Source organism: Sphingomonas pituitosa NBRC 102491 (assembly GCF_001598435.1).
Taxonomy (GTDB): Bacteria; Pseudomonadota; Alphaproteobacteria; order Sphingomonadales; family Sphingomonadaceae; genus Sphingomonas; species Sphingomonas pituitosa.
Window position 1 is genome coordinate 1 of the sequence record NZ_BCYY01000028.1, and the last position, 57671, is coordinate 57671.

53 protein-coding genes are annotated in these 57671 nt (G+C 62.0%); 29 read left to right on the forward strand and 24 right to left on the reverse strand.

Annotation, left to right across the window (positions count from 1 at the left end; all coding sequences use genetic code 11):
• Positions 1 to 918 (reverse strand): HAMP domain-containing protein (locus SPI01S_RS18660; protein ID WP_169804548.1); only part of this gene is annotated, 918 nt, incomplete at its 3' end.
• Positions 919 to 1113: 195 nt separating this feature from the next.
• On the opposite strand from SPI01S_RS18660, the gene SPI01S_RS18665 reads away from it, so the two are divergent.
• Genes SPI01S_RS18665 through SPI01S_RS18675 form a run of 3 tightly spaced genes read left to right on the forward strand, consistent with a single transcriptional unit; the run spans position 1114 to position 2023 of the window.
• Entirely contained in the window at positions 1114 to 1485 is a 372-nt protein-coding gene (locus SPI01S_RS18665; RefSeq protein WP_066726291.1) for a hypothetical protein, read from the forward strand.
• Between the two features lie 2 nt (positions 1486 to 1487).
• Positions 1488 to 1766, forward strand: coding sequence for a DUF5985 family protein (locus SPI01S_RS23140; protein WP_066726294.1), 279 nt, complete (start codon positions 1488 to 1490; stop codon positions 1764 to 1766).
• Between the two features lie 2 nt (positions 1767 to 1768).
• Positions 1769 to 2023: a DUF5985 family protein gene (locus SPI01S_RS18675; RefSeq protein WP_084253607.1), complete on the forward strand. Its 255-nt coding sequence runs from the start codon at positions 1769 to 1771 to the stop codon at positions 2021 to 2023.
• A 388-nt stretch (positions 2024 to 2411) separates the two neighbouring features.
• On the opposite strand, the gene SPI01S_RS18680 is transcribed toward SPI01S_RS18675, so the two are convergent.
• Positions 2412 to 3854 (reverse strand): pyridoxal phosphate-dependent decarboxylase family protein, encoded by a 1443-nt coding sequence (locus tag SPI01S_RS18680; RefSeq protein ID WP_066726299.1) that lies wholly within the window; start codon positions 3852 to 3854, stop codon positions 2412 to 2414.
• 77 nt (positions 3855 to 3931) lie between these two features.
• Here SPI01S_RS18680 and SPI01S_RS21985 point away from each other — a divergent pair, with 77 nt between their 5' ends.
• A complete protein-coding gene (locus tag SPI01S_RS21985) occupies positions 3932 to 4624 on the forward strand; it encodes an ArsR/SmtB family transcription factor (RefSeq protein WP_084253592.1) in 693 nt (230 codons plus the stop codon).
• A gap of 5 nt (positions 4625 to 4629) precedes the next feature.
• Here SPI01S_RS21985 and SPI01S_RS18685 read toward each other — a convergent pair whose 3' ends face one another.
• Entirely contained in the window at positions 4630 to 5178 is a 549-nt protein-coding gene (locus tag SPI01S_RS18685) for a PEPxxWA-CTERM sorting domain-containing protein (RefSeq protein ID WP_066726302.1), read from the reverse strand.
• 382 nt (positions 5179 to 5560) lie between these two features.
• Here SPI01S_RS18685 and SPI01S_RS18690 point away from each other — a divergent pair, with 382 nt between their 5' ends.
• Both SPI01S_RS18690 and cueR read left to right on the forward strand, forming a co-directional pair.
• Entirely contained in the window at positions 5561 to 8032 is a 2472-nt protein-coding gene (locus tag SPI01S_RS18690) for a heavy metal translocating P-type ATPase (RefSeq protein ID WP_066726305.1), read from the forward strand.
• Positions 8033 to 8051: 19 nt separating this feature from the next.
• Positions 8052 to 8501, forward strand: coding sequence for a Cu(I)-responsive transcriptional regulator (gene cueR, locus SPI01S_RS18695; protein WP_066726308.1), 450 nt, complete (start codon positions 8052 to 8054; stop codon positions 8499 to 8501).
• Positions 8502 to 9135: 634 nt separating this feature from the next.
• Here cueR and SPI01S_RS18700 read toward each other — a convergent pair.
• Complete coding sequence (locus SPI01S_RS18700) at positions 9136 to 9441, reverse strand: hypothetical protein (protein ID WP_157084780.1); 306 nt, start codon at positions 9439 to 9441, stop codon at positions 9136 to 9138.
• A gap of 56 nt (positions 9442 to 9497) precedes the next feature.
• Between SPI01S_RS18700 and SPI01S_RS22450 the strand changes: the two genes are divergently transcribed.
• The 8 genes from SPI01S_RS22450 (at position 9498) to SPI01S_RS18735 (ending at position 17240) form a co-directional block, all read left to right on the forward strand.
• A complete protein-coding gene (locus tag SPI01S_RS22450) occupies positions 9498 to 9662 on the forward strand; it encodes a hypothetical protein (protein ID WP_157084781.1) in 165 nt (54 codons plus the stop codon).
• Between the two features lie 430 nt (positions 9663 to 10092).
• On the forward strand, positions 10093 to 10353 hold the full coding sequence (locus tag SPI01S_RS18705; protein WP_245653677.1) for a hypothetical protein: 261 nt from the start codon (positions 10093 to 10095) through the stop codon (positions 10351 to 10353).
• Positions 10354 to 10467: 114 nt separating this feature from the next.
• On the forward strand, positions 10468 to 10878 hold the full coding sequence (locus SPI01S_RS18710) for an SAM-dependent methyltransferase (RefSeq protein ID WP_157084782.1): 411 nt from the start codon (positions 10468 to 10470) through the stop codon (positions 10876 to 10878).
• The gene (locus tag SPI01S_RS18715; RefSeq protein ID WP_066726321.1) at positions 10875 to 11138 is read left to right on the forward strand and encodes a hypothetical protein; all 264 of its coding nucleotides are present in this window, start codon (positions 10875 to 10877) and stop codon (positions 11136 to 11138) included. The genes SPI01S_RS18710 and SPI01S_RS18715 overlap by 4 nt, the downstream gene beginning before the upstream one ends.
• A 29-nt stretch (positions 11139 to 11167) precedes the next feature.
• Positions 11168 to 12433 carry a diaminopimelate decarboxylase gene (lysA, locus tag SPI01S_RS18720; RefSeq protein WP_066726324.1) on the forward strand — a complete coding sequence of 422 codons (1266 nt, stop codon included), beginning with the start codon at positions 11168 to 11170 and terminating at the stop codon, positions 12431 to 12433.
• 598 nt (positions 12434 to 13031) lie between these two features.
• Positions 13032 to 14684 (forward strand): patatin-like phospholipase family protein, encoded by a 1653-nt coding sequence (locus SPI01S_RS18725; protein ID WP_169804549.1) that lies wholly within the window; start codon positions 13032 to 13034, stop codon positions 14682 to 14684.
• Positions 14685 to 15084: 400 nt separating this feature from the next.
• Positions 15085 to 16533, forward strand: coding sequence for a glycoside hydrolase 5 family protein (locus SPI01S_RS18730; protein WP_157084783.1), 1449 nt, complete (start codon positions 15085 to 15087; stop codon positions 16531 to 16533).
• Positions 16534 to 16613: 80 nt separating this feature from the next.
• A complete protein-coding gene (locus tag SPI01S_RS18735) occupies positions 16614 to 17240 on the forward strand; it encodes a DUF2161 family putative PD-(D/E)XK-type phosphodiesterase (RefSeq protein ID WP_218017632.1) in 627 nt (208 codons plus the stop codon).
• Between the two features lie 59 nt (positions 17241 to 17299).
• Here SPI01S_RS18735 and SPI01S_RS18740 read toward each other — a convergent pair whose 3' ends face one another.
• On the reverse strand, positions 17300 to 18061 hold the full coding sequence (locus SPI01S_RS18740) for a ZIP family metal transporter (protein ID WP_066726333.1): 762 nt from the start codon (positions 18059 to 18061) through the stop codon (positions 17300 to 17302).
• A 433-nt stretch (positions 18062 to 18494) separates the two neighbouring features.
• Between SPI01S_RS18740 and SPI01S_RS18745 the strand changes: the two genes are divergently transcribed.
• Positions 18495 to 18848 carry a hypothetical protein gene (locus tag SPI01S_RS18745; protein WP_066726336.1) on the forward strand — a complete coding sequence of 118 codons (354 nt, stop codon included), beginning with the start codon at positions 18495 to 18497 and terminating at the stop codon, positions 18846 to 18848.
• Between the two features lie 283 nt (positions 18849 to 19131).
• Positions 19132 to 19431: a hypothetical protein gene (locus tag SPI01S_RS18750; protein WP_066726339.1), complete on the forward strand. Its 300-nt coding sequence runs from the start codon at positions 19132 to 19134 to the stop codon at positions 19429 to 19431.
• 162 nt (positions 19432 to 19593) lie between these two features.
• Here SPI01S_RS18750 and SPI01S_RS18755 read toward each other — a convergent pair whose 3' ends face one another.
• Positions 19594 to 20328, reverse strand: a complete 735-nt coding sequence (locus SPI01S_RS18755) for a PEP-CTERM sorting domain-containing protein (protein ID WP_066726342.1) — start codon at positions 20326 to 20328, stop codon at positions 19594 to 19596.
• 398 nt (positions 20329 to 20726) lie between these two features.
• Between SPI01S_RS18755 and SPI01S_RS18760 the strand changes: the two genes are divergently transcribed.
• From SPI01S_RS18760 to SPI01S_RS18770, 3 genes are all read left to right on the forward strand, one after another.
• The gene (locus SPI01S_RS18760; RefSeq protein WP_084253596.1) at positions 20727 to 21584 is read left to right on the forward strand and encodes a hypothetical protein; all 858 of its coding nucleotides are present in this window, start codon (positions 20727 to 20729) and stop codon (positions 21582 to 21584) included.
• 307 nt (positions 21585 to 21891) lie between these two features.
• The gene (locus tag SPI01S_RS18765) at positions 21892 to 23022 is read left to right on the forward strand and encodes a DJ-1/PfpI family protein (protein WP_169804550.1); all 1131 of its coding nucleotides are present in this window, start codon (positions 21892 to 21894) and stop codon (positions 23020 to 23022) included.
• Positions 23019 to 24050, forward strand: coding sequence for a GlxA family transcriptional regulator (locus SPI01S_RS18770; protein WP_066726356.1), 1032 nt, complete (start codon positions 23019 to 23021; stop codon positions 24048 to 24050). The genes SPI01S_RS18765 and SPI01S_RS18770 overlap by 4 nt, the downstream gene beginning before the upstream one ends.
• Positions 24051 to 24203: 153 nt before the next feature.
• On the opposite strand, the gene SPI01S_RS23300 is transcribed toward SPI01S_RS18770, so the two are convergent.
• Positions 24204 to 24644 carry a MarR family winged helix-turn-helix transcriptional regulator gene (locus SPI01S_RS23300; protein ID WP_066726359.1) on the reverse strand — a complete coding sequence of 147 codons (441 nt, stop codon included), beginning with the start codon at positions 24642 to 24644 and terminating at the stop codon, positions 24204 to 24206.
• A gap of 45 nt (positions 24645 to 24689) precedes the next feature.
• Here SPI01S_RS23300 and SPI01S_RS18780 point away from each other — a divergent pair, with 45 nt between their 5' ends.
• Together SPI01S_RS18780 and SPI01S_RS18785 are read left to right on the forward strand one after the other, a co-directional pair.
• Entirely contained in the window at positions 24690 to 25346 is a 657-nt protein-coding gene (locus tag SPI01S_RS18780; protein WP_066726362.1) for a glutathione S-transferase family protein, read from the forward strand.
• A complete protein-coding gene (locus SPI01S_RS18785) occupies positions 25343 to 26158 on the forward strand; it encodes an APH(3')-I family aminoglycoside O-phosphotransferase (protein WP_066726365.1) in 816 nt (271 codons plus the stop codon). Before SPI01S_RS18780 ends, SPI01S_RS18785 begins: the two co-directional genes overlap by 4 nt.
• Positions 26159 to 26340: 182 nt before the next feature.
• On the opposite strand, the gene SPI01S_RS18790 is transcribed toward SPI01S_RS18785, so the two are convergent.
• From SPI01S_RS18790 to SPI01S_RS18820, 8 genes are all read right to left on the reverse strand, one after another.
• Positions 26341 to 27903 (reverse strand): methyl-accepting chemotaxis protein, encoded by a 1563-nt coding sequence (locus SPI01S_RS18790; RefSeq protein WP_066726368.1) that lies wholly within the window; start codon positions 27901 to 27903, stop codon positions 26341 to 26343.
• A 43-nt stretch (positions 27904 to 27946) separates the two neighbouring features.
• Positions 27947 to 28225: a hypothetical protein gene (locus SPI01S_RS22455; RefSeq protein WP_157084785.1), complete on the reverse strand. Its 279-nt coding sequence runs from the start codon at positions 28223 to 28225 to the stop codon at positions 27947 to 27949.
• 145 nt (positions 28226 to 28370) lie between these two features.
• On the reverse strand, positions 28371 to 28763 hold the full coding sequence (locus SPI01S_RS18795) for a response regulator (RefSeq protein ID WP_066726370.1): 393 nt from the start codon (positions 28761 to 28763) through the stop codon (positions 28371 to 28373).
• Between the two features lie 31 nt (positions 28764 to 28794).
• A complete protein-coding gene (locus SPI01S_RS18800; protein WP_169804551.1) occupies positions 28795 to 31056 on the reverse strand; it encodes an ATP-binding protein in 2262 nt (753 codons plus the stop codon).
• A 333-nt stretch (positions 31057 to 31389) separates the two neighbouring features.
• The gene (locus SPI01S_RS18805; protein WP_066726373.1) at positions 31390 to 34158 is read right to left on the reverse strand and encodes a S8 family peptidase; all 2769 of its coding nucleotides are present in this window, start codon (positions 34156 to 34158) and stop codon (positions 31390 to 31392) included.
• A gap of 316 nt (positions 34159 to 34474) precedes the next feature.
• Positions 34475 to 35905, reverse strand: a complete 1431-nt coding sequence (locus SPI01S_RS18810; RefSeq protein ID WP_169804552.1) for a GGDEF domain-containing phosphodiesterase — start codon at positions 35903 to 35905, stop codon at positions 34475 to 34477.
• A 630-nt stretch (positions 35906 to 36535) separates the two neighbouring features.
• The gene (locus SPI01S_RS18815) at positions 36536 to 36742 is read right to left on the reverse strand and encodes a hypothetical protein (protein WP_066726377.1); all 207 of its coding nucleotides are present in this window, start codon (positions 36740 to 36742) and stop codon (positions 36536 to 36538) included.
• A gap of 664 nt (positions 36743 to 37406) precedes the next feature.
• Positions 37407 to 37697 (reverse strand): helix-turn-helix domain-containing protein, encoded by a 291-nt coding sequence (locus SPI01S_RS18820; RefSeq protein ID WP_066726380.1) that lies wholly within the window; start codon positions 37695 to 37697, stop codon positions 37407 to 37409.
• 298 nt (positions 37698 to 37995) lie between these two features.
• Here SPI01S_RS18820 and SPI01S_RS22460 point away from each other — a divergent pair, with 298 nt between their 5' ends.
• Entirely contained in the window at positions 37996 to 38958 is a 963-nt protein-coding gene (locus SPI01S_RS22460; RefSeq protein ID WP_157084786.1) for a hypothetical protein, read from the forward strand.
• A 537-nt stretch (positions 38959 to 39495) separates the two neighbouring features.
• Here SPI01S_RS22460 and SPI01S_RS18835 read toward each other — a convergent pair.
• The 9 genes from SPI01S_RS18835 to SPI01S_RS18870 all read right to left on the reverse strand — a co-directional run bounded on the left by SPI01S_RS18835 (position 39496) and on the right by SPI01S_RS18870 (position 49659).
• Positions 39496 to 40662, reverse strand: coding sequence for a ThiF family adenylyltransferase (locus tag SPI01S_RS18835; RefSeq protein ID WP_066726389.1), 1167 nt, complete (start codon positions 40660 to 40662; stop codon positions 39496 to 39498).
• On the reverse strand, positions 40637 to 40942 hold the full coding sequence (locus SPI01S_RS22750) for a hypothetical protein (protein WP_066726392.1): 306 nt from the start codon (positions 40940 to 40942) through the stop codon (positions 40637 to 40639). Before SPI01S_RS22750 ends, SPI01S_RS18835 begins: the two co-directional genes overlap by 26 nt.
• A gap of 47 nt (positions 40943 to 40989) precedes the next feature.
• On the reverse strand, positions 40990 to 41898 hold the full coding sequence (locus SPI01S_RS18845) for a hypothetical protein (RefSeq protein WP_066726395.1): 909 nt from the start codon (positions 41896 to 41898) through the stop codon (positions 40990 to 40992).
• Positions 41895 to 42581 carry a hypothetical protein gene (locus SPI01S_RS18850; RefSeq protein ID WP_066726397.1) on the reverse strand — a complete coding sequence of 229 codons (687 nt, stop codon included), beginning with the start codon at positions 42579 to 42581 and terminating at the stop codon, positions 41895 to 41897. Before SPI01S_RS18850 ends, SPI01S_RS18845 begins: the two co-directional genes overlap by 4 nt.
• 624 nt (positions 42582 to 43205) lie before the next feature.
• Entirely contained in the window at positions 43206 to 43895 is a 690-nt protein-coding gene (locus SPI01S_RS22470) for a hypothetical protein (RefSeq protein WP_157084788.1), read from the reverse strand.
• Between the two features lie 326 nt (positions 43896 to 44221).
• Entirely contained in the window at positions 44222 to 44908 is a 687-nt protein-coding gene (locus tag SPI01S_RS18855) for a hypothetical protein (RefSeq protein ID WP_157084789.1), read from the reverse strand.
• Positions 44909 to 45728: 820 nt separating this feature from the next.
• A complete protein-coding gene (locus SPI01S_RS18860; RefSeq protein WP_157084790.1) occupies positions 45729 to 46727 on the reverse strand; it encodes a hypothetical protein in 999 nt (332 codons plus the stop codon).
• Between the two features lie 484 nt (positions 46728 to 47211).
• The gene (locus SPI01S_RS18865) at positions 47212 to 48210 is read right to left on the reverse strand and encodes a hypothetical protein (RefSeq protein WP_157084791.1); all 999 of its coding nucleotides are present in this window, start codon (positions 48208 to 48210) and stop codon (positions 47212 to 47214) included.
• Positions 48211 to 48477: 267 nt separating this feature from the next.
• Positions 48478 to 49659, reverse strand: coding sequence for a hypothetical protein (locus SPI01S_RS18870; protein WP_157084792.1), 1182 nt, complete (start codon positions 49657 to 49659; stop codon positions 48478 to 48480).
• A 375-nt stretch (positions 49660 to 50034) separates the two neighbouring features.
• Here SPI01S_RS18870 and SPI01S_RS22475 point away from each other — a divergent pair, with 375 nt between their 5' ends.
• From SPI01S_RS22475 to SPI01S_RS18900, 7 genes are all read left to right on the forward strand, one after another.
• Positions 50035 to 50175, forward strand: a complete 141-nt coding sequence (locus SPI01S_RS22475) for a hypothetical protein (protein ID WP_157084793.1) — start codon at positions 50035 to 50037, stop codon at positions 50173 to 50175.
• A gap of 196 nt (positions 50176 to 50371) precedes the next feature.
• Positions 50372 to 50734 carry a hypothetical protein gene (locus SPI01S_RS18875; protein WP_157084794.1) on the forward strand — a complete coding sequence of 121 codons (363 nt, stop codon included), beginning with the start codon at positions 50372 to 50374 and terminating at the stop codon, positions 50732 to 50734.
• A gap of 65 nt (positions 50735 to 50799) precedes the next feature.
• Complete coding sequence (locus SPI01S_RS18880; RefSeq protein ID WP_066726416.1) at positions 50800 to 51144, forward strand: hypothetical protein; 345 nt, start codon at positions 50800 to 50802, stop codon at positions 51142 to 51144.
• A gap of 201 nt (positions 51145 to 51345) precedes the next feature.
• Positions 51346 to 52098, forward strand: coding sequence for a hypothetical protein (locus tag SPI01S_RS18885; protein WP_066726419.1), 753 nt, complete (start codon positions 51346 to 51348; stop codon positions 52096 to 52098).
• A gap of 198 nt (positions 52099 to 52296) precedes the next feature.
• A complete protein-coding gene (locus tag SPI01S_RS18890) occupies positions 52297 to 54513 on the forward strand; it encodes a TnsB C-terminal domain-containing protein (RefSeq protein WP_157084795.1) in 2217 nt (738 codons plus the stop codon).
• A 26-nt stretch (positions 54514 to 54539) separates the two neighbouring features.
• Positions 54540 to 55511 (forward strand): TniB family NTP-binding protein, encoded by a 972-nt coding sequence (locus SPI01S_RS18895; protein ID WP_066726424.1) that lies wholly within the window; start codon positions 54540 to 54542, stop codon positions 55509 to 55511.
• A gap of 79 nt (positions 55512 to 55590) precedes the next feature.
• The gene (locus tag SPI01S_RS18900; RefSeq protein ID WP_157084796.1) at positions 55591 to 57420 is read left to right on the forward strand and encodes a hypothetical protein; all 1830 of its coding nucleotides are present in this window, start codon (positions 55591 to 55593) and stop codon (positions 57418 to 57420) included.
• The last annotated feature ends 251 nt before the right edge of the window (positions 57421 to 57671 follow it).

The following is a 57671-nucleotide window of genomic DNA, read 5'->3' on the forward strand; positions in this document are numbered from 1 at the left end:
GCCCGAGGCCACTGCGGTGGTGACCTCGGCGATGTTGCGGACCTGGCCGGTAAGGTTGTCCGCCATCAGGTTCACGTTGTCGGTCAGGTCCTTCCAGGTGCCGGCGACACCGTCCACCCGTGCCTGACCGCCCAGCTTGCCCTCGGTACCCACTTCGCGGGCGACGCGGGTCACTTCCGACGCGAACGAATTCAGCTGGTCCACCATCGTGTTGATGGTGTTCTTCAGCTCGAGGATCTCGCCCTTCACCTCCACGGTGATCTTCTTGGACAAGTCGCCGCTCGCGACCGCGGTCGTCACTTCGGCGATGTTGCGCACCTGGCCGGTGAGGTTGGTGGCCATGGCGTTCACATTGTCGGTAAGGTCCTTCCACGTACCGGCGACGCCTTCCACCCGCGCCTGGCCGCCCAGCTTGCCTTCGGTTCCCACTTCGCGCGCCACGCGCGTCACTTCCGACGCGAAGGAGGCGAGCTGCTCGACCATGGTGTTCACCACCTTGCCGATGCGGAGGAACTCGCCGCGCAGAGGCCGCCCGTCGATCTCGACCGTCATCGACTGGGAGAGGTCGCCCTTGGCGACGGCGCCGATGACGCGGCTGACCTCGGCGGTCGGCTGCACCATGTCGTCGATCAGCTCGTTGACCGCGCGCAGTTTCGTGTCCCAGCCGCCCGTCGCTCCGCGTACATTGCCGCGCTGCGTGATCTTGCCTTCCTTGCCGACGACGCGCGACAGCCGCTCGAACTCGTCCGTCATCTCGGCCTCAAGACCGACGACCTCGTTGAACAGCGTAGCAATCTCGCCATCGACGCCCGGGAGATCCTCGGGCAGGCGCACCGAGAAATCGCCGCGGCGGAAGCTGCGGAGCGCGGCGACGAGTTGGCGACGATCGAGTGCGTCACGAGACAGTTCAGCGTTCACCAATCACTCCTCATTCCTCGCCTTTCGAGAGCGAAGATATGCAACGGAAAGCCCCCCGGCATAGGGCGGACACATAGCAGCAGCGCAACGATAGGAAAAGCGCGCCTTCTCTGGAACTTGCGACTGTTTGCAGCCAGGCCCGAAGGGCGCGCTGGTTGCAAGTGCAGGAGACACTGATGGGAGACGACGCGGTCGATGCCGGACGAAGAAGAGATTTCCAGCTTCATCCGATCTACGTTCCCGTCCGTATGGGCGATCGAATTGATGTGCTTGCTGCGCAGTCACCGGGCAGAAGCCTGGAAGCAAGACGCACTGGTAGCGGCGATGCGGAGCAGCGAACTGGTCGTCGCCCAGAGCCTGCGGTCGCTCCACGCCGCCGGGCTTGTGGTCGTCGACCGGGAGCACGGCGTGCGCTTCCTACCAGCAAGCGAGTCACTGGACGCTCTGGCCGGAGCAGCCGAGGCCCTGTACGCGCAACGACCTGACTTCGTTCGCCGGACTATCGTATCCACCGCATCGTCGCCGGCACGCCGGTTTGCAGAAGCCTTCAAACTGAGGAAGGGTTGAGCATGGAATCGATCTTTCCACCCATCGTATATCTACTCTGCTTCGCGACAAGCACGTTGTGCGCTGCCCTTCTCGGGCGCAGCTATGCGAGGAGCGGTATGCGACTGCTACTCTGGAGCACGGCTTGCTTCACGCTCCTTGCCGCCAACAACCTCGTACTGATAATTGATCTCGTACTCGTCGACTGGGTCGACTTGCAGCTACTCCGGCTACTGCTCTCCCTTTGCGCCGTGGGAGTGCTTCTCTTCGGTTTCATCTGGGATCTGGAGGAACGGATGTGACGTTGACCACCTTCCTGGCAGGCGCAGTCTCGCTCGGCTTTGTGCTGTGTGCGCTGTTCTTCCTGCGCTTCTGGCGGGATACCCGCGACACGCTGTTTCTATCGTTCTCCGCCTCGTTCCTGCTTCTCGGCATGGGACAGACGATCCTTGCTGTCAGCGGCATTTCCGATGAGCAGCGGCCCTGGGCCTATGTTCTCCGCCTCTGCGCCTTTCTTCTGCTCCTCTCCGCAATCGTGCAGAAGAACCGAAGAGGTTGAACATGGAAGCCAACAGTCGATGGACCTGCGTGTAGGGCTCGCACGATGCTGTCGTTGTAGATGAAGTCGCGCGCTCCGATGTTGTACTGGGGTGGGCGATGCGATAACCTTGACCTTGCCGGCGTGCTTCGATCTCAGCACTCGAAGCGCATCGAAGTTATCGCTCTCGATTACCAGATTGTGCTGAAGGCCGCTGCCGCAGCTCAGCTCTACATCGTGCTACAGCGCGACGAAGTCGTCGGTGAGCGCACCTGCTCAGACTCAGAGGAAGTTGGGACGCTTGCTATATGCCTGCGGGCGCATCTTAGGCGCGCATCGGGCCCGACCAGCCCTTTGATGCGCCCGCCTGGCTTATTGGGCATCTCGTCCCAATCAAGCAAGCTACGGTTCAGGCGGAATCTACGTCGCTCAGCGCTTGCCTGACTACGTGGCTCAGCGCTTGCCTGACTGCGTCGACGGTCAATTCAACATCCTGCGCGTCGGTGCGCCAGTTGCATACCGATACGCGCATGCAGCGCATGCCGCGCCAGGTCGTCCCGCTGAAGAAGGCAACACCTGCCGCCGCTACGCGCGCGATGACTTCGTCGGTCCTGCGGTCATGGTCGGCGCTACCTGAGTTAGCTGCGGGATCGAGGAAGCGCACCAACCCCTGGTTGATCGTCGGGAGCCATTCGACCCGAGCACCGGGGAGCGCCCCGATGCCGGCAACCAGCGCACGCGCATGGTCACAACTTCGAGCGATCAATTTGGAAACGCCGTCGCGCCCCAATTCGCGCAGGGCTGCGTAAGTCGGGAGCGCTCGACCCCGCCGGGACCATTCTGGATTCCACTCGATTTGATCGCGTGCGCTATTGCTCGATTGAGCATAGCTGGCCTCGAAGGAGAAAGCCGCACGATGCGCCTGAGCATCCCTAACGATGGCATACCCGCAGTCGAACGGCGTATTTAGCCACTTGTGGCCATCGTTGGTCCAGGAGTCGGCCAGCTCGATGCCGGCTGCAAGATGCCGATAGGTCGGGCACGCCTGCACCCAGAGACCAAAGGCGCCGTCGACATGCACCCATGCTCCATGCCGCTTGGCAATCGGGACGAGCTCGGCGAAGGGATCGAACGCTCCGATGTTGAGATCCCCGGCCTGCAGCACGACGATGGTCGGCATCGCGGAGCGGCTGAGCGCGTCGTCCAGAGCTTCGGGAACAATCCGCCCTTGCGAGTCGCAAGGCAAGGTCTCCATGCAATGGGTGCCTAAGCCAAGCATACGAACCGCCCTGTCAACGGACCCGTGCCTTTCGCTTCCTGTCAGCACGCGCAAGGAAGGCGCTCCAACCAAGCCGTCCACCTCGACGTTCCACCCCGCTCGGTCCAGCAGTCGGTGCCGTGCAGCGGCGAGGCAGGTGACGTGAGCGGCCTGCGTGCCGGTAACGAAAGCGAAGCTGGCCTCCTCCGGTAGGCCGAACAGCTCTTTCAGCCATTCTCCGGTAACTTCCTCGATGATCGCTTCGGCAGGGCTGCAAGCGTGAATTGCGGCATTCTGATCCCAGGCAGAGACCAGCCAGTCGGCCGCAAGAGCGGAAGGCAGCGTACCTCCTATAACCCAACCGAAGAAGCGCCCGCTGCCACTGCCGAGAAGGCCGCCATCAGTATCCTGCACCAGCTCGTCGATCACCTTGGCTGCCGGCACTCCAAGATCGGCCAGAGGTCTGCCCAGCCGTTCGCGCAATTCTGCCATGGACGAGGTAGTGCCAATCGAGCGATCGGCCACCGATGCAAGCCAATGTTCTGCAGCGCGATAGGCAACCGCCAGCGCATTGCGACCATCTTCAACCGACATGCTGAGATCCTCCGTTCTCTCCTAGCGGATGCTTGTAGAGCTGGAAAACGGCTGGATGGTTCGTTACGCACCGAACCATGAAGGACGGGCCAAATTTCGCTCTGATCGCGGCGCTCATTGGAGATCCGGCTCGAGCCGAGATTCTTTCGCAGTTGATGGACGGTCGGGCGCTCACAGTGGGTGAGTTGGCCATGTCGGCCAATGTCGGGCGGCCTACGGCCAGTGCGCACCTCGCCAAGCTGGAAGCGGCGGGTCTAGTCCTCAGCGTCCGTCAAGGTCGCAACCGCTATGTACGCCTGTCCGGTGCGGACGTCGCGCACACTGTAGAAAGCCTGATGCTGCTGGCTGAGCGCACGGGTCATCGACGCATACGCACCGGCCCACGCGATCCGGCGCTGCGAGAAGCCCGCAGCTGTTATGGACATCTAGCAGGTGCCAAGGGGATCCAGATGCTGAACAGTCTGCATCAGCGCGACTTCATCCTTCGCCAGCACGATCGCCTGCACCTGCGTGATGAGGGGCGCAGTTTTCTGACCGAGTTTGGAATAAGTCCAGACCTGCTTTCAGCCGAAGCTGCGTGTGTTGCCTGTCTGGACTGGAGCGAGCGCAAGGATCACCTTGCGGGCCGACTGGGGTCGGCCTGTTTGGATCGTATCCTTGCATTGGGATGGGCAAGGCGAGACACTGATAGCAGGGCGATACGGTTCAATCCGAAGGGATTGCGAGAATTCGATTCCGCCTTCCCCTTCACACCTCACCTCAGCCGATAGTTCACCTAGCCTCCTTGAGTTACGTACCGCAATTGTGAGTGCTTGATCCGCGTTCGACGAACAACAAAACCCGAAAGTCCGAAGCCTAGGATCATCAATCCCCAACTCGCGGGTTCCGGCACGCCTGAGGCGATTTGGATGAACTTCAGTTCAACGTTGTCCTCACCTTTGATCAACGGAGACGCGACATTCCCCGAGGCGAAGAACGACGCTTTCGGGAAAAACCAGCCAGTCCAGAAGTCGTCGGTTCCATCTACGATCCCGTCAGCTCCATACTGTTTGCCGCCGATGATTATTGCGCCCTTGAGGTAGCTGTATGGTGTATCGGCGCCATTCAGAAGGGCAACGTCGCCGAGGCTATACATGACGCTACCCACATGCCCGCTGAAAGAAGTTAGCGTGTAGCGCCCGGAAGAATTGGCGATGGAGAAGCTTCCCTCCATCTTCGATCCTAGCGTGGGAATATCGCCGATGAAATAGTAGCTTTCAGCAGACGCCGGCGCGACGCTGAGCGACGACACCGCACCTATGAAACCAAGCACTGCATTCTTCATGTTCACCTCCCCGACTCGTGATCGATCTAGAGTCATTGGTTGATATCGCCAATATCAAAGATCAAGCAAGCCCATGTAGTGACTTTCTTGGGTCGACGAGTAGATCGACAATGGACTTAGCGAGCGGCCGATTGTGGCCCATATAGGTGTACGCTGCAGTCGACGACGAAATTAGGTGCCTATCTGCCGCGCGATACCGCGCCCCTTTGACGTCGGCAGCAGCAGCGACCTTCGCAGTCCTCTTAAGGCTACTTCCACGACATGACACACGGAGTGGAACCCGGCGGCCCGCTCGTACCTGACGATCTAAACAGCGCTTGACCTTCCCATCACTGGAAGGTCGACATGGGTAGTCGGTCCCTTCCCGATGAGGAAATGAGCGATGTTTACAAGCCAAGAATCCGCCGGCACCCGCGCCACCAGGTTCGATCTAGCGGTCGAGGGCATGACTTGCGTTTCGTGTGCCCGCCGCGTGGAGCGCGCATTGGAGGCGCTGCCAGGTGTTGTCAGTGCGAGCGTGAGCCTGGCGAGGGAGCGCGTGAGCATGCACGTGGACGGCAGCGTTGATCATGCCGCGGTCGTCGCGGCGGTCAAGCGCGCAGGATACACTGTCGCCGGCGAGACGGTCGAGCTCAGTGTCGAGGGTATGACCTGCGCTTCGTGCGCGGGTCGGGTCGAGCGAACATTGATGGCCGTCCCCGGCGTAGTGAGCGCGGCCGTGAACCTCGCTACCGAGCGCGCCACCGTGCGCGGAGTGGTGGCTCCATCGGAGTTGATCGCAGCGGTGGCTAGCGCAGGTTATCAGGCCGCTCGAATCATGTCTTACGGCGCCCCGGCCGTGGCGAGCGCTAGCCGAAAGGATGAAGAACGACGGGCACTGCAACGCGACCTGATCGTCGCTACGATCATTGCTCTGCCTGTGTTCCTGATGGAAATGGGGTCACACCTCATCCCTGGCGTCCACCTCCTGATCGCTCGCAGCATCGGGATCCAGACGAGCTGGTACATCCAGTTCACGCTGGCCTCTCTGTTGCTCGCCGGACCGGGATTTCGCTTTTACCGCAAAGGTATTCCAGCTTTGCTGCGGCTTACGCCGGACATGAACTCGCTGGTTGCAGTTGGCACCTTCGCCGCCTACGCCTTTTCACTCGTCGCCACGTTTGCGCCGCGCCTACTGCCCGCCCGGACGATCAACGTTTATTATGAGGCGGCAGCCGTTGTCGTCGCGCTGGTGCTGCTAGGCCGCTTTCTGGAGGCGCGCGCGAAGGGACGAGCTTCTGAAGCTATCGGGCGGCTCGTCGGCTTGCAGGCCAAGACTGCCCGCGTGCGCCGCGGTGCCGCGCTGACTGAGGTGTCGATTGATGAAGTGGCCGAAGGCGACATCGTCGAGGTTCGTCCGGGGGAGCGCGTGCCGGTCGACGGTGAGGTCATCGAAGGCGATAGCTTTGTGGACGAGTCGATGATCACGGGCGAACCGCTTCCGGTCACCAAGACCCAAGGGGCTGCGCTAGTTGGCGGCACTATCAACCAGCAAGGCGCCCTCACCTTCCGCGCCACTGCCGTCGGTCAGAAGACGATGCTGTCGCAGATCATCCGCATGGTCGAGCAGGCACAGGGCTCAAAGCTGCCGGTTCAGGCACTGGTCGACCGGGTGACGATCTACTTCGTGCCGGCCGTGATGGCGATCGCCGCGCTGACCTTCGGGGCATGGCTCGCCTTTGGTCCGTCGCCGGCGCTGACCTTCGCGCTGGTGAACACCGTTGCGGTGCTCATCATCGCCTGCCCTTGTGCGATGGGCCTCGCCACCCCGACGGCGATCATGGTCGGCACTGGTCGAGGCGCGGAGCTAGGTATTCTGTTCCGTAAAGGCGACGCGCTGCAACTGCTGCGTGAAGCCGCGGTAATCGCCCTCGACAAGACAGGTACTCTCACCGAGGGCCGCCCCGTCCTGACCGATCTAGAGGTGACCGAAGGCTTCGATCGTGCCAGCGTCCTTGGTCAGATCGCTGCGGTGGAGAGTAAATCCGAGCATCCCATTGCACGGGCGATAGTCGAGGCAGCAGCGGCTGAGGATATCGCCGCGCCGTCGGCCCGTCACTTCGAGACCATTCCTGGCTACGGCGTCCATGCCGAGGTCGATAATTGCTGGATAGATATCGGCGGTGATCGCTACATGACCCATCTGGGCGTCGATGTGAGCACACTGTCCGACAGTGCCATAAAGCTCAGCAATGAGGGCAAATCGCCGTTCTACGCGGCCCAGAATGGAAAGCTTGCCGCCATTATCGCAGTCGCAGACCGGATCAAGGCTACAACGCCCAGGGCGATTAGCGCGCTCCGTTCGCACGGGCTGAGGATCGCGATGATCACGGGAGACAATGCCCGCACGGCAAGAGCGATCGCCTGCGAGCTTGGCATCGACGAAGTGATCGCCGAGGTCCTGCCAGGCGAGAAGGTCGAGGCGGTTCTTCGGCTGAAGGCTCAGCATGGCAGAGTGGCATTCGTAGGTGACGGCCTCAACGATGCTGCCGCGCTGGCGGAAGCCCATGTCGGTATTGCCGTCGGAACCGGGACCGACGTTGCTATCGAGGCAGCCGACGTTGTGCTGATGTCGGGCAACCTCAATGGTGTCGTCACAGCCATCGCGCTGTCGCAGGCGACCATGAGGAACATACGTCAAAATCTTTTTTGGGCCTTCGCATACAACATCGCCCTGATCCCAATCGCGGCGGGTGCGCTTTACCCGTCGTGGGGAGTGCTCCTCTCTCCGGTGTTCGCGGCGGGCGCGATGGCGATGTCGAGCGTATTCGTGCTCGGCAATTCCTTGAGGCTACGCCGCTTTCAAGCCGGATGACGTAGGAAGGGACACGGTTATGAACATCGGAAAGGCGGCGAAGGCATCGGGTGTTTCGGCCAAGATGATCCGCTATTATGAGCAAACTGGCCTCATCCCGAAGGCTGGCCGAAAGGATTCTGGCTACCGCGACTACTCGAGTGCCGACGTCCACATGCTAAGGTTTATTCGTAAGGCGCGCGATCTCGGCTTCTCGGTTAGCGAGATCGACGGCTTGTTGAACCTATGGCGTGATCGCTCGCGGCAGAGCAGCGACGTCAAGCGTATCGCGCAGAAGCATGTCGATGACCTCAATGAACGAATCGAGGCGATGAAGCAGATGGCGGGCACGCTGCAAAGCTTGGTAGACTGCTGCGCCGGCGACGCCCGACCCGATTGCCCGATCCTCGCGGACCTCGAGGACGATCATGACGGCAGCGGAGCGCCTGCTCGAGCGACGTTAAGGCCGGGGTCTAAAGGGCGAAGCTGAAGCGGCCGCGACGATCGCATACTGAAAGATGCGCACGCTGTTCGCGTCGGAACGGGAGACAGCTCACCAGCGGCAACGCGGAAGGAATGCTCACACGGGCGTCGGGCGGTCACGGCCGATCTCCTCCCTGAGCCACGCCCGGAAGCGTCTGATCTTAGGAACGTCGCGCCGTGCCTGAGCCACGACAGACCAATAGGTGCTACCATGCGTCGTGACCTGAGCAAATGGCTGCACCAGCGCCGTTCCGCCAACTCGGCCCTCGAGAAGAACGGCGTAAGGATCGCTATTCCTTGCCGTGCGATCGCTGCCCTTCCGCCGTGGGCCTGAGAGTCGAGACGGATGCCGCCAGGCACTGGCGTCTCGGGTGCGGGCACTCCAGGTAGCTGATGAGCTGCAGATCGTGGGTGAACAGGTCCACATTCCGGCTGTACCGTTGCCCCCGATAGCACCGTGCCGCCGCCGAGCTTGATGGCCGGAGTAGCGGCTGCCGGCTTGTCTCGTTCCCAAGGCACGCGGTCATCCTCGCCCGTTCCTTGGGCTTGCCTGCGGACGTCATCGATCACCTTGAGGCTGCGGCGAAGAAGGTTGCGCCACATGGCGAGGTCGGGATGGGTCTGCCTATCGAGGATGCCGCTCATGCGAACCTCTCCGACCAATCGACAAGATCCGGGCGACGGATTGATCCTTCCTGTGCAAGGCCCGATAGCATCCGGTGCAACTCGAGACCGCTCAGGACGCGATCGACCAGCAGGTCGGCGACTTCCGCGATCTCGGCCTCCTGCAGCGCTTGGGCTGCAACTCTGCGCCGCTCGGGGGTATTCGGCAGCTTCAGCGCGGCGAGCAGTTCCGATGCGGTGGCGATTCCGTGGTGACTGATCTGCGCGTGATTGTGGAGATTGATCACGGAGCGTGGCGGCAGTTCCGCCTCTACGTGTGCCATGGTCTGTGCCTCCCTTATCCCGGTGGTTAGATATACGAGCTCAGGCGTTCCGCGTCATGCGTGGCGATGCGCCGGGGCTGAAGTTCTTCAAGGCTGACGGTGACTTGATGCTCTACCGCGACGATGTCGTCGCTGAGCGGACGACCTGCTTCTATATCGTCGCGCTGCAATTCGAAGGCTCAAGCGGCACTCATCATCCCGCGTCCCCAGAAGGGGAATGAGCGGGGAGCGATCGAGATGTGCATGATAACCATCCGCACGTCCCCTGCCGCCTGGAGTGAATCGGACCGCCATGGCAACTTCGGGGAAGGGTCTTCAACACAATCTACCAAGACAGGTCGTTCCGCTTTCGCTATTGGACGATCAAAATGCCGTGTCGATCAAGGAAAGTGGCGGACGTGGCCTACCGGCATGGGCCAGCACGGCGCTGCAACGGCCCCGGTGCTCGAGCCAAAGAACCATTCGGTGCCGAACCGCGCCGCCGTGAAGGCGGTCACGGTTTCTCGAGCTGGACGAAGTCTACCCGACGCAAGTTTATGAATATCTAACGCGAATCTATCAACTTCGATCGCGAAGCTTAATGCGCTTACGCCCTACCTCACGGTTGCTGACGACCTGATTGCCAGGACCTGTAAGGAGTATGTTTGCGTGGTGTCCGACCTCATCGAAGAGCCTGATCAAGGTGCCACCATCCTGTGGGTGGGGCAGGACCGTGATGGCCACTGGCTGGTCCAGGAAAACCATGGCCTGATGGAGGGGCGGTTCGTGTCCCGCGCGGCGGCGTGGCAGTTCGCCCGCGCCGAGCGGCATGCCTTCCCCGGCGCAGCTCTTGTGGAGGCGGAGCAGCCGCTCATCGCGAGCATCTCCTTCGATCCTCCAGCGCCGGACGAGTGCGCCCGGCGCGCTGCGTAACGGAGGGGGTCCATGCAACTTGCCCATGCCTTCGCGCTTCCGGCCGCTCCCGCGGCACCGACGTTGGCGGCTCGACTGCGGCAGGCCCTTTGCTTGGCCGCCGACCGAACCGCGGTGCAGGACCTGCGCTGGCCGGCCATCGCCGCACGCCTTGAGGCGATGCGCGAGGAAGGACGCCGCAGCATCCGCATTGTGGACGCCGCATGCGGAGATGCCAGCCTTCTGCTGCTGGCGATCCGGTCGGCTCGTTCGTTGGGCTTCGTCGCGATCGAGGCGCGGGGCGTGGATCGCGACGGAGTGCTGCTCCCCCAAGCGCGTCGCGTCGCCGCAACAATTCGGGATCCGGCGATCGACCTTCGCTTCTACATCGGCACCGCCGCAGCGGCGATGCGGGACGAGACCGTTTTCCCTGCCGACATCCTGCTCTATGCGGCGCCCCCCGGCGAAGCTTCGGCGCTGATGGGACTGGCCCGGCGCGCAGGGCAGATGGCTCTCGCCGGGCCTAGATCGGGAGCCGCCGCATGACCCGGCCTAGCGACCGGCTGTGGCGCGGCGTCGGCGTGGCGCTGCTGATCGCCGGAGGACTGGCAGGTGCCTTCAGTGACGCCATCGAATCCGATCTCGGCGGCCTGCTGCTGCTTGGCTTCCCGATTGGGATGTTCGGGCTCGTGCTGGTGGTGCAGGGGCGGCGGGCGCCCCGAGCGATCCGCGTGGAGTGCAGCCGGCATCGCCATCTACCCGAAAGATTGCAAAGGCGGCGAAACGGAAACGCCCGCTGCGGCTGAGCCGTAGCTAGGACCACTGAGGATCACCTATGTCCTTCAAGATGCTCGACGGCGTGCTCCACGCCGATGGCGTATCGCTCCCGACGATCGCGGAAGTGGTTGGCACGCCCGCCTATGTCTACTCCGCCACGCAGCTACGAGCGTCGGCGGTGCAGTTTCAGGCAGCCCTCGCGCCGATACCCCTTAAGCAGCTGATGTTCGCAATGAAGGCCAATCCGCATCCTGCGGTCCTGCGAACGCTGGCAGGTCTTGGGTTCGGCGCGGACATCGTCTCGGGTGGGGAACTCAAGGCCGCACTCGCCGCGGGCATCGCTGCGAACGAAATTGTGTTCTCCGGCGTCGGGAAGACAATCGCCGAGCTCGCCGCGGCGCTGGATGCGGGCATTGGCCGTTTCAATCTTGAGCTGGAGCGGGAGGGCGAGGTGCTGTCCGCGCTTTCCTGTGCGCGGGGCATGCGTGCGCCCGCACTGCTCCGCATCAACCCGTTGGTCGATGCTCATACGCATGCGAAGATCAGCACGGCGCTGGCCGATAGCAAGTTCGGTGTGCCGTTCACCGAGGCTGTGTCGATATACAGTAGACTTGCCGCGCTGCCCGGGCTCAATCTTCAGGGCATCGCAATCCATATCGGTAGCCAGATCACTGATCTCGCTCCGCTGTCGGCCTCGGTCCGCCACGTCGGCCAACTCCTATCAGCGCTGCGTGAACAGGGCCACGCCATCACCCATGTTGATCTAGGTGGCGGGCTTGGAGTTTCCTATCGCGAAGGGGATCCTAGCGCGGATGCTGTCGCCTATGGGTTGATGGTGGCGCGTGAAACGCAAGACTGGGACGTGCGCTTGCTGTTCGAGCCCGGGCGTTTCATTGCCGCGGCAGCAGGCGTGCTGCTGACGCGCGTACTTTGGGTCAAGCCGGGCCGGCCGCATCCATTTGTGATCGTCGACGCGGGGATGAACGACCTGATGCGACCCGCACTGTATGACGCGTGGCATGACATCCGTGCCGTGCGCGAGAGCGGCGATCGCTTTTTCGCCACCGTGGTTGGTCCGATTTGCGAATCTGGCGACACCTTCGCGCGCGGCCGCTGCATCGATCGACTGAACGAAGGCGATTTAGCCGTGTTTGCAAACGCCGGCGCCTATGGCGCCGCCATGGCGTCGACCTACAATGCCCGTGCGCTTGCGCCAGAGGTTTGGGTTGACGGAGACCGCTTCGACATCGTGTCTCCGCTTGTGAAGGCAGACGCCGTTCGGCCGCAGCGACTTGCACACTGGATGGTCGATCCAGTGATATAGCCGAGGATTACAACGGCCGGATAGCGCTACAACATAGGTCGGGCACCAGCCAAGCAACTTTGACCGCCGCCACTGCGCATAACGCTATCATCCGTCCTCCAGCATACTGGCCGAGCGACACCGCATGTCGAAGTCCGACCAGCTCCGGTCCATCCCGTCCGCGCCGGTGATCGTCCGGTTGCGCCAAAAGCGGTCGATCGCCTCGCCTGAGCGGTCGTTGGGCAAACGCCCCAATCTCGGTTGTTCGACCCATCGCCCAGCAATCCCGAAACCCGTAATTCATTCAGCAGCGGTCGATTGGCGGAATTTGTGGGGAGTCATCGCCTTCCCGGACCTTTGTTCCTGAATTGCGCTGCGCTCCCGCTTCTTGGTCTATTTAGTGCAGTTTCTGAGAAGTGCGGTTGGCAGGGGGCGTGTAAAGCCGTACCTCTTTGCAGATAGCAGAATACGGCCTAAGCTGCCGTTGGGTTTTGGGGGAAGTCGGATGAGGATGCTTGCCGTTGCGCTCGGGTTAGTATTTGCTCTCTCCGGTTGCGCGCGGCAGGTCGCAATCCCTCCATGGATGGAGCCGCCGGAGGGCTTGTGCCATCTACCGGTCGTGAAGCTGACCGCCAATCAGTTCGACGATCCCGATGAAGCATCCGGCCGGCCCGACAGCCCCGACGTGCGAGAGTTCATTAGAACGCTGGGCGACGGTTTGCGCTCCGCAAGTCCCCTAAAGGCAGAAAACGATAGCAAGTCGGTTCTGGTCCTGAGCGGTGGTAGTCTGCATGGCGCCTTCGGCGCTGGGTTATTCTACGGGTGGGCAAAAGCAGCGGGAGAAGGAGGCGAACAGCCACCGACGTATGACATCATCACTGGCGTCTCGACTGGTGCGTTGCAAAGCACGTTTATCTTTCTTGCCACATCGAAGAGCGACAAAATTAAAAACAGCGCGACCTCCATTCGGAATCGTCTGGGCGATGTGCCCTTCCTCCGAGACAGGCTTTATCACGAGAAAAATGGGGTTGCGGGCCCCGAAACAGGTTACCTCGCGACGCTAGCCCAGGACTACATGCCCGACCGGGAGAGCGACCTCCTCCATCTCCACCCCCTACAGAAGCTGAGCCCGAACAAGTTGGGCTTTCTAGAGCTCATTAACCACGATGGGCTGGCGAACATGGATCCACTGAGGCGGGTCATCCGTGCGGAACTGAGTGACGACGCGCTTCGCGGTGTGGCCACTGAAGCGAACTCGGGTCGTCGGCTCTACGTCGCGATCGCGGATCTCGAGAACAAATACGGTTATGCGGCCGACCTGACTAAGCTGGCGCAGCTCGCCGTGCTCGCAGCCGAGCCGGGCGCTAAGACGCCTGAGGAAATCCAGGATCTGGAAGGCGTATTCCCCGAATACCGCAGGTCGCATCCTCACAGCGAGGCTATTTACCTTGAATGGGCACGCGACTGCTACACCGACGCGCTCGTAGCGTCCTCCAGCGTTCCGCCTGGTGTGAATGCGGTTCCGATCGAGATCATCAAGGAGGGCAAAGACGGACACATCCTAGATCCTAACTCTCCAAGGCTGCGTGCTGCCCGTGGTCTGCCGAAGCAGGTCGTACCGTCCAACTATGTAGCGGGAAGGCATGTCTTCGTAGACGGAGGTGCGCTCTTTGCCGTCTTCTTCAGTCAGCTGCACGACGAGATCAAGGATCTGCCAAAAGTGGACATGGACCTGATCGTGAACGGTACCTACTTTCCCAAGGAATGGGACAAGTGGTTGGACTCGCATGGTAAGACTAAGCGTATCGAAAAAATGAGGCTGAGCTCCGTCGACTATGGTTTAGGAGCGGCAGACCTACTGCAGACCCAGGTTAGAATTTTCTCCGTGCAGGAGGCTAGGCGCTGGGAGAGCGGCCGGGGCACCTTCCGTTGGGCACTGATCGACAACCGCGCGATCGTGGGCACGCCCGACGGGATGGACAAGTTCTTCCATTGGCCGGGAAAGCGGTATGAGGGCACGCCCTTTGACTGGGGCTTCGCCACCGCAAAGGGTTCAGGGTCGTGCCAGCACTGGCATGATACAGTGGACCGCAAGATGAACCCAATGGAGTTTTATCCGGTCTATATGCAATGCATGCTGGACTACGGCATAACCCGCGGCGCAGACCCGAAGCGTCGTTGGAACATGTGCTTGTCCGCCGATCAGCGTAACTGTGGCGCACTTGCCTCGATCGCGGATGAGGCGACGCCTCGAGCTAGCTCGGCGGAATAGCTAGCCTGTATTGATTTCATATTTTCATGGAGAGCGAGAACTGAGTTTCGGCCGTGTCGGCCGATTGAAAGCCGGCATGAACTAACGGCTATTTTACGGAGTGGCGCGACTCGATCAAATGTCGCTTTCTTAACCGTTGCGCCCACCGCGTCCGTTTGAACGAACGTCAGCTTAATCCTACTTCCCGGTCCAGAGCTGCCTGTCCGCAAACGGCCCAGTTTTGGTTGTTCCACGACGGCAGCCGGGCGACCGCTGAAAGTCGGCTTTTGGCGAGGGCTGCCGATCGGCATGTTGGGTACGCGAACGGCGGCAAAGTCCCAGTTCTGGCCTTCCTCAGCGATCAGGAACATGCGCGCCGCCGAAGATAGCCAAGATGGCTCGCTCCCGCTAAGCGCGCCCGGTGCTTCAGATTTCCGATCCGGCCAACATCCCGCTCCCTCGTGTCAACGTTCTGCCGGGGCTTCCCTACTTCGTCACCGAACAGGGTGCACCCTGGACGCCGATCGGGCACAATGATGCAGTCACCTGGCCTGAACTCGCGCCGCTGTTCCGTCGCGGGGATCCGGCAGCGGTAGAGCGTCATCTCGTCTGGCTGCGCGAGCACGGGGTGACCGTGATTCGGCTGATGCTGGAATACTGCCACGGCGAGCATCGATATTTGGAGCGCCCCGTCGGGCGCTTCGTCCCCAACATGGTTCGGTTCTGGGATGACCTGTTCGGCTTGCTCGAGAAGGTCGGTTTGCGCGTCCTGCTGACCCCATACGACACGTTCTTCATGTGGATTCGATGGCGCCATCACCCCTACAGCCGGGCGAACGGCGGCGTTTGCGCGACGCAGGCAGAATGGCTGACATCGCCGGAAATGCGGGCGGCGATCAAGGACCGGCTGGCATTTGCCAGCGATCGCTGGGGCGCAAGCCCTGCCCTGTTCGCTTGGGATATCTGGAACGAGATCCATCCTGCGCATGGCGGAGGCGATCCAGCATCCGCTGCTCCCTTCATAGACGACGTTGCCAATTGGCTTCGCGAGTATGAAAAGGCGCGGCACGGCTTCGCCAATCTGCAGACGGTTTCGGTTTTCGGCCCAGAGCTCATCAACCATCCCGAGATGACCGAGACGATCTTCCGACACCCTGCGCTAGATTTCGCAAACACGCATCTCTACCAGGCCGGCACGATCGACTTGCCTCGCGACACGGTTCAGCCAGCCTTGGCCGTGGCGCGCCTGATGCAGGCGGCGGTCGAAGACGCCGGGAACCGCCCCGTATTCGATTCCGAACATGGGCCGATTCACAGCTTCAAGGACAAGAAGCGCACCTTGCCTGCTGCCTTCGACGACGAGTACTTCCGTCACATCCAGTGGGCACATCTGGCAAGCGGGGGTGCTGGCGGTGGCATGCGCTGGCCGAATCGCCATCCGCACGTGCTGACAGAGGGCATGCGCGCTGCTCAGCGAGCGCTGTCAGACTTTCTGCCGCTGATCGACTGGGCCCGGTTCCGGCGTCGCAACCTCTCGGACAGGCTCGGCTGCGACGATCCCGGCCTTGCACTGGTCGGATGCGGGGACGCGCGGCAGGCGCTGATCTGGGCCATCCGAACCGACAGCATCTCGCCAGAAGGCATGGTGCAGCCGCGGGATGACGCGCCACCGGCCAGGCTGATGGTTCCAGGGCTGAAGGACGGCCGCTACGTAGTGACCATCTACGACACCGTGCGAGGCGCGGTCGCAGCGCGTTTCGATGCCGTGAGCGCTGGCGGCGTGCTGGAGGCCGACGTTGGACCCGTGCACTCGACCCTTGCCATGTGCATTCGAGAAGCTGCGCACGATCGAGAGGATCTCGGCAGGTAGCGATGGCTGGTGGAAAACCTCCTCAGGCCAGCCCGCCTGCGCAACCTGCGCGACATGCTGAAACCGCCCTGTATCGACCGGTGAAGACGTTCCTCGAGGAACAAGGCTACGAGGTGAAGGGCGAGATCTGCGGATGCGACGTGGTGGCTGTCCGCGGAAGCGAGCCGCCGGTGCTCATCATCGCTGAACTGAAGCTCTCCTTCACCCTCGAACTGGTGCTGCAGGCCGTGGACCGTCTACGCTGCGCCGACCTGATCTACCTGGCGGTGGTCTCCAGCCGGAAGGGTCGGGATCGAGATGCACGTGCGTTGCGGCTTTGTCGCTTGCTGGGCGTCGGACTGCTCGCGGTCGACCCGAAGCTACGCACGGTCTCCGTACTGGTCGAGCCTTCACCGTACCGCCCACGGCCCGATCTGCAGCGGCGTGCACGCATTCTGAAGGAGCACAAGAACCGTCAGGGGGATCCCGCAGAAGGAGGATCCACGCGGAGCCCCATCATGACCGCCTACAGGCAGCGAGCGATCGCCTGCGCCGAAGCAATCGATAGCGGCGTCGCCCGGCCACGTGACTTGAAGCACCTCGCAGAAGATGCGGGGCAAGTGCTACGGCGGAATGTCTACGGGTGGTTCGTGCGGGAGAAGCCGGGTCATTACAGACTGACCGAGGCTGGTGCGGCCATGTTGAAGCAGCGCTCGTCGACTGAATGATCATGCAGTCCCCGCGGTGAGAGGTCCCGGTCGCGCTGATGGCTACGGCAAGGGAGGAACTAGCTTGCCAGCTTGCTCAGAACGAAGGCAATCAGAAATCCTGCGACAGCGATCAGGCCGGAAAACTCGTGCGTCTCCTCCGTTGCCTCCGGGATCATCGTATCGACGAGCATGGCCAGGATAGCCCCGGCGGCCACGGCGGTGGTCGCCGCAATGAGGTCGGGGCTTGCGCCGGCGAGAGTGACGTACCCGAGTGCCGCAGCGACGCCAGATGCGATCGCGATACCTCCCCAGACGCCGAATATGTACACCGCCTTGCGGCCCGCCTTCTTCATTCCCGCCACGCTTGAGAGGCCCTCAGGCACGTTCGAGAGGAAGACCGCCGCCACCGTTACCAGGCTGACACCAGTTCCGTGGAGCAGGCTGACACCTATGACGACCGACTCTGGAATACCGTCGAGCAATGCGCCGACGGCAATAGCAAGGCCGGCTGTATCGCTGGCCGGGGCCTGGCTCTGGTCGGGATTCGATCCGGAACGCTTTCTGTGGCTGCCACCTGAGCGAGACACCAGGATGTTGGCGCCGGTATATACTACGGCGCCGCCGAGGAAGCCCAGGGCGGTGGAATCGAAGCCGCCCCGCGCATAGGCCTCGTCCATGAGCTCGAAGGCCACGGCGGAGATCAGGACGCCCGCGCCGATCGCCATCACCGCGGCAACCACTCGCTGTGGAAGCTCGACTACGTACGCGATGGCCGCACCGATCAGCAGCGCGGATCCACCAAGCAGCCCCCACAAACCCGCTACGATCACTCCTGGCATTTACGACCTCCGGTGCACGGAACCAGAGAAGCGGGAGATATATCCCGGGTCGCCGATGTTGGTCACGTGAAGCTCCGTAATGCGATGAAGCTAATCGCTTCAAAGCTGCGTTGCGACTATGCGCAACCACGAGGGTCAGGTCTCGCTGCCTTCCTGTTGCCGAGCGATGTATGGCTCAGGTAAGATGCAGTAAACGGCCCATCGATGCATACCCACTTTGATGAGCCGCACGCCTCACCGCCACTCGGAACAAGGTGCTCGAGCGTGATGAGACGCAAGGTGCGATGCTCCCGAAGCCGGTTGAACGCCATCGCTCGCGCTGAGGTGCCCTACCCTATGCATGTCGCGAGCCTCGACTGGCGCTCATCACGGACCCCCGAGCATTTTGACGCGTGAGCATTGCGAACTGATTTTCGAGTGCTAGACGGCTCGCATGCTCCTCGCCGCCATTCTGCTACTCTCGGTTCAGGAAGACGATAACCCCGTCCTCGCCGATTACGTCACTTGTGTCGTTCACCAGGTAGAGAAGCTCTACAAAACGCCAGAACCTGCGAACAACGTCGCGCGCACGGCTATGCACGGCTGCCAAGACAAGGAATCGGGGCTGAAGGCGTCCGTGCGGGACGACTTGACCACCGACCTGGTCAAAGGTGGTATGTCGGTCCACGATGCCGAGCTTGCCGCGAACAAGCAGATGGACGATGGCTGGGCGGAATACATGCTCAACCTCGAGCATAACACCGAGGAGACCATCCTCCGCTTCAGGGCTCGCCTTCAGCAGCGATAACGCGGCTCGGCGCCTTGCATGCACTTCGCAGACGCCGGCGGTGTTCGTGTGCGCTTGCTAGAGAGCGTTCACCTCAGATCCAACCAGTCGCCGCCCGCAGCAGATTCAATCAGCGCCCAGCTACCAGGAACAATCTTCGGTACAATCTGGGGACCTCTTTGGGATCGCAGCTAGGTGCCATCCGCATCGCTGTTGATCGCCCTCAGTGGCTCAAGTTGGCCTGTGGACTTCTCAGATGTAACCGTGCTGAACGACATCACCCGAAAAAGTGCGAGATCTGGGGATGGATGTGCAGCCTGCTCAAGCTATCACGCTGAACGTCAACGACGGACTTCCCGACGAGGTTTGGTGCTCAATCGACGAGACATACAAGCTCATGCCTGAATGGCGGGGATATCGCGACGGCATCCCCTACTGGTTTGGCCACGAGGATGATCCTCAGTTTCTTTGGGCTTCGATCGAGCCGGCAGGCTTACTGGTCAGTGGTGTTCTGTGGGAAGAACTGTGGGAAGCCTGGATAGGCGAGCTCATGGCTCGACTGTCCGGCGTGCTGGGCAGAGAGGTGAGCGATGCGAGCGCGTGATCCGAGGTTGGTCACGATCGCATACCTCTCGCGATCCGCGGCCGCGTTCGCGCGATCGTCCGTTTCATTTACCTGCAGGATGCGCTTCGAGGCTGAACGGGTATGGGCGACCGCGATAACGTAGCGGTCGTATTCTCTACTATCCGCTCTTTGAGCTCCGTATCAGCAATCGGCAAGCCGATCTCGAGACGCTTGGAAGCTTCTTCGCCAGCGAAGACCAAACCCGCAAATGGCGACGCCGGCGATCATCAAAGCCCAGCTCGCCGGCTCGGGAACGCCACTTGAGAACGCCCCGACATACGAGCCCCGCAGGAAACCGGTTTGCCTGGTAAGCGCGTCACGCGTGCCGTACTCGAAGCTGGAGTAGTATGTTGGGCCTTGCCCGATGATGCTGTCGAGCGTGAGCGGGGTACCGTCGTCAGCCTGGCGGAGAACGCCACCGATCGAGACGAGCTGAGACTTACCCGGGCCCCCGCCAAAGGGTTCACTTGCATCGCCGGTGGTTGGCTTGCCACTCAGAAAGAAGGTAAAGGCAACGCTCTCCTCGCTCATGTTCGATCCCGGGAAGAACGAGAAGGCACGATAGAGTTCGATGAACGGAACATATGCAGGCTCGGCCGACAGGGCATAGGTGTAGCCACTCATCGTGACAGCTACGTTGGACAGAGCCAAATCGTAGATCGCATAGCCCTCCGAAGCCTCGAAGAGCGACGCCTTCGCAGGGTCGAAGGTGAAAGAGAAACTGAAGGGGCTTCCTACTGGAACCGTGCCGGTCAGCGGCAGCTTGCCTGCAACTTGGGACAGTGTGCCAGAGCCGCTGTAGGTGACGGGAGCGGCGACAGCCTGTGATGCAGCGACCGCGAAGAAGGCCACCAAAGCGAAAGATCTGAGCCGCATTCGAAGCCTCCTAGTTCCGTGCACGTTGAAGCAACATGCTTCCTTGGCGCCTACGCGGCAAGAGTCACAATCCTCTATCAACTGCGCTGATGATCGAGAGCATGATGGTACCGTTTCGGGACAGTTCTGCACGGGCCGCTAACATGAGTAGATGAGCCTGGTCGCCGCTGGCGACGCTGCGAAATGGAGAACGCGCCTGCCAAGCATCGACCGCAGCTCTTGAAAGCTGCCGATTTGCCAGAAGCGTGCCAGCTTCCACTACGCTTGAGAACGCTCACGCCCGCCAAATGAAGCGTCACCTTCACACCAACATGAAACCCCTATAATCGATGTTCCATGCCACATCGTTTCCTGATGCTCTGGGGAGAGTGTCGGATGTGGCTTGAGCGGGGTATTCAATGTCCAGAAACTATCTACTTGCATGCATTCTTGCAGCTCTTTCCTGCTCCTCCGTGCAGGCACAGACTTCTTCGGGCACGGACGAGGTCCTGACCAACGAGACTGTGCTCTCCCTAGCTGCGGCTGGGATTCCGGATGAAGCTCTGGTCGCGAAGATCAAGGCGTCGAAGGGGATGTACGACACGTCCACCGCGAACATCCTGACGCTGAAGCAGAAGGGTCTCTCCGGCCCTGTGATCGCAGCGATGATCGGGGCGGCGGACATCGCGTCGAAGCCGGCCATGTCGATGGATGCAGCGGATCCCATGATTCCTCACCCGGCAGGAGTGTACTTCGTCTCGCCGGAGCCCGATCACAAGATGGTCGTGATGCAACCGACGGTCTCGTCGCAGGCGAAGACGGGCGGCATATTCGGCTATGCACTCACCGGGGGATTGGCTTCGATGAGCATCAAGGCGGCGATTCCTGGATCCGCGGCAGCGCTGAGCACGAGCAAGCAGCCGACGTTCTACTTCTTTTTCGACGACTCCAACCCCGGCACGGCTGCCCAGACCAGCGCTTGGCTCGCAGGCAGCGCTTCTGTGGTAAAGAGCCCGTCCGAATTTTCTCTCGTGCAGCTCATGGAGAAGAAGGGGCGCCGGGAAGCTCGTGTTGGCAGCGCCAACATCGCCGGCGCGAAGACGGGTATCATGGACAAGGACCGCATCGAGTTCAACTATGAGCAGGTTCGACAAGGCGTATTCAAGGTCACGCCGAAGCAACCTTTGGAAGCGGGTCAGTATGGATTCGTCTACTCCGTCGCCGGTGCCGCCGGGGGCGCCCTCACCGCCCGGGTCTACGACTTCGGCGTAAAGTGAGAAGCGGTGGGAGAGCTCTCGCTCTCCCACAAAGCGCGACGTGGGGGTCCGCCCCGTATCGTCACACCGCGGCACGGTTACACGTCGGAGGCGCAGACGGGTTGCGGCTCCCGATCCCCTCCCTGAGGTACATGCCTCGGGACTTACCGAGACGGGAGCACAACCGCTATCAATCTACGACTCGCACCTCCTGCGACGACGCCGCCGGCACGTGATCCCGGTCTAAGTAGTGGCAGAAATCGACACCAGGATGACCTTTCAGCCAGTCGCGAGAGGTGCGAGCAAGGGGCGACTGAAAGGAACCCCGATGATCCGAACGCCTAGCTTGTGTGCTCCACTCCTGCTTGCAGCCACTGCCCTCGGCGCGGCCTGCGGTCTGAATATTGTTGCTTCGGCAACGCCTTTGGGTGTGCCGAACCACGAGGAAGGTGACCGCCTGCCCCTCGTCCATGTGAGCAAGCACCCCGGAGCGCTGCCGGTAGTCGTGATCGTGGCGACGAAGGAGGCCGTTCTGTCCGACTTCGTCGTGCCCTATGGAGTACTGGCGCAGTCCGGAATCGCCAGGGTTATTGCCGTCAATATGACGACTGGCGATCTTAAGGCGGGCCCGCTCACGATCGTACCGGACATGACGGCGGCCGAGTTCGATCGCGCTCATCCGGAGGGAGCTGACTACGTGATCGTGCCTGCTACCTCGGACAAGCACGCGGAGGAGGTTGCATGGTTACGAAAGCAACATTCCCGCGGTGCCGCACTGATCTCGATCTGTGACGGTGTTGAGCTAGTCGCAGATGCTGGCCTGCTCGACGGTCGCAACGCGACGGGGCACTGGGCGTCGCTGTCCTCTCGCCGCAAGCAATATTCCAAGGTCACCTGGCGTACGAACACCCGCTATGTCGCGGATGGCGACATTGCCTCCAGCGCTGGAGTATCCGCCGCCCTTCCCATCAGCTTGGCTTTGATTGAGACCATGGCGGGGGCAGAAGTGGCGCACCGTACGGCCGAGCGCTTCGGCGAGCTTTCCTGGCAAGCATCGCACGAGAGCGACATTTTTAGGATCCGCCGCGACGACACTGCCGTGCACAAGGTCAACATGCGAGCGAAACCCGAAACCATCTCGTTTGCCGTTCAGGATGGCAGCGAGGAGGTTGCGCTTTCGCTACAGGCCGAGGCATGGTCGCGCACCATGCGCGACGAGGTCCACCTCGTCTCCGACAAGGGCGACGCGGTGCGGTTGCGGGGAGGCCTGCGCATAAGAACGAAAGCTGCGGCGACGATCGCACCGGACCTCCGCATCACCCTTGAGGAACAGCCCCGAGGTACCGCCGCATTGAACGTCGCACTCGACGCGATCGCGCGGCGCTATGGTAGCGGCACGGCACGCCTCTCCGCCTTGGCCATGGAGTATCCCTGGGGTGATCTACAGGTTGTGAAATGACAGATCCAACTTCTCTGGGGCTGCACGACGTCGGCAGCAGCGCTCCCGAGCGATCCCCGGGACCAGTCACCGTCGTTCTGCTTGCCTATGAAGGCATGAATCTGCTCGACCTGGCAGGGCCGCTGCAGGCATTTACCACTGCGAACAGAAGTGTACCCGCCGGCGCGACCTCGCGCTATGCACCCGTCATTGCTTCGGAACATGGCGGCCAGGTCGTGACCGGATCAGGCCTGCCCGTCGTTACCGACAGCATCGCCTCGCTGAAAGGCGAGGCGATAGATACCCTTATAGCTCCCGGAGGGTGCTCCGGCGAAGACTATGTGGTTGCGCCTGGCCTGCGGGAGTTCGTCGCAATGCGCGCAGGCTCCGTTCGCAGGCTCTGCTCGATCTGCACGGGCGCATTTCTGCTGGCCGCGGCCGGCCAGCTCGAGAGCAGGCGGGTGGCGACGCACTGGGCCTGGCTCGAGAAGCTCAAGGCCCTTCATCCAAGCCTGGATGTAGATCCCGACAGCATCTTCGTCCGTGACGGCAAGCTCTGGACGTCGGCCGGAGTGAGTTCGGGAATCGACCTCGCTCTGGCCCTTATAGAAGAAGATTTTGGTCCTCGCGTCGCCATTGATGCCGCACGCCAGATGGTCGTGTTCATGAAGCGATCCGGTGGTCAGTCGCAATTCAGCGTTCCGCTCGTCATGCAGTCGCGGGATCCAGCATTCGTCCAGCTTCATGCCTGGATGGCGCAGAACCTGACGGCTGATCTATCCGTCGTACGACTGGCCGAGCGTGCGGGAATGGCGCCCCGCACGTTCGCACGCACCTATACAACGAAGGTTGGTCGTACCCCGGCCAAGACGGTCGAGCTGATGCGTCTCGAGGCTGCCCGTGGCGTATTGGAGCTGACCGACCTGCCACTCAAAAGCGTCGCCGCCAATTCGGGGTACGGTGATGAGCAGACCATGAGACGCGCCTTCCAGCGACACCTCGGCACCAATCCCGCCACCCATCGCTCCCGATTTTCCAAGCACGCCTGAGGTGCGGCAAGCAAGGCGGCCATGCGCACGATGGAACACGGAGGGGGAGTTGGCTATCGCCCCGGCAAGTGTCGGTCGCTTTCAGCTCGACCACTCACTACGTTCCCGTCGCCGACCAGGTTCTCGCAGCGGTCTCGCATGATCGACAACGCCCTACCGGAGCGCACTAAGCGCGGAACGTAGCTCGTCCGGGTTCGCCAACCGGCCTTCTTCAGCCGCCTGCAGACCTTCCCAAGTGACAACCGACTCCGCCAGCACGCGTTGGCCTTCCGCAGTCAGCGAAAGCAGCTTTCCGCGCCTATCCGACGGGTCCGTTTTCGCCTGCACCAAGCCTCGCCGTTCCAGCGGCTTCAGCGCGGCAGTCAGCGTCGTTCGGTCCACTGCCAGAAGGTCCGCAACCCATCGCACGGAGCCAGGCTCCGGGCGGTTGAGAGACATCAGTAGCGAGAATTGTCCGCTGGTGATGCCATGCCGCTTCAGGCCGGCATCGAACCTTCTCGCCACCAACCGAGCGGCGCGCTGCGTGTGTAAACAGAGGCAAGCGCCATGAACCTGAACGGCCTTGCTGAACGATACGGATTGTGACACAGCCATACATAGGTTGATACCAACCTATTTTTCGGCTTTCAAGGATGTTGGATGATTACTCTCTACGCTTTCGGCAGCTGCCCTGATTTCGCGAGGGGTCTTACGCGCGACCTGAGGGTCCGGTGGGCGCTTGAGGAAGCTGGCCTGCCGTACGAAACCGTACTCATCGACTACGCGGCATCGAGAAGCTCGGCGCATTTGGAGCTCAACCCCTTTGGCCAGGTTCCCGCGGTCCAGGCCGCAGGACTCCCGACGTTCGAATCGGGCGCGATAGTTCTCCATATCGCCGAGAAGTCAGAGACTCTGCTCCCGTCCGATCCCGGTGCGCGTGCAGCAGCAATCTCCTGGATGTTCGCCGCCTTGAACTCGATAGAGCCGATGCTCCTCGGTCTTCTCGATGCCGACATATTTCACGCCAGAGAGCCATGGGCCAAGGAGATGCGAGCCGCCATGGAGGCCCGTGCAACGAAGCGTCTCGCCTTGCTCGAAGCGCACCTGGAAAATCGTGAGTACGTCACGGGTCAGTTCACGGCAGCGGACCTCCTCATGACCACGGTCCTGCGGATGCTCCGGCACACCGAGCTGTTGGGGCGGTTCCCTCACGTCTCCGCATTGAAGGAACGCTGTCAAGCTCGCCCTGCGTTTCAGAAGGCGCTTGCCGACCAGCTGAGTTCGCTCGATCGTACGATCGGAGAACAGGCACGATGATCGCGCCACGTGAAATAGGCTGTGCGGCTCCGGCTCTTCCTAAGCCGCTGACGGACCTGCTGTCAGGCTATCAGTGGTCACGGAACTTCGTGGGTGAGTCCGGCGGTGCCGTGTACCGCCTACATGGCCGTGGGGATGGGTGCGACCTGTATGTCAAACACGGGACTGGGCAGGTTGCGGATGATCTCGTCGCCGAGGTGGCTCGGCTCCGCTGGCTGCTGAAGGAGGAGGTATCCGTACCAGAGGTCCGGCACTTCGTTCTCGCTCTGGGCGAAGCATGGCTTGTGATGACGGCCTTGCCGGGTGAAACAGCTTACCAGGCCTTGGTCTCGAGACCAGAACAGCGAGCGGCGATCATAGACTCTGTCGCCGACTATCTGCGTCGGCTGCACGACATCCCCGTGACCGCATCGCCGTTCCGCAGTGATCATCACAGCAGGCTCGCCGGTGCGCGCGACTGTATCGACGCTGGCATGGTTGACGTCGACGACTTCGATGATGAGCGCGAGGGGTGGACGGCGGATCAAGTCTGGGATGAGTTGCAGCACCTCCTGCCTCTGGCCGAAGAGTCGGTGGTCACCCACGGTGACTTCTCCCTCGACAACATCTTGTTGGCCGACGGCGTAGTGGCCGGGTGCATAGACGTGGGCCGTGCGGGTTCGGCGGATCCGTATCAGGATCTTGCCATCTTGTGGAACTGCCTCGGCGAGTTCGGCAGCGCGCTTCAGGCGAGGCTGTTCACGAGCTATGGCATCGACCTGCCAGATGAGCGGCGGCTTCGATTCCATCTTCTGCTGGACGAGCTGTTCTGAGATGTTCGTCCGCACAGAAGAGCGCCCCTGAGGCAGCCGTGACGAAAAGTGTGGAAAATGGCAGGAAAGTGCGTTTGTCCTTCTCCTGCCATTCTCGGGCTCAGTGCTTCATGCGACAGATAGATGCCCGCCTTCCGAAACGCCATCCCGAGCCTCTACGTCGATTGGCCATAGGCCTTGGATCAGAAGCTCGCCCACTCGCCTACGTTCACCTGACCAGCCCGCGCGGACTGGGCTCGGTCACTACGAGGTGCGGAGTTTGCTTTGACGGCAAGGGATGGTTGATCGCTGCGGTGAGTGCGGAAGCGCGCGGCCGTTTCGCTGAGCACGACCACCTCTTGCGCAAGCTGTCGCGCGGCGGCGGAGGTTTCCTCGACCATCGCTGCGTTTTGCTGTGTTGCCCGGTCCATGTCGGCAAGCGCAACACTGATCTCGTTTACAGCCTTGGACTGAGATTGGTTCGCGGACGCCATCGTGGAGAGTTGCGCACGAACCGCATCGACGTCGCTTGTGATGTTGGTGAAGGCATCTCCGACGCGGAGAACCATGTCTACTGCGCCTTCAACTTGCAGCTGCGTAGCGGTCAGCTGGTCTCTGGCGCGGCCAGCCTCCTCCTCGGCGCGCATGGCCAATGCGGACACGAGGTCTGCGACAACCGCGAACCCTCGACCAGCTTCTCCGGCGCGTCCCGCTTCCACCGCGGCGTTCATCGCAAGAACCCGCGTCTGGAAAGCGATCTTGTCGAGACCTTCGATGACGCTGTCGATCCCCTTGGCGCTATCATGGACCTTCCCCATGGCCTCGGCCGCTTCGGTGGCCGTGGCCCGACCCGCGTCGACGGTGTGAACCGCGGCCTCAGCCCGGGTGACGGTGTGCCGAGCGGTTGTCGCGGTCTCGACCAGCCGCTTGTCGATCTGAGAAATGGCTGCTGTGGTCTGTTCGAGCGCAGCGGCGTTAGCTTCCGTCCGCTTCGCAAGGTTTTCCGACGCATGCGCGATTTCCGTTGATCCGCCACGAATCACCGTTGCGCTTTCGTTGATCGCAGACAGAAGAGACTGAAGCTGATCAAGCGTTTGATCGAACGCCTGTTCCAGGGTTCGATAGGCCTCGGGAAGACGCCCTTTCAGAGACTGCGTGAGATCTCCGTCCGCTAGCGCGGCAAGCCCCCCGCTTACGGTAGTGATGATGAAGCGGAGCTCATCGGCCTGCTGCTGGCGCTCGAGGGCTGTCGCAGCCTCCGTCTCGGACCGCTGCTGGCTCTCGAGCCGCAGCGCGTCGAGGAGACGTGTCATGCTGCTTGCCATTAGGACCAGGGCCCCAGCCTCTGCAATCAGGACGACGGCGTGCAGCAGGATGCGACCCAGCCCGCCGCCATTGGTGAATACCCAGTCGGGCATGAGCATGCCCAGAAGCAGATGGTGGACCGCGACAACCACTGTTCCAGCAATCAGGGCCTTGGGGTCACAAAGCACGGCACTCGCGGCAAGAGCTGCGAAGAAGATCATGTGCAGATCTACCTGCCAAGCTTCGCCTTTGAACAGGATCAGCAACAGCGCCGGCTGCGCGACGATCGTCATCGTGACCATCATCCGAGATCGCGCATCAATCGCCCCATTCAGTGCCAGGAAAACCGGATAGGCGACCAGAAGCGTGGCCACGATGCCAAGCGACCAATCCCCAATAATTGCTGCTCCCGCCACATTGGCGAGTGCCATGGACGCCATCAGAGCTGCCAGGAAGCGCATTCCGATGAGGCGCAGCGCGTTTAGCGAAAGCGTATTCACCGCATCATTTTCCTTGAAGTTTGCCGCACAGCGGAGGGGACCCGGTAACCACGAGGACGCCGCTTCTGAGCATCTGAGGCAATAGTCGAATTCGCTTGCCCTGGACGAAGCGCGAGCCCGGCAGATAACCGATCCCCGTCAGGACCGCTCCGGACTGCGCGACAAGCGTATCTATGTTTTGAGCAGCATGAGATGTTAGAGGCACCAGCAGCATGGGCCCGTGCTCGGGAGGCGCGAGCGCGGTGAGCGACGACGCAAAGATGAGGGCCACCTGCGCTGCCATCGCGACGCGGCCAGCCGTTTGACCGCGAGAGGGGTTCGAGACCAACGTCATGATTTCGATTAAACCAAGCCGCCGCTGAAGAGCGGTTAAGAATGAACTGAAGGAAACTACGTAGACCTGCCTGTTCGAGGAGATGCGAGATATCTCAGCTCAAGGTCAGTCCATCCGTGCCCCGCTTCGTCAGCATACGCCCCATCGCGTTGAGCAGCGCAGTCATGGCCACTGGCTTCATGATGACCTCGTCGGCACCTGCAGCCATACACCGTTCCCGCAGGTCCGTGGCGGCATCGGCGGTCACGACGATTACTGGCAGCGCGGCTTTTTCCCCTGCTGTGGCGCGCAGATGCTGAATGGCGGTCAGCCCATCCATGCCGGGCATGCGCAGGTCCATAAGCACGATACTGTAGTCGCCGTCGGCGATCATCCTGAGGGCTGTTTCCGCATCCGCAGCCTCTTCCATATTCGCTCCTACGACTCGCAACATGTCCTTCACGACGCGGCGGTTCATGGGGTCGTCTTCAACGAAAAGAATCTGCATGGTACGCTCCGTGGATCACGCATGCCTATCATCACGGCGTAAATTGTTGCTTAGGATGCTGAGCCAATTCGGGAAACTCGGTAGATCGCTCCTCATCAGCATAGATGCCCTGCAGCGCCGCTATCAGCTGAACCGCATTGATCGGTTTGACGATCAGCTGCGTCGCCCCCAGGTGCTCCATTTCGTCGAGCGGCAGATCGTCACCCGGCGCGAACAGCAGGCTGATTGGCACGCCGGCCTCCCGACAAGTCGCGACGAGAGATCGCAGCGGATCCATCAGGAGCTGGCCTTGTACCGTCGCTGAGCGAGCCTCAACCAACAGGTGATCCGCCGTCGCAGCACGAATCGCGGCGATTGCGCTGTCGCCGTCGGGTAGACAATCGACTACGGCCGCGACGGGCTCAAGGATGCTGCGCATCATCCCCTGGGTCAGCGGGTTGCCCTCGACCAGCAGCAGGCGCGCTTCCGCCAGCGAGGCAGGCCGGCCACAACGCTGCGGTACGTCCGCCCCGTCGTCGGGGCGCTGCAACGGCACGCGGAGCGTGAAGCGAGAGCCCGCTCCAACCGCGCTGACGACACTGAGTTCGCCGCCCAAGGCGTGCGCCAGCTTGCGGCAGATCGACAGGCCAAGTCCCGTTCCGCTGAACTGGCGGTCAAGGCCGCCATCAACCTGGTGAAATGCCTCGAACACGCGCTCGATGTGGTCTGCAGGGATGCCGATGCCGCTGTCCTCCACTTCGACGACCAGCATTTCTGAGTCGTCCGCAGCATGGGCGCGAAGCGTCACGCTGCCTTCGCGCGTGAACTTGACCGCATTCGACAGCAGGTTGCCAATGATCTGGCGAAGCCGCGCGCCATCGGAGAGGATGCGAGCGGGCGCCGCGCCGATCTCGAGGTGGAGCGCGATGTCCTTGGCGGCGGCATGCCCGCTCCACAGGCGCGCGGCATCCTCAAGGATGGCGCGGAACGCGACGTCCTCCTGCACGACTGCGACTTCGCCCGTCTCCATCTTGGCAACGTCGAGGATGTCGTCGACCAGGGCGCGCATTGCCTCGCCGGCACCGAACACCACCTGCACCTGCTCGCGCGCCTCCGCATCCAGGCGGGGATTGGTCAGCAAAATCTGCGCCATGCCGAGAATGCCGTTGAGCGGCGTGCGGATTTCGTGACTGGTCGTAGCCAGGAACTCGGTCTTCGCCTTCAGCGCTTTCTCCAGCGCCGTGTTAGTCTGGTTGAGAACGATGTTGGCGGCGCGCGTTTCATTGCGGCTCTTGCGGATCCGCAGCGCGCTGATCAGCAGCAGCACCAGCACGATCGTCGCCGCCGCGAATAGGCTCAGGAGCAGCTTGGTGCGGAACTCGGCCTGCTGCTGGTGGATACGGGCATCGCGCTCGAAGATCTTCTGCTTCTGGTTCTGGAAGTCGAAGCGCGCAGCCATCAGCTGCGACGCCGCCGAAGCGGTGAGACGGCTCGCCTCCTTGTCGAGGCGCTCGAAGGCCTTGAGATGCTGGAATGCCATCGCGTGATCGCCGAGCTTTTCAAACACGTCCGCTGCGGTGGCATGAAACTCCTTGTTGGGCATCGTCGTCTTGGTGAGATCGTCGCCAGCGAAGGTCTTACGCAGCAGCGCTGCTGCGCCCGCGACGTCCCCCTGCGCGGCTTTCAGCTTCGCGGCAGCGGCATAGACCGCCGGCCGCAATGAGGCGGCGTCGCCCGATCGAGACAGACCCAGTGCCTCGGCGATTGCCTGGCCTGCAGCGCCGAACTTATGACGCTCCGTCTCCGCGCTGGCGAGATTGGCGAGGATCTGGACCTTGAGCAACGGGCTGCCGAGTTCGCGAGCGCTCTTCAGCGCACCCCGGTAATCGCGCTCTGCCTCGTCATAGCGACCGAGCAGGCGGAGCACCTCCGCACGGTTGTTGAACGTGCTCAGGCGGAAGCCTGGATCGGCGGAGTAGAGTTCGCCGGCCTGTGAGTAATAGTCGAGCGCGCGCGGATAGTCGCCGGCGTCGGAATAGATCTGGCCGATGTCCTGCAGCGAGATCGCCTGGCTGCGGACTTCGCGGGCGGCGCGGAAGATGTCGTGTGCGCGCTGATAATCCTGCAGCGCCTCGACGATGTTGCCCGCGGTCGCCGCGATCGCGCCGCGCGAGCGCATCAGATCGCCCTGCAACTTGGTATTCCAGCCATGGATTGCGACTCGCGCGAGCGCCGCATCGATGATCGGCCGCGCCTTGGCAGGCTCGCTGATCCGGATATAGGCCTCGCCCTTTAGCCATTCGGCCGTCGCCATCGCACGCTCTGCCTGCGGCGAGGCCCCAAGCGCATGCGCGCGCACCAGCGCCTTGTCGGCCAGCCCCAGGGCCTGGCCCGGGTCTGCCATCATCGCGGTCTTGGCGGCGGCGATGTCCTGATCGAACCGCGCGAGAGCGGCCTTCTCCGCCGTCGCCGGCGCCGATGGCATCTGGGCGATCGCGGGCGTCGCGATCGCGAGTGCCAGCAGACACAGGCCTTCCACCCATCGCATCCGGCCGAATCTCCCTTCGCCAGAACATCTTAGGGCGAAAAGGTTAAAGCATGGCCAACCATGCCGGCTGCGCCCCCGGGCACAGCCGGCAGGACTGACTCAGAAGTTCATTCGGAAGGCGGCCCCGCCGGTGAGGCGCGGCAGTGCCTGCGTCTGCGTACCGTTGAGCGTCGCGCGGCCGAAGACGCTAACCTGCGCCGCCCCATTGAACATCGTCCGCCCATACAAGGCTTCGCCGACATATTGCCGCTCGGGAACCCCGAGGTTGAAACGCTGGGTGAGCGGCCCCAGTTCACCCGTCTGCCTGTCGATGACCTGCACCGTCGTAAGATCGACGCTCGCCCGTTCGAGGTGCATCGGCTGCGCCAGCGTCATGCGGAACAGGTCGGTCTTGCCGAACAATTCGCTCTTCGTAAGCCCGAACTGAAACGAGGTGCTGACCAGACCGCCGCCGGCCGGCGTGATCGTTGCGGCGCCTGCCGCTCGGGTGCGGCCGATGGTTCCGGTCGCAGCAAGTGCCAGGGTCGGCGTCAGGGCAAGGTCTGCGCCGAGCGTGACGCCGTCGCTGATGCTGCCGCGGGCGAAATCATAGGGATCGGCCGATTCGATGCCGAGCATCGCCTTGGCCTCGCGCAGGCGCGTGTAGCTCGCGCTCAGCGCGCCGTTGCCGGCGGTGTAGCGCACCGCGACATTCTGCGCGCCAGCCCGATAGGGATCCACTGCACCCATTGCGAAGGCCGTGAGCGCATCCATTTGCCGCAGGTCGCGGCGCAGCGTCCGCTGGGTGAGCCCGCTCGAGATCGTCCAGTGATCGCTCAGCGCGACGCTGGTCTGGAGATAGCCGCCGCCCGACGCGAAGCCCATCAACGGGTTGGCACCGCCAACATTGGGATCAAAGTCCGAAGGCAGTGCGAAGCTACCGCCGCCGAGCTGGGTTGCACCATCGCCGTCGCCAAGGGTGAAGGCGACGCGGTTGCCCGGGGTGACCAGTCGCACCGCGGTTTGATAGGGCACCTGGCTCTGGTAGAAGCCGAGCATGCGGGTGCGCGGCGCCACCGCCATTGAGAGCTGCAGGCCGCCCTTGTTGGAGATCGGCGCGGAATAGGCGAAGCCGCTGAAGGCGCCCGGCCCCTTTACGCCGGGACCAGCCTTGGTCGTCGCCCAGGCCATGAAGCGGCTGTAGATATAGCTCTGCAGATATTCGTTCGAGCCGGTCAGCGACATCGCCGTTGCATCGGTGAGCTTGCTCGACACCGGGATGGCGAAGTCGCGGAAGGTCGCGCCAACGTCTTCATAGGCATAGAAGAACATGCCGGCCGCTTCCCACTTGGCCTGCTCCTTGGGGTCGCGGATCTTGGCGGCCTGGGTGGCAACGATGTTGCCCTTCGCGTCGTACTGATACCATTTCAGCCCGTCGAAGCTCAGTGGCGACAGGGCAGCGGTGACGTCGAGGATGCCCACGCCGTAGACGGGGTCGACACCCGGTGCGCCGGCGTCGCGGGCGGACTTCAGGATGATGTCCACCGTTTCCTTGGGATAGTTGGAAAGCCAAGGCCAGCGATCATGGAGCAGCGCGATTGTGCCGGTGACCAGCGGCGCGGCGAACGAGGTGCCCGATGCGCGCGTCACGCCGCCCTGCCCGTCCGACACCAGGATCATCTCGCCCGGCGCGGTGATGAAGCGGTTCATCAGCTTCATGTCGGGCGCGCACTTGCCCTTCGCGTCGACGAGGCACGCACTGCCGGGCTGGTTCGAGAACGCGGAAATCGTGCCCGTTGGCCCGACCGAGCCGACCACGATCATGTAGGGGTTGGCTTTGTCCCATTTGATGTCCTGCGTTTGCGAGACACCGTCATTGCCCGCCGCGATGACGAAAATCGTCTTCTTCGCGTAGGCTGCGACATCCGGGTCGCCGAACACGTCGTTCCAACCCTGCGGCAGGGTCTTGCCGGGCTCGCCGAGCGACATGTTGACGATGCTCGCATTGTTCTGCGCGATCATCAGCACGCCGTTCCTGACGTCGGTCCAGTTGGCCGTGCCCGAGCTGTCGAACGGATTGTACGCGACGACCGAAGCCATCGGCGCGATGCCCATCACGCCCTTGCCGTCGTGCGCGGCGATGATCAGGCTCGCCACCGCGGCGCCATGGCCATTCGAGAAGTCCGAAATGCCGCTATACTTGGTGATGTTGCTGGTGCCGTCGCCGGTCACGGTGAAGTCGAGCAGGCCGACGATCGACCGCTTGCCCTCGCCGATCGTCTTGGTGATGGCAGGCGACCAGTTGATCGTCTGCATCCACCAGTCGGTGCGGTCCATGCCCGAATATTGGTTGAGCTGATCATACCAGTCAATGAAGAACATCTGCCGCGTATAGGCGTCGACCAACATCAGTGAGGTCGGATTGGTCAGATCGAGGCCCCACTTGGCCAACATCGGGTTGACGAAGCCGGCCTCGAAGGTCTTGCCGGTCTGCTTCTGAACGGCCGTGCCCCACGCATCCTTGGACTGGCCGATCATGCCATTGACCTTCGTGACCAGCGTCGACAGGTCGGCGGGCGCCGGGGTGGCCGACAGATTCAGCCAGTAACCGAGCGTATCCTTGCTGGTGGCATTATACGTTTCCGAGAAGGTCCTGATGTTGCCGATCATCGGATCGAGATCGCCCATCGCTGGCGCCAAATCGCCCCAGAACGTGCGGATATTGCCGACATAGGGGTCGACCGTGCCGCCGAACGTGCGGATGTTGCCGATATAGGGGCTCAGGTCGCCGCTGAAGGTGCGGATGTTGCCGACCAGCGGATCGAGGTCGCCGGTGAACGTGCGGATGTTGCCTACGTACGGGGTCAGTGTCCCGCTCAGCGTCTGCACGGGCTTGTCTGTCGAGACGGGACCAGGCCGAACTACTACTGGCTGTACGCGCGGGGACATGGGCGCTGGCGAAGGGGGCGTCGGATTGGAGGTGGTCTGGGCTTCGGCACCGACCGTGCCGATCAGGCCCGCAAAGCCAACTGTCCCCATAAGATACGAGCGGATCAACGTACGCACTGTCATCAGAAGCCCCGTTCAAGTCGGCTCCCCCGGCCGCCATCACTTTTGTATTGCCGTAGATGTGCGCTGCGACTGATTACCAAGGCTTGAAAAAACGTCGTTAGGATTGCGTTAGGCATCATTTAAGCCTTCGACTTCACGCACCTAGCGCAAGCGACCAGTGCCCCTCGCCTGGCCCAGCGAGCCGTTCCAATTGCACCTCGTCGCTGAGGAATTCGGACAGCTGCGGCAATGGCAACGGAGGAGAGATGAAATAGCCCTGGAGCAGATCGCATCCCATGATGCGAAGCAGCGACAGGCTCATCGCCGTGTCCACGCCCTCGGCGGTGACCTCCATCTCGAGCGCATGGGCGAGCTCGATCGAGGAGCGGACGAGAAGCGGGTCCCGATTGCTGTTGGTGAGGCCGCTTACAAACATGCGGTCGATTTTGAGTTCGTGGGCGGGCAGCTGCTTAAGGTAAGCGAGCGACGACAGGCCCGAGCCATAGTCGTCGATTGCGATGCGAATGCCTGCATCCGTAAACGCGCGCAGGTTCGCCAGGGCCGCGTCAGGATCACCGATCACTGCGGTTTCGGTGATCTCGAACCCGAGCCTGCCGCTCGCCTGACGGGCCAGCGCAAGGGCCGTTGTAGCGAAGTCATAGTCTGGCAGCAGCTGACCCGAGATGTTAACATAGACTTCAACGGGATGCCCGCGCTCGATAAGGCGCTGCTGATCTTCGATGGCGCGGGTGATCACCCATTCGCTGAGCTCGCGGATTGCGCCGGTTTCTTCGGCCAGCGCGATGAACCGATCGGTCGGCACAAGTCCGCTGCCGGGCCGAATCCAACGGATTAGCGCCTCCACGGACGTGATCATGTTCGTACGTGCGTGAAGCTTCGGCTGATAGTGAAGACTTATCTCGCCTTCAGCTAGCGCGCGCGGCAGGGCCCGTATGAGCTCCAGATCTGCTAGGCTGTTTTGTGACAGAACGGCCGAATCTGCGAAGCGGATCTTGCTTCGTTCCTTCTGCGCGGCGCTGAGCGCGGCCGCTGCCTGATCAACCAGTTCGTCGAGAATGGAACTCTGCCCTGCGTCAGCAAAGCCGATTGACACTGAAGGATAGACGCTGAACTCGTCGATGAGCAGGCGCGCTTCCAGCGCTGCGACAAGGCCCTGCAGGCACGCATGAGCAGCCTCGAGGCTATCTGCATGGAAAGCGAATTCGATCGTGGTGCGACCGATGCGGCCGCGATCCGCGCCCGGGATCGCGACTTCGATCCTGCTCGCTAGTGTTTCCAGCAGCTGATTGGTGATCTGGTAGCCAATGCTCCGCCGGAGCGCTGCAAAGCGCTCCACCTCTACCAGCGCTACGAACGTCGGTCCCGCAGGAACATGGGCATAGCGGGTCTCATCCCGGAGCTCATCGAAGACCGTCGCATGCATGCTTGTTGAAGCTTGCCACTGCGCCAGGGGTTGCGTGGCAGCGAGCACGCCATCGCCTGGCGTGGCCAAGCCTTCACCCTCCTTTGCATGAGGCGAATTGGAACTGTGCCGCTGCTCCTCGTGCAGAGCGGACAGGACCATTCTCCCTGCCCTAACCAGGCGGGCGCTAAACACGCTTCGCACAAAGCGCGCCGTCAACACGGATTGAAAGGTACGCAGCACAAGGCCCCAGAGCTTCGCCAATGCCATCGTTCAACGATACCGCTCATGTATGAAGCATCTGTAACTGCGCCCATCTCCACCGCTGGACAGCCAGCGACTCGAGAGTATCGGCCGCTCGCGATAGGTCCGCATGAGCCACAATGCGGATTGCCAGCACGGCCGGCATCCCAGGCGAGCACAAGTTTGTATCAACCAGACAGCGGCCTCGCTGCTTGGAAGCAGGAGCGAGCCCGCCTGCTGCTCACAGCGCCTAGGCGGAGGCGGGTGGCTGTATGTGCTCCTTGGCGACCGTCGTCGATCCCCTGCTTGGCCATTGCCGCGACAGTTGATTTATGGACGACGAAGGCTGAGCCGACAGGAGCTTCGCGCACGAAAACTCTTGCAGGACGACCGTCGTGCATACCGCAGAAGTGGTACGAACCACGACCCTTGTCGATAACATCTATGTCTGCATCTGGATCGGCGAGAAGGCGCTGGTTCGTCACCTAGGCATGCAGACATAGCGCGCAGCGCGCGGCTCCATAGCACGTGAGGTAGTCAGGTTTGATGTCAGCGGGCGAGTTGGCTGCTCCAAGTGACGACCACCGAAATGGCGAGGATGCCGAGATCGATTGCGGCGTGCACCCGCTGCGGGGCCGCATCATCAGGGCGGTGAGTGACAATCGTGAAGTCGGCGTGAGGACGCGGCGGGCGGACGACCGCCATCAGGAGGGCTATGGCTCCGGTGGTCAGCAGCAGGCGCTTATGACGCGACATCGATTCCCCTTTTCCCTGGCCCTGCACCTATAGGCGCCACAAGGGCATGGCTAGGCCGAGCGACGTCAAGAGTCGACATTGTTCTTGGATGACGACGAAAGTTACCCAAACCCTCATCCTAGAGCCTGCCGCAGCGAGGCAGATACCTGCTATCAACAGAGCATTTTGTACGAAGCATCATCGTCCTTGCCCCGACTGCAACGCTAAGTATGCTGCAGGCGCCAACCTTCCCCGGGACCGTTCAAGCGGGCGTCGATGTCGCGGACGAGGGCTGATGTTACGTTCGCATTTCTCGCGTGGACCTTCCAGTCGGCGACTGCAGCTCTAACGCGATCAACGATCAGCCTGGTGCGCTCGTCTGGGATGCCGATCCCTTGCGCCGCGACAAGCATGTCCGCCACATCGGGGTTCTACCTGCGCCGCCTGCAATGAGCGCGTGCTCTGCGAGGTTCGGGTCCGGACCCTCGCAGTCCATCAAGATCGGCGCGTCTACTTCGATGCTGCCGTCAAGCACTTGTATAGGCGATCGATTGACTTCCTGCGCACGAAGCCAGCATTGAACTTCAGCAAGATGCGATGTTTGGCAATCGCCGCCTTGCCCATGAACCTGCGGCCTTGGCCGAGGTCCATCCCATTTCGATACCGCTCGCGTTGTGCCAATTCCTTATCGCCGTAACCCGCGCTGCTCGAACGCTACGACGTCATCGATACTCCAAAACTTGGGGCGAGTGAACAATGACGCACCTATGACATCCGAGCTCAGAACCGCGTGGATGGCAAGGACGGCGTCGAGCCGAACGGCAGCTCCCGCTTCCAATGCCTGAACGTCTTCCTCAGCCACGGACGCCTCCGCTGCTAGCTGCTCGACCGTCATCCCCATCAGATCACGGAGGCGCTCCGCGCGTCGGCCGATCTCGCCAATGCTCTCCGGGGCGGGAAGAGAGTAGTCGGTCATGCTTCCCTCGTGGAAATATGTGGTCTGATGCTTCTTCCGTGGCCGTCACCAAGCCTTGTAGTCGATCTCGCTTTGTTCGGCCAGGAAACTTGAGCGCGTGCTTGCAGAGGCACTCTCCTCTGACCGTGCAGACCGACCTCAACGCAGGAGTCGGGCCGGGAGATGAATTAACCGCTCCCAGCAACTGAACGGGTTGGGCACTCCTCCCCGTTCGGAGGCGGGGCGGACCCGCTCAGCCGACGAGTCCGTGGCATGCAGCGCAACCTTCTGTTGACAAGATCCCTCGTAAGCTGGGGACATGAAGCAGAACGAACTTCGCCCCAGACAGGACGCACTTACCAGACGATGGATCTACAAACTCATGGCGGTCCTGCTACCCGCGATGGCTCTAGTGGTCGTAATGGCACTTATCTCAGCTCGAGAACTGTCTCGCCAAGGCTATGACACGTGGCTGAGCACCCCTGCGGGCGCATCAGCCTCGAAAGGAAGCCCTGAGCCCTACCTCATCCACCAGCCCGCTCGAGACGCGAAGGTACCACCGGATCCAGGCCTAGTAGCGGCAGAAGACATAGATGCTCAGGCCCACTTCTATCGCCATCCCAACCACGTACATGGCCATACCAAAACGCCAGGCGCCTCTGCTGCTGGAGAACAGAAGGGCCAGCGCCGGGAGTATGATCCCTACTGTGCACAACCCCAGGGCAAAGACGAGTCCGGCGTATGCGCCGCCTGGGCCGCGGTCATCGAGTACGCCCAAGCCAACTCGGTCGCTCGTTCTGCCCTCCTGCTTCAATCCACCAGCAGCATCATCTCGTTGATGATCAGCCTCTTCGGAGTCGTTGCCATTTTCGTCGCAGCCCGAGCCGCGGAACTCGCCGCTCAGAGCAATCGGCTCGCAGGAGCGCTGAGTGCCGGCTACCTTGTCCCCAATGTCTCTGACGAGAACGACGTGTATCGGGCGGGCGTCGAGAACATTGGCGGGAGCAGAGCAGAGCTGGTCCGCCTTGCATTGTGGTGCACCGACTATCACGTGGTCGGCCAAGCTTGTCTCGTTCCGTCCGCTGAAGACGTTGGTGACCGCATATTGGGAGCCGGCGCCCGCCTCGCGATCAGCGACATCAACGATACCAAGACGGCTGTTATCGAAGCCACGATGGTTGACCTGACCGGGCACAGAAGGTCGGTCACGTCGATCTTCGAGCGCAAGGACGATGGCTGGTGCTGCGTAAGGCAGTACGAACATGGCGGTCTCCAAATTTGAGGGTTTCGTGGTGGCGGCGGGCACGGGCGCGAGCCTCATGACGGGGATGGCGAGCTCGCTTCATCCCGGGATCGCGAGAGCGGTCATGTTTTCGGGCGCGTTGCTGCCGACGAAGCTCCGCTCCTCGAGTTGAAGGCGGAAGCGAGCACTGGACATATTCCCCGGGGCTGGTTGGCGTGCGTTCGCGTCTTGTGCGACGCTGAAATCGTCGAGGCACGGGAGCACTTCTGCAGCCGCGATGTGCGCGCATCTCGTTCAATTTTCAGGAGGAGCTTGGTTAGGCGGTCGCAAGGAGGAGCGGCGCGCCGCGTTAAAATCATCGGTTAGGCTGCGGCTGGCATCCCCTTCCCGCAGCTCGTCGGTAAGGGGGCTGTTCCTGGGGAATCCGGGCGTACCAGCCTCGGCGTTGCGGGACGTGAATATCGTCTCGGCATGAGCGAGGGTGCGCCCGCCCGGTCAGGCGGGCGCAAGTAGGCTCGAGCCCATGGGCTGATCGCCGCCGTCAGCCCAGGCGTCTTGATGGAACCAGCGGCCCCGCTACTTCGAGGCGGTGTGTACGAGCCCGCTCTCGACGTCGAACACGCTGACATGCTCGTCCGCTCCGTTCCTGTAGAATCCGCACAGGCGCTTCCACCTGAGCACCGCAAGGGAGGCGGTCAAAGCGTTCAGATCGGCCACCTGCACGTTCGACTGATAGGGATCGTCGTGACCGCCGGAGCCGCCAGGGATTGTAGCCAGCGCCGCCTCCCTGGTGCTGTCCGTGCTGGTCGTGACCCTTAGCAGACCAAAGACTCCGTCCGCGGTTACCTCAAGGCCGATCCCAGTGTCGATGAACCGCACACCGGCCCTGTCGAGTCGGCGACAGATGGACTGCTTCGGTTCGATCTGGTCGATGCAGAGGAACACGAAGTCCATGCTGTCCAGAACCGAAAGCCCGCCACGCTGCAGGCGCTCCGGATGAGGTACTATGCCGCGATGTATCTGCGAGTAAACGGCGGCCCAGTGGTCAACCTTGGATCGGCGGAGGCGAAGATTCTCTAAAGAGGCGGCCCCCGGTGCACGGAAGGCATTGTGCTGGTCGAAGGTATCGTCGTCGAAGAGATGGATCGATGCGACGGGTGTCTTCGCGACGAGGTCGAGGACGTAGGAGCCCGTTCCGCCCAGCCCTACGATGGCCAGCTTCTGTCCATGGAACCTGGAGGCGAGACGTTCGGTACCGGCGCGGCTGGATGCCGTGTCGACATAGTGGAAGGGCGAGGCGACGTTGTGCTCCCGCATGACCCCGCCTGGCCTGGCGGTACAACGAGGATCCAGCAGCATCGCCTGACCGGTCAACGCGGCCACATATGCGGTCACCAGTTCGTGGTAGTCCATGAACTCGCGACCAGACGGCTGTTGGCAGAGGCTTCGCTGCACTTCACCGTTGAACTCCTTGGCATGCCCGGTGGATATGCCGGGCAGCGGCTCGCCACTCGCGGTGCAGGGCGGGCTTCCGCTCCAGCCCACGTCATGCCGATGGGGAGCAACGGTGACGTCGCCTGCGAGAAGGACCCGAACGGAAAGCGTGCCGTACTTAACGGTCCTCAATCCGTCGACATACGGGATGCCGCGGACGACAAGCAGGCCATCGACGAGGGCTACGTCGTAGCCCTCGTCGCGCAGCCGCTCCAGGTCCGCACTACGACGCGACGGTGTGAGTGACAACGAAGGTCTCCCCCTGGGCGATCGGCGTGCGCTGTCGCACGGTGAGCAGCCCTTCCGCAGCGTGCGACGGGCCACCCCTGAAGGCGATGGTCACCGCACTATTGATTGAAGCGCGCATCTGGGGGAACGCGAGCCGTACGAGATCGCAATGCTCGATGCTGCTCCCTTTGATCAGGTGCTTCTGCCCGTTGACGATGATCTCGCAGGTATCGCCCACGTCATGGGCGGGCCGCAGCGGATTCACTCTCAACGGCACAAGGCTTCGTTTGTCGTCGATCATGCACAATCTCCTTACAGTTGAGTGCCTATTGCGGACGGCGCGGGCTCTCAGAACCTGAGCGCGTTCGCCGCACGGAGCAGATGCCGCCCCACCGCTTCGTAGAGCGCGCCGGCGGCTAAGCCTGACATCCTGGACCATTCGCCATCGGGGTCGTCGAAGATGGTAGCTAGCGCTGGACCGACTTCCTCGATCTCCAGATCGTGGTCGGCCATTACCTCGAGCGCCATCGCGAGGACCCGGAGCATCCTCTCGGTCGGATCGCAGGGCACGCCGATCGAAAGCGGCTCAAGGCGCGTGTAGAGGCTGGTTGGCAGCGCGTGCTCGTTCGACGCCGCAACCATCCAGTTTATCTCCCCCAGGTCGATGACGGCATCCATCGATCGGCAGAACCATCGGCGCGCGGCGTCAGGGTCGAGCATGGTCGCGATGTCGTCTCCAATCCGGGCGGCTGCGCCCCCGAGCCCAAGCACCAGGACGATCGGATTGGCGCAACGCGCGCTGGCCATGGCGATCACGGGATCGGGCGGCACGACGAGTTCGGGTCCGCGCGCTCCCGAACGGCGCAGCGCGTCGGGCTGGAGCCGGCCAGCGTCCATCACGAACAGCGGCACGCCGGCGACGCGCGCCATTCGGCGCGCAACGAAGCGCGCCTCGTCGTCTGTGTGGCCCACAAGGGCGAGCGGAGCGAAATGGAACCAGCTTCTTTCAACATGGCGACGATGGCGGGTGTCGTTCGCGAGGAACTCGACCAGTCCGGGGACCCATTCCATCCCGATCCGCTGCGCGCAGTCGGCGGATGGGGAACCGAGCAGATCCAGCGGCCTGTCCAGACCGAAGGACTCCCCGGCTGGGGAGCCCTGCATTACCGTCCTGGTCGGGTTTGCCTCGGCGCTAGCCCGAGGGATGACCGCGATGTTGCGCCAGATGGGCGCAAGTTCCGCTTCAGCTATCGTCATTCGTCACCTCGCCAGAAGCGAAGAGGACGTCGCCCCCCCGAGGAGAGGCCGGCGAGCTTCACTCGCTTCTCGGTCTCCTGCATCTCGGCTAGGAGCTTGCGCTCCAGCGCTCGGGGCCCCTGCTCCTCAAAGAAGGCAGCAAAGTCCGCGAAGCGGTGTGCCTGCGGGCGCCACCAGTCGCGGAAACGTTCCCGCTCCCAGTTCTGCCGGAACCAGATGACGAAGAAGCCCTTGTCCTCCCCTCCCCTACGCAGATCGATGCCGAACTCGCCGTGACGGTCCACCAGGAAGGAGTATATCTTCAGCGCTCGCGCCTTGGCCTTGCGAGCTTTGGCCCGCTTCTTCAGCAGATCGCGCGCCTGTGAAGCACGAAGCTCGGATATCTCGCTCGCCGCCATGGCCAGCAGTCGATCCGGTCCGACGACCTCTCCAAGGCGGCCCCAGAGCAGCCACTTTCCGCGCTTGTCCAACATCCAGGAAAAGAGCGACGCCGCATGACGCCTATGCCTCCAGGTTCTGGTCCATACGGGGTATTCGGCGAAGGACGCTCCGTTACGCCCGACAACGCGGAACATGCCGATCGTCGAGGAAGCCGTGTCGAGCCGGACCTCGTACTCGATGGACCCGCTACCAGCGAGGATGTCCTCCCGCGCGCTGGGATCGATTTCAGCCGTGTCTCTCATTCGCGCAATGTGGTGGAGATACGCGGTAGCTGGCCAGCTATTCGCAGGCCCATCGACATGGCAACGAGGCCCATATGCGCGTGTATGGCTGCTCGGCGGGGGTTCTGTTGCGCGAGCCAGCGGGAGGTTACCCGTGTCTCAACCTTCCGGCTGACCGGGTTCAGATGATCAAGTCGTCCAACTCTAAGGATCGCTTGGCAAATCCCCTGCGGATTTCAGGGTCACCGGGATGTCGCAGGCCTGGTCCGCCGCGCGACTTGGTAACGGAACGGCTAGCGATCCGAGACGCTCTCGCTTGGAGGACGTCTCGGGTCGATCACGGCTTGCAGGTCGGTGTGCTCAAGCAGCCGGCGACGGGCGCGTGCAAGGCACCGGCCCCTCGAAGGAAACCTGAGAAACGGCTAAAGCGGCATCAGCGGCCGCGAGGATAGTTCGGCTGCAATCCGCTGGCCAGGTGCGGCAACGGGCGTCCTTCATCAGGACGTCCCGCCTGGATCGCCACATGCGGACTTTCTTCTCGCATTGGAAACTTCCGTCGATGCGGTGGCTACTGATCGTGTCCGCCGAGCGCCGCCTGAAATCTCGACGGACCTTCTGCCGACGCGATTTCGCGACGAACGCCGGCTAGACGCCGTTCGATCTGCTGTAGCGACCTCTTCCACCCGCACGGACGCGATGGCAGTCGCGCCGGAAAGTCTCGTAGCTGAGCGGCGCGGCCCTTTCTCCGCGCGCACGAGAACTCCGATCACTTGCCGTGCTGGTCTGGATATCCCGCAAGACGCGACGGTAACCTTCCCGGATCGTGCCGCCATCCCCAGCGATTCGCAGCGCATGATGACGCCGTAGGTTTCGAACCACTCTGTCGGCATCGGTGAGATGCCGCGGCTTCTTTTCGCCCGGAGTGCCCTTCCCCGCCTTCCGGCTCGCACGCCATCGCTTCACCGTCGAGGGACTAGCGGGATCGCCAAACCGTTCGCGGTGGTCGGCCCCCCAGTGTTTATGAAGCGCAATCGAGATCGCCTTGGTGCCGTTTGGAATTGCGAGCTGGTCCATCAGGTCGCAATGCGCTGCAACGCGGTCGAGAGAGGAACAGCACGGAGGGACATCGTTGTCCGCCTCAAGGTTGCTCGGGCTCAGCCAAACCCGCATGGTTAGGGCATCGCCGGTCACCAAACCTGCATCGGGCGAAGGGGACCATTGCACCTTGAAAGACGGCTCCAGCGCCTCTCGCATTGCGGGAAGAACGAGTTCGGCGAGCCACGGCTCGCGCCCGAAGACGACCTCGAAGTACAGCTGTTCCTTAGAGCAAGCCATTCAAACCTCCATTCTCGCGCCGGCACAGCGCGGGATGACCGGAGATGGATATCTGCGGAAAAAGCTCAACACGGGCGAATAGATACATCTTAAGACACTTCGTACTTCCCAAACGGCGACTGGGGCCCGGCGCCCAATAATCTTTTCGGCTCTGCGGCGAAGTCGGAAGTACAGCGCTTTTTTGAGTTGAGGCTTCAGATCAATCGCTGAAGAGCACCCGTGAGGCGGCTGCAGACTTTCGGATCGCTGGGCAGAAATTCACGGTCGCATGGGAAAGCGTCGTGGAAGCGCTGGCGCAACATGTCTTCCGAGTCAGTACGTTCACTTTATGTTCTTTTTGCGACTTCCTCAGAATCGATGGGCGCCGCGGTGGTGCTCGGCATTGCAATCAGATGCCGCAGGCGAGATCTCAGCCGGTCTGCCTCTTCTTCGCTGTCAAGCAATGCCTCACGTTGAGGGCTGGAGCTGCCTTTGAAACGGCCCCTCAAGATCGCGTCGGCGTCTTGGAGGTCGAGGGAAGTTCCGCCCTGCGGCACATGCGCGGCGCGCTCGCCTTCTGGTCGTTCAGTCAGGTCCGGCTTCAGCCTGATACCGCCGGGCCTGTGCCCTAGGAGCCCCACGATCTCGCGCCAGGACCGGGGCCGCGCCGGCATGAAGTACAGCGGCAGGTTAGCTCCCTGCAGCGCGCCTTCCAGGTTGGACCAGCCCGCGCCCGCACCGACCAAAACGCGGCATTCGTTCAATGCCTGGCTTTGCGGAAGATTGTCAGCGGACAGGGCGTCCAGCAGCGCAGCTGCGGCGCTCGACGAACTCGGAGGCTCCATCGACAGCGACATGCCGAGGACCGTGGCTTCGCGCCTGATGTCGAGAACGAGCGCCGCGATGGGTGCAACGACGCCGTGCTCGGCGTGTCGCACCGGGACGTCGATAGCACAATGCGTGACGAGAACGTCCCGTACTCCCTCCGGGCGCAGTCCTCTGCTGCGACGGATCTCGCCAATGAGGGCTTTCATGGCCGTCACGCCGGGTAGTCCCACCCCGCGGAGTTCGGCTAGCCGGCGAGCTCTATCCATGACTTGACTCACCGACTGGTTCCTTGCTGCTGCCTCCGCATCGGAGATAAGCTGGCGCTGCGTGTCACTAACCGAACCAACCTTCTTCCTTTCCTTGCCGGAACCCATGAGTGCTTCGGGCCTGCCAGTGTCTAGCCACCCCCGCACTAGGATCCAGAACGAAACCTCCGTAAGTCCCAGCTGGGCAATAGCTTCACGACGAGTAATCTCACGAGCGACATAGCGCTCGATAATCCCAATTCTCCGCGACCTCATGACGCCGGTGGGGAGCCACTTGCGAGAAGTCCAGCTCATTGAACCTGTTCATGATTATCTCTTTCTATGAATGAGGAACATCGTGCCCCGGTACGCTACGGAGTCGAGTTTCCTGAGTGGCCATGCTGCACCCGAACTGGGAGGATCGCTCCCAAGGGCAGACACGTGACGGACGCTTTTGGTCCGACGGCTTCGCTTGATACATGGAGGGGACCATTGCGCTCGTGTTCCACTGAGCAGGTCAAGCTGCAGCCGACGGCCGATCGCTGCGAACAGAGCGTGGCGTCATACCCCCGGCGCCGCGAATACAGGAGGGCGCAGAAAAGCCATCGATTTCATGTGGAGGCTACGCGGCAAGTGCGCACGATCGGCGTCACTTCCAACGTCTTTGTAGGCTGATGGTGGATCAGCCGTTCTCTTCTCGACTGGGCGGAGGAACTGGGCTCGGCCGACGACATGCTATGGGTCGCTGCGGCATGTGCCGGGTCCGCAACGCGCCTGCAACCTAGGCAAATCTTTGAAGAGCGGCGGTCAGCCGGCTGCGAGCTGCGGCGTCGCTGGAAAGGAACTCGACGTCACCGGGGAAGAAATTCCGAAACCTCTCCCGCAGCATGTCCTCGGCGTCGGGCAGTTCGATCGGATCACCGAACTTGAGCTTCACCAGGCGTTCGCTTGGCGGCCTTCTTGTGAGGTCGGGGAGAAGCACGACACCTGCTGGACGCTTGCCGAGCAGACGAGCGAGGCTGCGGGCCGAGGCCCTGGGACGCACGGCTTGGAGCGACAGGGGCAGCCCCGCGCCGGCAAGTGCTGCACCCAGCTCTGGCCAGCCACTGCTCGCTTCGTTTGGAATGGTGAATGAACGTACGGGCGCCGATCGCGGGCGGTCCGCTCGCGCAACGGCGTCCAGAATGGTCCGCGCAGCCTGGCTGGAACTTCCTGCATCGAACGACAGTGTCATTCCAAGAAAGGTCGCGCCCTTCCGAACGTCCAGCAGCGCACACATAACAGGTGCGACAAGTCCGTGTTCCGGATGCACGACTGCGACGTCGAGCGCGCAGAACTCGAGCACAAGATCCACGATACCTTCGGGCCTGAGGCCCCGGGCCCGTCTTGCCTCCTGAACCAGAGCCTCGATCTTCCGCCGATAAGGCACCTGCACGCCTCGCTGCTGAGCGAGCATTTGAACGTTATGGACAACGCGGCGGATCGAGGCACCGGGCAATCCACGCTCGGCCTCCTGGATGAGGACCTCCGCATCCTCGTCGATTGGCATCCTCGCCTTGAATACGTGCCCAGTCGCACCGAGGTCTGCCGGGCGTTGGCTCTGACGCCATGCCCGCAACAGCCTCCAGAATGTGGGCGCCGACACACCGAGCCTTCGCATCGCTTCCACGCTCGAGATGGTGCCTCCTAGATACGTTTCGATGATCTCGATCCGCCGCAAAACTTCCTGACGCTTCCGCGGAACAATCCCGGACAAATCGTAATAGCGCTCATTTGACATAGACTCTCCTTTTCTCGAAGACTCAGCGAAATAGCTCGCGCGAAAACCCGCCCCGAACGCGGTAATCCGCTAATTCAGTCGCCAGTTGTTTTCAGGGAGCTCGCGAGCGGTTGCTCCGCCGCGGGAGCGGATTTCCAGAGATGGCAACCTAGCCATCCACCTTCATCGTCTCGTGATTGATTGTCTCACGTTGCGACGGTCGTTGATCGTCCCGCACCTATCGTCAGCTATAAGCTGTGCGGGGCCGGCCGGACGCTTGAGCGAGACCGATGGCCATTTCGGCGACCTCTTGCCGCACCGCTCGGCGAGTGTCCGCCGGAAGGACAACGTCATCCTGAGGGGGGTCGCGCCGCTCCGGACCTCCCGAAGAGCGCACTCTGCTGTTCACTTACACTTCCCGAACGGCGATTTAGGCCCGGCGGCCAACGAGCTTTTCGGCTCGGCGCCGACGTTGCGGGGTACTAGGCTTTTCCGAGTTGAGGCGTCAGATCAATCGCTGGAGAGCACCCGTGAGACGGCTGCGAACTTTCGGATCGTTGGACAGAAATTCACGGTCGCCTGGGAAGGCGTCTCGGAAGCGCTCTCGTATCATGTCCTCCGCGGTCGTCAGCGCTACGGGATCGCCGAAGGTGAGCTTGGCGACGCGTTCCCTTGCGGACCTTCGGGCCAGATCGGGCAGGAGTACGATCCCGCCTGGACGTTTGCCAAGAAGTCGAACGACCCGTCGCGCCGAGGCTCGCGAACGAACTGGCTCGACGGTGACGGGAATTCCTGCATCCATCATGGCAGTGCCTAGATCAGCGAACTCGCCGCTCGCCTCAGCCGGGATTGAGAAAGAGCGGGGAGGCGACGTACGAGGCCGATCGGCTTGCGCTATGGCGTCGAGCATCGCCCTGGCAGCCGCGCTTGCGTCTCCCGCTTCGAAGGACAGGCTGAGGCCGAGCGGTTTCACCGTCTGTCGTACGTCCAGCAGCACGCACATGACGGGAACAATGTGACCAAATTCCGCGTGTATGACGGGAATTCTCACCGCGCAGAACTCAAGCAGCAGATCCGCCACGCCATGTGGCCTGAGACCGAGTTCGCGCCGGAACTCGTCGACGCGATACTCGATCTTCTCCCGGCCGGGCATCGCGACGCCGCTCTGCTGAGCAATTCGGCAAGCGCGTTCGACGATCTTCCGCACCGAAGCCGTGGGCGTCTCCGCGACCGCGCTCTGAATGATCATGTCGGCTTCGGCTTCAATTGGCCATCGCCCTTTGAAGGCCTTTCCGGACCCGCCAAGCTCCGCGGGACGGCCGCTATTGCGCCAGGCCCGGACCAGACGCCAGAAGGTAGGAACTGAAAGCCCAAGTCTTTCGATGGCCTGAGAACTCGAGATCTCCTTCGAGATATATGCCTCAAGGACCTCGACTCGCCTAAGAACCTCACGCTGCCGATGCGGGGCAACGCCTGAAAGATCATATCGACTGATATCAGACATAGTTTCTCCTTTGAAATTTGTATCCGCTGTCAGCTAGCTAAGCAGATGTGCGAAATCGCGGCTGGGACCGTCCGCCGGCCAGCCTTGACTGCGTTGTCATGAGGGAGCGCTTGCTCGCCCCGTAGAGAATGGAAGATTCGAGCGCTGGCCATGCACGACCGAGCTCAGAGGCAGGCAATCAGCCTCGGTTAGCGCCGAGAGCCCCCTATGCACACGGACCGCAACTATGAAGACCAGGGCCAATCCGGCCTTAATAACATCTTAGGGTCAGCGAGACAAAATTGGTCGCCTCAGCATCTTGATCACTTCTTCAAGTGAAGCGCACATAGATCCCTGGCTAGGAAGTTTTATGCGTCGGATAGCTCCCGACACCTCTAGCCTATCTAAGATAGTCTGATTGTATGCGGACACTTCAGCACTCACCACCTCGTCAGCCTTGAACAAGCTGAGTGGTTCTCTTCCAACTGCACGGACCGCTGCAGCTTCACCCCGCCCCGTTTCGGTCGCGCCAGGAATGAATTTTATGGAGCCGATGGAGCTCCCAATTATTGGTATCGCCTTGCGCCCAAACCGCCGCGAGCCTTGTAGGACGACATCGCTGCCCAACAGGGTCTTCATGGTTTCGGCGAAGTGCCTGTCCCTATCCGATTGAATAGGCCCCACGGTAACGTGCAAGCGCACCTTGTCTGGAACGTGAATGTCGATTCCTCGCTCATAAATGTAATGACGAGCATCGATCAGAGCTGCACGTTGTCCCGTCACGGCATTGCGACGTTCTACAACTCTAGCGCCCAAGATAAGCCCAGATGCCTTGTCTAGAACGACAGCCAGGACCGCGGCTTCCAGCCGCTCTCCATCTTCCCGGCTTTCTTCTCCAGGCAACGCTAAAAGCAGCGAAATGCCTACTGCATCCACAAGGATATCTCGGCCGTAGCCTTCCTTCAAATTGTCAACGACCAGACGCCGCTTCTTGAGGACCTCCCGTGCGATGCGCTCCGCTGCTCTCAAGGACACATCTTTGTGTGCTTCGACGATTTGGGTGGCAAACGCGTTTAGCGACCCCTCAAGCGCGACAGACTCAGCCAAGCGCTCTGCATACTCTCGTGCCTTTGTGAACTTCTCTGCAGCGTCGCCCCCCCGCGCTTTGCGGGCAGATCCTCCTGCGATGGATTTTAGGTTTGATCCGGTCGATTTCCAGATCCGCTTGAGCCTGAACATAGTCGGCACGCTGACGCCAGCGATCTGGCTTGCGATCTGCGTCGTCTCGCCCTCTTTCAGCGCAACGAGCGCCACGAGTCGCTTCAGGAGATCACGCATTTGCGTTGGACGTAGCTTCTTTAGGAAGGCACGGTCATCATCTGAGAGCTGATACTCGAGAGCCGCAAACTGCTGCTTCAGCAGCCTCTCAAGCCTCAGGTCTTCCGAAATCTGCTTCGAGGGCATCGACATGCCCCGGACCTTAGCAGGCCTCGATCGAACATCCACGCCAATCACCTCAGCATCCCTCAACACGCGACAAACGACCCGTTAACCAACAAACTATCATGGCACTTAGTGATTACCCTTGACGTCTGCATCGTGAAAGCCGACTTGAAGGCATATCAAGGGAGAACGTGCAATGGCAGGAAAGGTGGCATGGGCTGGGGGAAGAGACTCAGCGAGGAGACAGAAGCGAGGAAGCCCAGCCAAGCTGAATGGTCAAAGACTGATGAGCCGTGGCCATCAGCGCGTCCCAGGCAAGGAGGCGGTGGCGACCGTCAACGGATCCGACCGCAGCAGGTTTGTCGGTCGCTGTGCGGTCAAACCCGGGCAGCCGCTTGCGGCATGATCATTGCGGACGAGCGGCTGTGGGAGGACGCGGAGGACTACAGCGACGCATTCACGGAAGCATGGTCCGACGGCATGTTCTCGATCGTCAGCCGAACGTCGTCCGGCTTCGCCGGCACTCTTCGAAAGCTCGACTAACCCAAGCGAGGAGATCGACGCCAATCTCAGGCGCCCACTGATTGGGTCGGCCATGACGGCGGCTTCGGCCTTCGATCACATGCATCCGCTCATCGCCTCCTCTCCCCGCCCGAGCGGCTGGAGGAGGCAGTGCTGCGCTGAGCACATTATCAACAACAACGCCCAGAATCGGGCTTCCACCAGCGAGGAGAAATTCATGAATGACGTGACGTGGGACTACCCGGACGAACTCACCCCGGCCACCATGGCTGAGTACGAGGCCACGATGACCATGGAGGCCTCCACGTGCGGCCTTTCCGTTCACGATGTCGAGCTGTTGACTGCGCTTCGAGCCATCGAGGCTGGCCGCCCCTTTCTCGTCAAGGATCAGTGGCTGGTTGCGACCGGGCAGCTTGCCGATGGAACGATCGCAGCGATGTCTGTCGATCGTAAAGATGGCAAGGTGCAGATCCGTAGGTGGAAGCTGACCGTGGCGTTCATCTACGCACTGCTGTGCGAGGACGGCATTACCTTTCCAGGCCTGCCTATGTCCCTGTGCGCTCCAATCCCCCTTTCCTGACCACCTGACCTACGGGCGATCGTGCTCGGATCCACCCTGCATACGCTGACCTAAGGAGAAGAAAGATGATCACCCTTACGCATCGCCGCTTCAAGCGCATCGTCTCAAAGATGAAGAGCATCATCCGCGACGAGATCGATGCCGACTTCAGGCACAACCTCGTCGAGAAGGCCGTGACGGCTGGCTTTGACTTCGACCACATGCATGCGCTCATCACCTCCGTCCCCTGCGAGGCGGTCTGGCAGGGAGACCGATGCGCAGAGTACCTCGCGAGCAACGGCTTCCTGTCCGAAGTCGATGCGACCCAGGTCGTCGAATGGCTCGATGAGGAGATCGGATTCCTGCTCGACGACGACGTTCAGCGGCCGCGTCCTCATTCCGTCGAGGCGCCCGCACCGGCCTTTCGCTGATCACCCGGCGCTCCACTAAAAAGCCCCTCACCGGGGTCGCAACACCACATCAAGAAAGAACGAAACAGCTCCGGGCGCTCCAAGCGCGCTCGCTTGGGCTCGAGCGAACGCGCTCGCGATCCGTATGGGACCGGACGGTGCCCTTCATCGAAAAACACCGTGACTACCCTGGAGAACAACCCTTCCGACTAGGAGACTTAGATGGCGACCAACTTCAGCCAGGCTGACGAGGAATTTTCCGACATTCTCGCCGACACCACCATTCATCGCATCGTCTTCGACGTGCGCGGGAATCAGCTGCGCCAGGTTATAACCGGCACTAAGACCCATGAGACGTTCAGCTTCCCTTCGAAGCGATGGCGGCGGACGCTGACCGGGGAGACGGCCATGGAACTTCTCCTCACCAAATACGCCGAGGCCGTTCCTACGATGCTGGACTTCAATCCGCAGCCATGCCGCGTCGAGGGCGAAATCGGGGGCAAGAAGCATATCGCGCTCCCGGACTTCGCTATGGTCGAGAAGGACTGTGCGCCGATCCTGGGCGAGGTGAAGCGCGATCGAGCGCAGTTCGAAAGGGCAAGCGCACTTCGCCAGAAGGCGCTGACGATGAAGGCGGCGGAGCTCCTCGGCTGGGAATATCGACAGATTACGGGGGAGACGGTTGGCACCCTCGACTACCGAGAGAATCTCGACGAGATCGTAGCGCATCGGTTCGCGCACATCCCCATTCGTCAGGAGCAGGCGGCAACCCGTGCTCTTCGCGAACGTGGTCAGATGACGGTCGCGGATCTCGCCGAGGAGATGGGAGAGACCGCCTCCCGAGGTCAGGCGCTGATCTGCGCACTCATGGTGCGCCGCCTGGCCGACATCGATCTGCAAGTTCCGCTTGGTGCCCGCAGCCTCGTGCGACAGGCCCCTTCCCTACCCTTCGCATTTCCGCGCATCCGCCTCTAACCTGCTCTCTGCCGGGTGCGGACCCGGCCATCTGCCGCCGCAGGAAGATCCTGCCGCGCTGCGCCTCGCGTCGTTGAGTTCCTAGCGCGCAGGCATCCCCCGCACTTCCTCTCAGCGGTCGCTTCGAGCCGCCCCTGCCGTCCGGCGCCACGCGACGCCGTGCTGCGGATCCATACCTCGCGTCTGGAGAACATCCACATGGACATCGAACGACAGATACCTCCACTGAACATCGCCGGGCTGACGCCCGGCGCCATCTTCTCCGTCGACGACAAGAAGCTCGTCTGGAGAGGCGAGCTGGGCGACGGCGACCTGAACGTCCAGGACTACCGTACGGGAGAGCTCTACCGGCCGCTGGATGCCTCGACCGGCATGCGTCAGGTCGCCACCTTGACGTGGATGCAGGACGCGCTCGCCCGTGGCGCGTTCAAGATCCTCCTGTACGCCGACGGCACCAAGCCCGAGGCTGAACGAGCGCCCTTGTCCGAAATGAATCGCGACGAGCTGCTGAAGTACGATCCGCACGCAGAAGCGCGACAGACGCTCCTCCTGGAGCTTCATCTCAAGGGTATCAGTCGCAGTGATCCCAATCTGGGCGAGGCAGTCAGGGAGATCTGGACAGAGAAGCTGACGGGCTTCGGGGAACGCCCAGCGACGTCGACCGTGCGCGAGTGGATGACCTGGACCGATCCGGCTTTCCCCGCCCTCGTCCAGCTGGTGTCGAACAGCGGGCGCGTGCCTCGCGCGAAGCGTCTCGACCCTCTCGTGAGAGAGGTCATCTCTCGCGGCTGCGAGTGGTACTGGGAGGAGCGTGGTCGTCAGATCAAGGACGTCGAGGCAAAGGGCGCCGTCGAAATCCTGAAGATCAACAAGGAGCGGCGCGAGCAGGGGCTATCGCCGCTCAAGCAGGCTTCACGCGAGGCCTACCGGCGTGCTGTCCGAACTTCGGAATCGCCGGAGAACTACGAGCGGAAATACGGCAAGATCGCCGCTCAGCGGTACTGGCGCACTTCTCGTGAGGGACAGCAGGCGAAGAATGCCCTCGAGCTGGTTCTGATGGACGATACGGTTCTGGACGCCGTGGCCTGCATCCGCACCGTGAACGGCCGGCGCTATCCGGCTGGAAGGCCGTATCTGTGCTTGGCGATATGCGCGGGGACACGTTGCGTGCCCGGCTTTGTCATCAGCTTCAAGCCTCCAACGACACACACCGCAGCGGAGTGTTTGAGGAGGGTCGGTCTCGAGAAGACCAACATTTCACCAGAATGGAAGCGGCGCTATCCCGTTCTCACGACGATCGGAGGCAAGCCGGTCGCGCTCGGAGTGGATAACGGCTCGAACTATATCTCGCCTGCATTCCAGGAAGCGGCGGCCGAGGCCGGCATCACCATACGCTATGCACCCATTCGGGAGCCGAAGTGGAAGGCGATCATCGAACGCTTCTTCCGGACCTTGAACACCTGGCTGCTGCAGAAGCTTCCAGGTCACACTCTCGACCCGAAGACGCTGCGGGAACTCAACTACGACCCCGCTACCAAGGCCGTTCTGCTGGTGGAGGAGCTGGAAGCGCTCATCGCCGAGTTCTTGAACGTATATCATATCTCGATCCACTCGACGCTCAACGAGCAGCCGGCCGCCGCATGGCTACGGTCCATCGAGGCGCGGCCGCGTGCGATCCTCGACCAGCAGGCGCTGGACCGCATGCTGCTGATCACCGTTCCGGGACGGCGACTTACGATCAACGGAGTGCGCTGGAATCGTCGGACCTACAGGGTGGGCGAGCTTGAACGGCTTCTACGCGCCAACGTGCCGAACAGCGCGGTCGGGGACCGGATCAAGCCGAACGCCGCGTGCACGGTGAAGATCAAGATCGATCCCAACAACGTGGGCCACATCTGGGTCGAAGACCTTGTGACGCGCACCTATGTCGAGCTTCGAGCGACCGACGCGCGATACTCGTGGGGGCTCAGCCTCGATCAGCATGAGCAGGTGCTCGCCTGGGCCAAGAAGCAGAATCTCGCCTTCAACACCGAGGAAGAGCGGCTGGCGGCGCTTAACGGGCTCAACGACTTCATCGAAGCGAAGATCCCGTCCCTGTCGGTACGGGAGCGCCGCGCCGTAGGTCGCTTCACCGATCCCGCGGGCACCCCGACGCCGGACGGCGACGTGACAATCGAGCATGCGGAGGCCTCGCACGATGGCCTGGGTCAGGTCATCGAGCATGATCCGGCCGCCCCCGAGCGGCTCGATCACGACGTGGTTCAAGACCGGCCAGCCTCGGGCGTCACCGCGCAGGGGAGTAGCCACGACGCCGATCCCCGCGAGGATCTCGAACTTCCACCGATCGATCCGAAGACCGGCCTCTTCACGCCCCCCGACGACGAGGACGAGCGCTTCGAGGAGGACTATTCATGAGCAGAAGACCACGACGTAGGGCCGTTGTGCGGCCCACTTTCTCCGCGGCACAGCTGCGCCCCTCGACCGGCTTGCCGGTCGAGGACAACAGCCGTGAGCGCTCCATCGCCGCGGCGAATGCGGTGGCATTGTCCAGGCAGATCTATCTGCAGCATCCCGCTCACCGCGCGATGTTCGCTTCCTTCGACTACATTCGAGCCCTGGACCGGCTTTCCACGGGCCCGAAGTCGGCGATGCGCGTTATCGGTGCCAGCGCCTCGGGCAAGTCGACCGGATTCGATCAGTACATCGAGATCGACCGCCGACGGTCCGAGCCTGAGCCGGGGACACTCCCGGTTTTTCGGATCAAGCTCGATCGCGCCTGCACGACCAAGCGCCTCGTGACTTCGATGCTGGACGGCTACGGGGACGAGTACTCCGATGCGAGCGTCGAGAGCACGCTTCGCAAGCGCCTGTATCGCTGCGTCGAGAGGTTCAGGACGGAGATGATCTTCGTCGACGAGGTGCAGCACCTGAACTTTCGCGCTTCCGAGCGATCGGACCCCACGGATACGCTGAAGCGCATGCTCGACGACGGTGTGGTGTCACTGGTGTTCGGCGGCGACGAAACCGCCCTCAACCTGATGAATCGGAACATCCAGCTCGCGAACCGCATGATCGCTCCAGGCGACATCAACGCCTTGAGTATCGAGGACGAGGGCGACCGTCGGACATTCCGATCCTTCGTCTCCAGGCTTGATCAGGAGCTGGTCACGAGAAGCATCATGGAACGTCCGTCGAACCTGGAGGACGACACGACTCTCCGGTGCCTCTTCGTGGTGTCGGGAGGATATCTGGGTCGAGTGGTCAACCTGGTGAGACAGGCGATCGCCATCGCTGTCCGGCGGTCTGCGCCCATCATCGAGCCACATGATCTCTGGCTCGCAACCGAGCGCTGGGCGATCCAGCAGAAGATCGTGTCCTACAATCCTTTCAGCAAGGGGATTCCCGATGCCTGATCATAGCAGTTGGACCCCGCCGGAGCGTGGCTCCGGACGCGTGCTGTTCCCGACCTCGATAGACCCACGAGAGTACCTCATGGGGGCAGTTCTCAAGGCCGCCTCGGACAACGCTCACATGAACGTCAGCGCGATCCTCGCGTCTGCCGGCTATCCGCACGCGAGATCGTTCGATCTCGCTCTCAGTCGACTGGAGAACATCGCGGGGCTGGCAAGCGTTCTCGGAGTTGACCGCGATGAGCTTGCGGACCTGACATTCCGTCCGCGGCGCTCCTTCGGCCACCTGACCACAGTGTCGTTTCTCGGCGGGGAGGCTTCGTCGTTCGACATCGTCACGCGCCGGCGGCGCGTCTCAGGTACCACGTTGCGCTCGCAGCCCTTTCATAGAGCGGTATGGACGCACGGCCTGCTTCCATACTGCCCAGTCTCTCTTGAGCTTCTGGTCGATCGCTGCCCGCGATGCAATCAGAAGCTGGACTGGTTCCGGGCTACCCCCGCAGGGGAACCGCGTTGGCGATCCCCAGACATCAACGCGATATTTCGATGCGGCGATCCGAAGTGCGGGAACGACCTTCGAGACACGTCATCGAGCTTCCTCGATGATCGCCTGGTCGCATCATACCGCACGATGGCCGGGCTCGTCGCCCCCGGCGACAGGCACGGAGCAGGAATCGATCTGCCGCCGGCCCTGCAGACCCTTTCCTCCGGCGCGTGCTTCGAACTTGGATGGAGCTTAGCCAGGGTCTTCGCCCTCGACGGCGCCTCCAGAGCTCGGAGCAAGACGCTCGACGCCGAAACTTTTCTGTCGACTTTGCATCTCGCTGAACAGTTTCTGTCCGGTTGGCCGGATCGCTTCCAATTCGAACTGCAGACTTCCGCCCGGAACGCTCCCATTGAAGTGGCGGTCCAGCGCGTGCGTCGACTTAAGGCGCTTACACGAGCAAAGGCGATGTGGCCCGAGGTCACTGAGACGATCAGGCTAGCCTACCCCGCTCTGCTAAAGCGCGATCGGATAGCCCTGAGGTCACTGAATCCATCAGTGGTCACGCGGACCGATGCTGTCGAGATAGTCGGAATGACGGCCAGGAGTTTTGCGAAAGCGGCGACCTCGCAGGGCCTGGAAGCGCTGGCCACACGGGGCGACCGACGATCGTTCCAGGACTTCGACATCGCCGCCATTGAGAAGCTGCGCGACGCGAAGCTCGCGAGCATGCCGCTGGACTCCGTCGCTGAGCACCTCGGCATCAGCTATCACGGCGTGGAACAGCTCGCGGCGGTTGGCCTGCTTCGACTGGAGGAGCACCCGGCGCTAGCGGCAACATACCGCCTTCCGAGGGTGGTTCGATCCTCTGTAGACGGCCTCGTCGAACAGCTGATCCGCGGCTCGCGAGGAGAGATGTCGGGTACCTGCATTCCGCTCCGTATCGCGATCAAGTGCCTTCAAGGCGAGAAACCCTGGGCATCGATCCTTCGAGCCCTGCTGGAGGGAGCCCTGCCTTTTGCCCTGGACCCGAACGCCACTCGGATCGTCCGGGGTATCGCCGTGCCGGAAAACAGCGTCGATCTGCTGAGGTCCTTCTCCTTCCGCCGTGCCGATCACCCTCATTTCCCGTTTGCGAAGGACATGAGCAGACGGGATGCCGAGGAAGCACTCAATCTCGTTCCGCGTACTTTGGAGCAGGCGCTAAAACAGGAACTTGGATCAGATCGAAGCAGCGGTCGCATACGCGTCGGGGACGTCGCGGCGATTGCGGCGCGGCTCATCTCGGCAGCGGAGATCAGCGCTCGGACCCGCCCCGGCACCCGGCGACTGCCGCGAGAGCTCAAGCGCGGACGATACAAGCGCATCGGCGCGGCAGGATGGTCGCGTCAAGAAATCGAACCACTTCTGGCTGGAGGGAGAAAGTAGGATGCATCGCAGATCCGGAGCGCGGAAGAGGCAGAACGCAGGTCGCAGGAGCCATTCGTCGCTTGATCGCAAAACGATCTATGAGGTCTCGCACGTGGAGCGGCTGTCGAAGGCCCTTCAGCAGATCCTCACGGTCGAGTTCCGCACGCCGATCGATCTTCGAGTGTGCTGCGCCACCGTTGCCGCTGGCACGGCGCTCTCGCGGCACATCGTGGGAGACGACGTGTTCTACATGGGCTTGCCCTGGTCGA

Coding starts and splice junctions, on each gene's coding strand:
- SPI01S_RS18700 (WP_157084780.1), bottom strand. CDS start 9,441: ATGGCACACGTAGAGGCGGAACTGCCGCCACGCTCCGTGATCAATCTC.
- SPI01S_RS18685 (WP_066726302.1), bottom strand. CDS start 5,178: ATGAAGAATGCAGTGCTTGGTTTCATAGGTGCGGTGTCGTCGCTCAGC.
- SPI01S_RS18765 (WP_169804550.1), top strand. CDS start 21,892: ATGATCCGAACGCCTAGCTTGTGTGCTCCACTCCTGCTTGCAGCCACT.
- SPI01S_RS18855 (WP_157084789.1), bottom strand. CDS start 44,908: ATGAAAGCCCTCATTGGCGAGATCCGTCGCAGCAGAGGACTGCGCCCG.
- SPI01S_RS18810 (WP_169804552.1), bottom strand. CDS start 35,905: ATGGTCCTGTCCGCTCTGCACGAGGAGCAGCGGCACAGTTCCAATTCG.
- SPI01S_RS18715 (WP_066726321.1), top strand. CDS start 10,875: ATGACCCGGCCTAGCGACCGGCTGTGGCGCGGCGTCGGCGTGGCGCTG.
- SPI01S_RS23300 (WP_066726359.1), bottom strand. CDS start 24,644: ATGGCTGTGTCACAATCCGTATCGTTCAGCAAGGCCGTTCAGGTTCAT.
- SPI01S_RS18780 (WP_066726362.1), top strand. CDS start 24,690: ATGATTACTCTCTACGCTTTCGGCAGCTGCCCTGATTTCGCGAGGGGT.
- SPI01S_RS18875 (WP_157084794.1), top strand. CDS start 50,372: ATGAATGACGTGACGTGGGACTACCCGGACGAACTCACCCCGGCCACC.
- SPI01S_RS18785 (WP_066726365.1), top strand. CDS start 25,343: ATGATCGCGCCACGTGAAATAGGCTGTGCGGCTCCGGCTCTTCCTAAG.
- SPI01S_RS18820 (WP_066726380.1), bottom strand. CDS start 37,697: ATGACCGACTACTCTCTTCCCGCCCCGGAGAGCATTGGCGAGATCGGC.
- SPI01S_RS18885 (WP_066726419.1), top strand. CDS start 51,346: ATGGCGACCAACTTCAGCCAGGCTGACGAGGAATTTTCCGACATTCTC.
- SPI01S_RS18890 (WP_157084795.1), top strand. CDS start 52,297: ATGGACATCGAACGACAGATACCTCCACTGAACATCGCCGGGCTGACG.
- SPI01S_RS18795 (WP_066726370.1), bottom strand. CDS start 28,763: ATGCAGATTCTTTTCGTTGAAGACGACCCCATGAACCGCCGCGTCGTG.
- SPI01S_RS18740 (WP_066726333.1), bottom strand. CDS start 18,061: ATGCCAGGAGTGATCGTAGCGGGTTTGTGGGGGCTGCTTGGTGGATCC.
- SPI01S_RS21985 (WP_084253592.1), top strand. CDS start 3,932: ATGAAGGACGGGCCAAATTTCGCTCTGATCGCGGCGCTCATTGGAGAT.
- SPI01S_RS18790 (WP_066726368.1), bottom strand. CDS start 27,903: ATGCGCTTCCTGGCAGCTCTGATGGCGTCCATGGCACTCGCCAATGTG.
- SPI01S_RS23140 (WP_066726294.1), top strand. CDS start 1,488: ATGGAATCGATCTTTCCACCCATCGTATATCTACTCTGCTTCGCGACA.
- SPI01S_RS18880 (WP_066726416.1), top strand. CDS start 50,800: ATGATCACCCTTACGCATCGCCGCTTCAAGCGCATCGTCTCAAAGATG.
- SPI01S_RS22460 (WP_157084786.1), top strand. CDS start 37,996: ATGAAGCAGAACGAACTTCGCCCCAGACAGGACGCACTTACCAGACGA.
- SPI01S_RS18860 (WP_157084790.1), bottom strand. CDS start 46,727: ATGTCAAATGAGCGCTATTACGATTTGTCCGGGATTGTTCCGCGGAAG.
- SPI01S_RS22750 (WP_066726392.1), bottom strand. CDS start 40,942: ATGATCGACGACAAACGAAGCCTTGTGCCGTTGAGAGTGAATCCGCTG.
- SPI01S_RS18755 (WP_066726342.1), bottom strand. CDS start 20,328: ATGCGGCTCAGATCTTTCGCTTTGGTGGCCTTCTTCGCGGTCGCTGCA.
- SPI01S_RS18900 (WP_157084796.1), top strand. CDS start 55,591: ATGGGGGCAGTTCTCAAGGCCGCCTCGGACAACGCTCACATGAACGTC.
- SPI01S_RS18845 (WP_066726395.1), bottom strand. CDS start 41,898: ATGACGATAGCTGAAGCGGAACTTGCGCCCATCTGGCGCAACATCGCG.
- SPI01S_RS18865 (WP_157084791.1), bottom strand. CDS start 48,210: ATGTCTGATATCAGTCGATATGATCTTTCAGGCGTTGCCCCGCATCGG.
- SPI01S_RS18745 (WP_066726336.1), top strand. CDS start 18,495: ATGCTCCTCGCCGCCATTCTGCTACTCTCGGTTCAGGAAGACGATAAC.
- lysA (WP_066726324.1), top strand. CDS start 11,168: ATGTCCTTCAAGATGCTCGACGGCGTGCTCCACGCCGATGGCGTATCG.
- SPI01S_RS18850 (WP_066726397.1), bottom strand. CDS start 42,581: ATGAGAGACACGGCTGAAATCGATCCCAGCGCGCGGGAGGACATCCTC.
- SPI01S_RS18770 (WP_066726356.1), top strand. CDS start 23,019: ATGACAGATCCAACTTCTCTGGGGCTGCACGACGTCGGCAGCAGCGCT.
- SPI01S_RS22475 (WP_157084793.1), top strand. CDS start 50,035: ATGATCATTGCGGACGAGCGGCTGTGGGAGGACGCGGAGGACTACAGC.
- SPI01S_RS18760 (WP_084253596.1), top strand. CDS start 20,727: ATGTCCAGAAACTATCTACTTGCATGCATTCTTGCAGCTCTTTCCTGC.
- SPI01S_RS18690 (WP_066726305.1), top strand. CDS start 5,561: ATGTTTACAAGCCAAGAATCCGCCGGCACCCGCGCCACCAGGTTCGAT.
- SPI01S_RS22455 (WP_157084785.1), bottom strand. CDS start 28,225: ATGGCAGCGCAGGTGGCCCTCATCTTTGCGTCGTCGCTCACCGCGCTC.
- SPI01S_RS22470 (WP_157084788.1), bottom strand. CDS start 43,895: ATGGCTTGCTCTAAGGAACAGCTGTACTTCGAGGTCGTCTTCGGGCGC.
- SPI01S_RS18800 (WP_169804551.1), bottom strand. CDS start 31,056: ATGGCGACGGCCGAATGGCTAAAGGGCGAGGCCTATATCCGGATCAGC.
- SPI01S_RS18665 (WP_066726291.1), top strand. CDS start 1,114: ATGCCGGACGAAGAAGAGATTTCCAGCTTCATCCGATCTACGTTCCCG.
- SPI01S_RS22450 (WP_157084781.1), top strand. CDS start 9,498: ATGCGTGGCGATGCGCCGGGGCTGAAGTTCTTCAAGGCTGACGGTGAC.
- SPI01S_RS18680 (WP_066726299.1), bottom strand. CDS start 3,854: ATGTCGGTTGAAGATGGTCGCAATGCGCTGGCGGTTGCCTATCGCGCT.
- SPI01S_RS18870 (WP_157084792.1), bottom strand. CDS start 49,659: ATGTCGATGCCCTCGAAGCAGATTTCGGAAGACCTGAGGCTTGAGAGG.
- SPI01S_RS18815 (WP_066726377.1), bottom strand. CDS start 36,742: ATGTCGCGTCATAAGCGCCTGCTGCTGACCACCGGAGCCATAGCCCTC.
- cueR (WP_066726308.1), top strand. CDS start 8,052: ATGAACATCGGAAAGGCGGCGAAGGCATCGGGTGTTTCGGCCAAGATG.
- SPI01S_RS18750 (WP_066726339.1), top strand. CDS start 19,132: ATGGATGTGCAGCCTGCTCAAGCTATCACGCTGAACGTCAACGACGGA.